Source organism: Labrys sp. WJW (assembly GCF_001676615.1).
GTDB lineage: Bacteria > Pseudomonadota > Alphaproteobacteria > Rhizobiales > Labraceae > Labrys > Labrys sedimenti.
Genome location: NZ_LYXZ01000034.1, coordinates 1 through 56,864, shown reverse-complemented (window position 1 = coordinate 56,864; position 56,864 = coordinate 1). Strand labels below are relative to the sequence as shown.

Below are 56,864 nucleotides of genomic sequence, written 5' to 3'. Positions count from 1 at the left end.
CCAGAGCGTGCGCGATGCCCTGCCGCTGCTGCAGCCGGCCTCCCGCCTGCCGTTGCTGCTGCGCCAAATCCCGATCTGGAAGAACGGCGTGGCTGTCGGCTATGTCGACCTCGCACTCGAGCGTGCCTTCATCTATCAAGAGCATGCCGCCTCGCAGGTGGTCGAGATCCCGCCGGACGAGCGCGACGAAAGCAAGGATGCGCGCTATTCCATGCTGGAGCGCCTGTCGGATCATGACGACGCCCTGATGGAGCAGCTCCTCGAGGAGGTCGAGCCACCCCGCGACCGGGTGTTCGACGACCTCGCCCATGAACTGCGCGACGGCCTGGCCGTGCCGGTGCTGATGGGCTCGGCCGCCAACGGCAACGGCATGCTGCGCCTGATGAAGGCGCTGCGCCACGAGGCACCCTGCATCAAGGAAACCGCCAGCCGCCTGGGCGTGACGCCCGGCTCGGAGCCGCTGGGTTATGTGATGAAGACCTTCCACACCGCCCATGCCGGCAAGCTTTCGCTCACCCGCGTGCTGAGCGGCGCCTTCCAGGAAGGCATGACGGTGACGACATCCTCCGGCGAAACCGGCCGCATCGCCGGCTGTGTCCGCCTGCTGGGCCAGACCACCCAGAAGACGAGCCAGGCACACGCCGGCGATACCGTCGCCTTCGGCAAGGTCGACGCCGCCCATACCGGCGACATGCTCGCCATCGGCAAGGCCGTGCCGCGGCCGGCCGAGATCGAGGCGCCCCAGCCGGTGATGTCCCTCGCCGTCCGGGCCCGTGACCGCAAGGACGACGTCAAGCTCTCGGCTGCCCTCCAGCGCCTGACCGACGAGGACCGGGCGCTCGCCATGGAACAGAATGCCGAGCTCGGCGACACCATCCTGCGCGGCCAGGGCGAGATGCATCTGCGCGTGGCGGTGGAGAAGCTCGCCTCGAAATTCGGTGTCGCCGTCGATTCCAGCCAGCCCCAGATCGGCTATCGCGAAACCATCCGCAAGCCGGTGACGGGCGTGCGCGGGCGCCACAAGAAGCAATCGGGCGGGCATGGCCAGTTCGGCGACGTGGTGATCGACGTCGTCCCCCTGCCCCGTGGCGAGGGCTTCGCCTTCATCGACAAGATCACCGGCGGCGTGGTGCCGCGCAACTACATTCCCTCCGTCGAGGAGGGCGTGAAGCACTATCTCAAGCGTGGCCCGCTCGGCTTCCCGGTGGTGGATGTCGGCGTGTCGCTGACGGACGGCTCCTATCACACGGTGGACTCCTCCGACATGGCCTTCCAGACCGCGGCGCGCATCGGCATGAGCGAGGCGATGCCGCAATGCAATCCCGTGCTGCTGGAACCGGTCCTGGCGGTGGAGATCTCGGTGCCCTCGGACGCCACGGCCAAGGCCAATGCCATCGTCTCCTCCCGCCGCGGGCAGATCCTCGGCTTCGACGCCCGCGAAGGCTGGGAGGGTTGGGATGTGGTGCAGGCCCTGATCCCGGAGGCGGAGATCACCGATCTGATCATCGAGCTGCGCTCGGCGACGGCGGGTGTCGGCACCTTCCGGGCGAAATTCGACCATCTGGCCGAACTGTCGGGCCGGCAGGCCGATACCATCGTGGCCTCCCGGCAGGCGGCGCAATAGGGAGGGTCATCCCGGACAAGCTGCGGCACATCGTGCCGCGGCACAGATCCGGGACCACATAGGGAGCTAAGCGCCCGTGCCGAAGAACGGTCCCGCATCTGCGGAGCAGCATTGCATGCTGCACCGCGTGCGGGATGACATGAGGAATTTGCCCCCTGCCTCCAATGGCGCTAAAGAGCGGCGATGCCGACCATCGAAATCGCCGCCTTCTATCATTTCGCCCGCCTGCCCGGGTTCGTCGACCTGCGCGAGCCGCTGGCCAAGCTCGCCTGCTCGCTCGGCATCAAGGGTATCATCCTGCTGGCGCATGAGGGCATCAACGGGACGGTGGCCGGCACGCCCGAGGCGATGGCGATCTTCCATCCGCGCCTGCGCGAGATTACCGGCCTTCCCGACATCGAGCACAAGACCTCCTTCGCCGAGGAGATGCCTTTCCTGCGCATGAAGGTCCGGCTGAAGGAAGAGATCGTCACCATCGGCGACAAGAGCGTCGACCCGCTGGAGCGCGTCGGCACCTATGTCGAGCCTGCGGACTGGAACGCCCTGATCTCCGATCCGGACGTGCTGGTCATCGACACGCGCAACGATTTCGAGGTGCGCATCGGCAGCTTCAAGGGCGCGCTCGACCCGAAGACCGAGAGCTTCGGCGACTTCCCCGGCTATGTCAGGGACAATCTCGATCCCGCGCGGCACAGGAAGGTGGCGATGTTCTGCACCGGCGGCATACGCTGCGAGAAGGCGACCAGCCTGATGCTGCGCGAGGGTTTCGAGGAGGTCTATCACCTCAAGGGCGGGGTGCTGCGCTATCTCGAAGAGGTCCCGCCGGCCGAGAGCCTGTGGGAGGGTGCCTGCTTCGTCTTCGACAAGCGCGTCGCCGTCGGCCATGGCCTGAAAGTCGAGGACTTCACGCTCTGCCATGGCTGCCTGTCGCCCCTTTCCGCCGCGGACCGGCAATCGCCGGACTATGAGGAGGGCGTGAGCTGCTCCTATTGCGCCGCCACCCTCACCGAGATGCAGAAAGCCTCCTCGCGCGAGCGTCATCGCCAGGAGACGCTCGCCCGCCGGCGCGGCCATGCCCATCTCGGCCCACGCCTTGCCACGGCAGTTGAAGAAAGTTGAAAAAGCCCGTCGTTCCAATGGCATGAGAGCGCTTCGTGAATCGGCTCGGGATGGAGAAAACCATGTCTGACAAGGCCCTGGTCCTGTTCTCGGCCGGCCAGGATTCCACCACCTGCCTGGCCTGGGCACTCGAGCGCTTCGACAGCGTGGAGACGGTCGGCTTCGACTATGGCCAGCGCCACGGTATCGAGCTGGCGATGCGCCCCGTGGTTCTCGCCGCCCTGCGCGAAGCCTTTCCGGCCTGGGCCGGGCGCCTGGGCGAAGACCATCTCGTCGACCTCGGCATACTCGGCCGCATCAGCGAGACCTCCCTGACGCGCGACGTCGAGATCGCCATGCAGGAGAACGGCCTGCCCAACAGCTTCGTGCCCGGGCGCAATCTGCTCTTCCTGACTTTCGCAGCCACCCTTGCCTATCGGCGCGGTGCCCGCCACCTCGTCACCGGCGTGTGCGAGACCGACTTCTCCGGCTATCCCGATTGCCGCGACGACACCATGAAGGCCATGCAGCTGGCTCTCAATCTCGGCATGGAGAGCCGCTTCGTCATCCACACGCCGTTGATGTGGATCGACAAGGCGCAGACCTGGGCGCTGGCACGGGAACTCGGCGGCGACCGTCTGGTGGACCTCGTCCGCGAACACACCCACACCTGCTACAATGGCGATCGCAGCCACCGGCACGACTGGGGCTATGGCTGCGGCACCTGCCCGGCCTGCGAACTGAGGTCCAGCGGCTACCGGCGCTTCATGGCCGAGAGCGGCTCCTGAGGCGAGGACCCGGGCCGCCACAGGCGCGAGGACAAGGGCTGGGCAAGATGATTGACCCGCGCGTCATTGCGAGCGCAGCGAAGCAATCCATGAGCCACGGACACCACGTTTTCCATCTCTGGATTGCTTCGCTGCGCTCGCAATGACGGTGCTTGATCGGTCAAGCATCAATATCGTTGGTATGACGCCGCGTTCTCCGCCTCATCGTATCGCCTGCGGCCAGCCGCCCGTCCTCACTTGCTGCCGGGCGGTACCTGGAAATAGCTGCCGTCGGCCGAGCCGTTCATGCCGCAATAGCCCACGCTGCGCTCGGTCGCACCGGCCGGAAATACGGTCTCGGCCTTGAGGCTGGCGCCCTCGTGGGTGAGCTTGAGGATCGAGGCCTCGCCGTCTTGCTTGACCTCGAGAACGCCGCCGGCGTCCCGCCCACTGCCCGAGACCTCGCAGACCCAGCGCCCCATCACCGGCTCGACGACATCGCCCGAGACCGTCAGGCTGCCATCCGGCTTGGCCTCGATGTCGAAGCCGCCCGCATTGTTGCGCCAGCTGCCGACGAAGCCGCCCTGCGGCTTGACCCTGATCCCCTTCAGGAAACGCGCCCGCTCCGTGAGACGCTCCTTCAGCGTGCGAAAGGCGCCAACCCCTTCCTTGCTGGCGCCCGCCTCGTCGCGGGCGCCGACGAACCAGCGCTGGTCGGCGGCAAGCGCCGCGGCGGCCTGGGGATCGAGGGCCTTGCGCAGCCGCTCATAGGCGACGGCGATCTCGGCATCGGCTTTCGACAGGGCCGGACTGGCGCAGATCGCCTTCTCTACCTCGGTCGAGGCCTTGCGGCAATCGAAGGAAGGCTTGCCGGCAGCCAGGGCGATCGCGGGCATGGCGATGACCGGCAGGAGGCAGGCGACGGCCAGACCATGCCCGATCATGGCTTTGCCCCGGTTTCGATGGTGGAGAACAGATCCGTCTCGATATCACCCTTCTCACCCTGCGGCTTGACACCGCCGGCCGGCCGATAATGGCCGTTGTCATAGATCAGCTCGAAGCGTGCCGGTTTGCCGGGCCGCTTGTCGAAGCTGCATTCGCCGGCAACCTTCTTGGAGGTTTCGTGGCTGACGGTCTGCTCGACCGTGAGGTCGCGATAGCCGAGCTCGACCTTGGGCCCGAGCTTGACGGTGCGCGTCACCGCGGTGGACTCGCCCTCGCAATCGCCATTGTTCTCGCCATTGCTGCGCTCGACGATCAGCCCGTCCAGCACGCGCTCGATGCGTCCCTTGTCGAAGGTGTACATCCACAGCGCCTGCTCCTCATAGGGATTGACGCGCGAACTGCCCGATTGCGAGGTGCGCAGGCCGAAGGCACGCAGCCCGTCGCCGACGTCGTAGCGGGCGGTGTCCAGGCTCATCGAGCCGAACTGGATGGCATCCGAAAAGGCCATGCCCTTCTCCAGCCGCCGCGCGACGGGATTGCCGGTGGCGACATCGGCGATGATGATCTCGACATCACCCTTGTTCTCGCCCTCGATCGGCGGCTTGGCCTCGATCAGCGGCACCGCCGCCAGCATCAGTTCGGGGCGATAGGGCCAGGCCTTGCAGACCACGTCGTCCGGGTTGATCGAGCGATCATAGGCACCGCCCTTGATCAGCAGGCCGTTCTCGCTTTGCTGTGCATCGGGATAGGCCTGCTTGAGCAGGGCATCGGTGATGTCGCAATCGGCCAGGGCCTGGCCGGGCAGCATCAGGGCCAGGGCAGCGGCACCGAGGGCGAACTGGAGCTTCATGTCGGGATGATTCCATTCCGGAGGGGCGGTTCCACATCTAACACGGGCTGGAACCGGCACAATCTCTTGCACCCTCTGGTCCGCGACCTCAGTTTCGGCGGGTACAGGGGGCACCCGCCCCGCGATTGCCTGGCCGGCATCGCCCCGGTAGGCTCGCCCCATGCCTCTCGACACAGATTCCCTGCGGACCTTGTTCAGCCGCCGCCTCGACACTCTCTATGCCACCGACGACCGGGGACGCCTGCTGCACAGCAATGAGTGGGATTCCCGCCCGGCGCCCCGCTTCCACCTGATGCGCACGCCGGCCGGGCCGCTGTTTCGCTGCCGCGCCAACATGCCGGATGCCGTGGTTGCACGCCTCGGCGAGCTCTGCCGCGGCGAGGTGCTGGGCGAGGTGCCGCAGCAACCGCCGGCCCGGCAGCAGGCCTATCTGGACCTGCTCGGCCACCAGGCTGCGGTGACGCAGATCTGGGCCGGGCCGGTCTACCGGGCGGACGCCGTGCCACCGCCATCCCCGCCGCTCGTGGCCATCCATGAGGGCAATGCCGAATTGCTGCGGCCGCTCTTTCCCGACTGGCTGGCGGACGTGCCGCACCGGCGGCCTTTCCTGGCGATGGCCGAAGGCGATCGCGCCGTGGCGCTCTGTGCCAGCGTGCGCATCTCGGACGCGGTGCATTGCGCCGGGGTCGAAACCCATGCCGATTACCGCCGCCGGGGCCATGCCGCCACGGTCGTTGCCGGCTGGGCACAGGCGGTGCGGGCGCTGGGCGCCGTGCCCTTCTACAGCACATCCTGGGACAACCAGGCCTCGCGCGCCGTCGCCGCCCGCCTCGGTCTGCCCCTGGTCGCGACGGACTTCCATGTCCGTTGAGGCAGCGGGAAAGCCGGCCATCGCCAGCGATGGCGGGTGTTACGCCAACGGCATAGCTGCTTGCCCGATCAAGCATCGTCATTGCGAGCGTAGCGAAGCAATCCAGTGCCGGGAAACGTGGTGGCCATGGCTCCTGGATTGCTTCGCCATGCCAATCCTATGGATTGGCAGAGCTCGCAATGACGCGTGGGCTAAACATCGTGGCGGTTGGTCTTACTGCCCGTCGCCCAGGGCCGAGGCCCAGTCCTTCTTGACCTGGGCGATGCGCGCCACATAGGCGCGCTCGATGCAGGGGGCGCCGGTGCAGATGTCGCGCACCGTCTCGCGCCAGCGGGTCTGGTCCTTGCCGAAGGGGTCGCTGGCCGCGCCGGTCTCGCCGTCGATCCCGCGCGTCTCGCCCTCGATGGCCTGGTAGAGCCGGTTCATCTCATCATCGAGGCGGGACAGTTTCGGATAGGCGCAGATCAGCTTCTCGACGGCCGTATGCGCCTTGCGGCAGTCGAAGCCGGCGGCCTGGGCCGGGCCTTGCAAGGCAAGGGTTGCGACGGCCGTGGCGGCAATCATGATAAAACTTGCAGGACGGATCATCCGGAACTCCCAAGGCGACGAACACCCCGTCGCTAGCACAGGGACACCGGCCTTGTCGTGCCGCGGGGAACGTCGTCACCCTGCTGACAGGACGTTGTCAGCAAGTTTCCGACGACAGCCCTTCCCCCCGCGCGTGACTCACCCCATTATCAGGGCATGTCCGATACACCCAAAGCCCCCTCCTCGAGCAAGACCCCTGCTCCGAAGAAACTCCGCACGCCCAAATCCAAGGCGGCGCGGCCGGCCTTGCCCTCGCTCGACGAGCATCTGAAGGCCCTGCTCAATCCCGGCCTGCTCAAGGAAGCCAAGAGCAGCCTGCGCGACGACGAGAAGCCGGGGTTCGGCGAGGGGCCGCAGAGCGGCTTCGACACCGGCGCCGTCACCGGCCTCGACCCCGAGCTTGCCGCCAAATTGGGCGTGCCCTCGGCCGGCGGGGGCGCGGAGATGGAGGGCCGTACGGTCAAGCGCAAGCCAGCCGACAAGAAGGCGCGCGCCAAGGATGGCGGCGAACTCGATCCGGACGGGCTCGACAAGCTCGGCGGCTCGGCCGGCACCATCAAGGCGCTCTCCGAGCTGCTGGAGGGCGGCGACCCGCGCATGGTCGGCAAGCCGGTGTGGACGCCGCACCGCCCCGCGCGCCCCGACAAGAGCGAAGGCGGCATCCGCCTGGACCTCGTCTCGGAATACAGCCCGGCCGGCGACCAGCCTACCGCCATCGCCGATCTGGTCGAGGGCCTGCAGAGCCATGAGCGCGACCAGGTGCTGCTCGGCGTCACCGGCTCGGGCAAGACCTTCACCATGGCGCAGGTGATCTCCCGCACCCAGCGCCCCGCCTTGATCCTGGCGCCCAACAAGACGCTGGCGGCCCAGCTCTATGGCGAGTTCAAGTCGTTCTTCCCCAACAATGCGGTCGAATACTTCGTCTCTTATTACGACTACTACCAGCCCGAGGCCTATGTGCCGCGCACCGACACCTATATCGAGAAGGAGTCCTCGATCAACGAGCAGATCGACCGCATGCGCCACTCGGCCACGCGCTCGCTGCTGGAGCGCGACGACGTCATCATCGTCGCCTCGGTCTCCTGCATCTACGGTATCGGCTCGGTCGAGACCTACACCGCCATGACCTTCTCGATGAGCGTGGGCGAGCGCGTCGAGCAGAAGCAGCTGATCGCCGACCTCGTCGCCCTGCAATACAAGCGCATCAGCGCCGATTTCGGCCGCGGCACCTTCCGGGTGCGCGGCGACGTCATCGAGCTCTTCCCGGCCCACTATGAGGACCGCGCCTGGCGCATCAACCTGTTCGGCGACGAGATCGAGAGCATCGGCGAGTTCGACCCGCTCACCGGCCAGAAGATCCAGGACCTGCAATCGGTCAAGGTCTACGCCAATTCGCATTACGTCACGCCGCGCCCGACGCTGAACCAGGCGATCAAGGGCATCAAGGACGAGCTCAAGGTCCGGCTGCAGCAGCTCTACACCGGCGGCCGCCTGCTGGAGGCCCAGCGCCTCGACCAGCGCACCACCTTCGACCTGGAGATGATGGAGGCCACCGGCTCCTGCGCCGGCATCGAGAACTATTCGCGCTGGCTCACCGGCCGCCTGCCCGGCGAGCCGCCGCCGACCCTGTTCGAATATCTGCCCGACAACGCCCTCGTCTTCACCGACGAGAGCCACGTCACCGTGCCACAGATCGGCGCCATGTACAAAGGCGACTTCCGGCGCAAGGCGACCTTGGCCGAATATGGCTTCCGCCTGCCCTCCTGCCTCGACAACCGTCCGCTGCGCTTCGAGGAATGGGACGCGATGCGCCCGCAGACCGTGCATGTCTCCGCCACCCCCGGCAAATGGGAGCTGGAGCACACCGGCGGCGTCTTCGCCGAGCAGGTGATCCGCCCAACCGGACTGATCGATCCAGTATGCGAAATCCGCCCGGCCCGCACCCAGGTCGACGATCTCCTCGGCGAGGTGCAGGAGGTGGCGCGCAAGGGCTATCGCAGCCTCGTCACCGTGCTGACCAAGCGCATGGCCGAGGACCTCACCGAATATATGCACGACCACGGCGTGCGCGTGCGCTACATGCATTCGGACATCGACACCATCGAGCGCATCGAGATCATCCGCGACCTGCGCCTCGGCGCCTTCGACGTGCTGGTCGGCATCAATTTGCTGCGCGAGGGCCTCGACATTCCCGAATGCGCTTTGGTCGCCATCCTCGACGCCGACAAGGAAGGTTTCCTGAGGTCGGAAACCTCGCTGGTGCAGACCATCGGCCGCGCCGCCCGCAATGTCGACGGCCGCGTGCTGCTCTATGCCGACAACATGACGGGATCGCTGGAGCGCGCCATCGCCGAGACCAACCGCCGCCGCGAGAAGCAGATGGCCTGGAACCAGGCCAACGGCATCACGCCGGAGAGCGTCAAGCGCTCGATCGCCGACATCACCAATTCGGTCTATGAGCGCGACCGCGTCACCGTCGACAAGGGCCTGGCCGACAATGTCGCCACCGTCGGCCATAATTTCGAGGCCGTCACCGCCGACCTCGAAAAGCGCATGCGCGACGCCGCCGCCGACCTGCGCTTCGAGGAGGCCGCCCGCCTGCGCGACGAACTCAAGCGCCTGCGCGAGACGGAGATGGCCGTCGCCGACGACGGCTCCGCGCGGCAGGTCAATGTGCGCCAGAAGGCCGGCGCCTATAAGGGCCCGAAGGCCTATGGCGACGCCGCGAACCTGCCGAAGACGCGGGCCGCCAAGCCGGGGCTGGACAGCATGGGCCCAGGCACGGATCGAGAAGTGCCGCTAGGGGCCGAGGCAAGAAAGAAGGGTGGTGGCAAGCCTGGACGGGGGTGGAAGAGATGAGGTCTTTGCCTCAAACAGTGCGCTTCTCAACTTGCGATACCCAAAAGTATTTCTACTCACAAGATGCTTGTGCCGTTTTCAATTGACTCACCAGGTCCTCAGCTCATGTAACACCAAGAACTCAATTTTTCATTCGATAAGCGCACAAACAGCGCAAGAGTGTTGTCGTTATGAATAATCAGGTGGTATGTTTAAATAGAATCTTCTGTACCGATCGTGGGGGGAAATGAATGCCATCTCATCCGTATATATCCGGCCCAGGCAATGTTACACAGATGATAGGGTTTCTTCGGAAGAATTTTCCACCAACAATTAATTCAGAGACGGTAAAGAAATTTTCATTGGCACCAAACAATGAAAGTTACGTCATTAACGCTCTTCAATTCATAGGAATTATAGACGAAGACGGAAAACGAACAGAAAAAGGTCATGATATATTTGTTCTTGGGGACGATGCGTTTTCAAAATCGTTCGGTAAACTCGTCAAGGAAGCATATAAAGATCTTTTCGATTTACGTGGCGAAGAAGCTTGGACTCTCGGAAAGAATGAACTCGTCACCTATTTTCGTACCACCGACAAAACAAGTGAAATTATTGGTGGTCGACAAGCAGGTTTGTTCCAAGCATTTCGAGCTTTATCTGGCTATGAACAGACTACTGAAAAAGCAGCTTCCAATAGCATTTCCAAAGCGAAGCCTTTAAAGTCAAAGCCCAGCATACAGTCTCAGAAGAAGACCAAATCCGCTGAATCAAATATCGCCCAGCCAGTATCAATAGCTTCCGAACCTATCGTCAATCCACGCAGCATGGCGATGACGGTACGAATCGAAATTAATCTGCCAGCAAATGGCACTCAAGAAGTTTATGATTCAATTTTTAAAAGCATCCGGGCGAACTTGATCAATGAATAACTCGCTCAGCGTATTCGAGAAAATTGTTCGCCGCGCAAGAGAGCTGAGTGTCGTCACGGATATTCTACAGGTTAACACACATCCGTTTGATGAGCGCAATATCCATCCGGAGATTAGCAAGGTCAGCCTAAAATTATTTGATGACGGCCACTTCTCACAAGCGACATTTGAAGCGTTTAAGCTGGTTGATATATATGTAAAGAAGCTTTCCGGAATAAATGATAGTGGATACAAGTTGATGATGGCTGCGTTCTCCGACAGTAATCCAAAAATTAAGTTAACTCAGCTGATTACACAAAGCGATATCGATGAACAGGCAGGGTATAAGTTCATTTTCGCGGGATCCATGTCTGCGATCCGCAACCCTCGAGGTCATGATATAAATATTGATCCAATAGACCGGTGTTTAGATCATCTATCTCTAGCATCTACACTTCTAAGAAGACTGGAGGAGCGCGTACCTTGATGGAATTACTGGGTTACGGCGACAATGCATTCTATTGACATCACGGACTCTAGCTCTTGTGGGCCATGATCCAGCGATGGCCCTCCGGCTCCTTGGCCGTGGCGCATAAGACGGCTCTATTACCGGGTTACGGTGACAGTGCATTCTATTGACATTACGGAATCTAGCTCTTGTGGGCCATGAGCCAGCGATGGCCCTCGGGCTCCTTGGCCGTGGCGCAGAAAACGGCTCTGTTACCGCCTGCAACGCCGCCACATTGACGCCAAGCCTCGGTATACTTGGCGATCTGAGTAGCGCACCTGTCCACTTGGTCGGGCGCAGCGTTCTTGAGGCAGTCATCCCTGGAATCGATGGCATCCCGCTGCATGTTCATGCAGCGTCTTTGTGTTGGTGTGAACGGTACCCATGGCGTTGCGCCACACGCCTGAAAGGCATGTTTCGCTTGGGCCTCCGTCACCTGGTTCGGACCTTGCCCAGCGCAGCCAGCCAGCCCCAACACTCCGAAAATCACTGGAATCATCAGACGCATTCTGTTCCCCCTCTATCGCTCCCCATTCAGGAGCGCCGTCCGTACTATTACTCCACAGTACTCCTCATTCACCCATCACGGCGTCTCCAGCGGATGCATGTGCTCGAGTCGCAGCTCGGCCAGATCCGAGGCCTGGGAGAATTCGTCGAGGTCGATGCTGAGCGTCCCCGGCTGCCTGAGGCGATAGAGGCCGAGCTTGATGGATTGCATCCCCGGATCGGCCTTGGGATCGATGGGCGGCCGGGTGCCGAAATCGCCGCTGACACGCACGATCTTCCGGCCGTCGGCCCAGACTTCGAGCAGGGCGCCGACCGGCCTGCCGGACGGGTCGTGGTGCGCGCCCCTGATATGATAGACCATGTCGACCCAGCCATCCCTCGGTGAGGGCAACCGCCGATCCGACACCGACTCGATACGAACCAACGCGCTCGGACAGTCGAGATATTTCGGGAGGTCGGAAAGGAAGGCAAACCCTCGCAGGTAATCGGCGACACGATTCACGCCGCTGCGCAGATCCACCGACTCCTCGCCTGGCAATGGCGGCGGCAAGGGAGCATTGGCGGAGAGTAGGCCGGTCAGAACTTCCGCCTGTCTCTGCTGCCCTATTTCGCCCCGTATGATCGCGACAGTTTTTTCGCGCACCCGATCGTCGGAGGTGTCCAGGGAGCCGAGAAACCTCTGGGCTGCAAGCATCTCGACCACGTTTTTGCGTTCCGTCGCAACGAAGCAGCGCCCGTCGGCCGCTTCCACGGAAATTGTGAAAATGCCGTCATCGTAGCGCTGCGCCACGAACGGGCTGTCATTGCCCGGTCCCTTCCATTGACCGATGACAATGCGGTGGCTGCCGGTGTCAGCGACCTGCCCCCGGATGCGGAAGCTGAACGCATACCAGCTGTCGGAGCCGTAAGGGAGCGCCGCGCTCCTGGCGACCTGCAATTCGGCCCGCTGGCAGCCGCCCGCCGGCATTTCCTCGAGCGGGCAATCATTGCCGCCATCGGCGTCCGTCGTGACGATCGAGATGGCGCCCGCGGTTCCGCCGATGCCGGGGAAGAGAGGTTGCACCTGCTTCGACGGATAGCCGCCGACGAACTTGCCGAAGCTCCACAAGGCTGGGTCGGCGCTGCCGCTGTCGAACCCGTCATGGCGATCGCCGGCCCGGCAACCTCCGGCCAGGCTTAGCGAGATCAGCAAGCCGGCAATCAACCACCGCATGCGGTGCTTCCCAATCGCGCGAACATCATGCAAAGCTGAGGTGGAGTCAAAACGATGGTTAGGGTTGCCCCCGAAGGGCCTCAACTGCGGACGGGAAATGTTCTCAGCGCCCACGCCATAGCCGCGGGTGCCTTACGAATCCGACATGCTTGGATGTTGGGTGCGGGCACAGTCTTTAGGCATTGAAGTGTGGCCGTAATATATTGACCCACATGCCGCATACAGTCGTCCCACTCGGATGTGCCTGGTGACTTCAAACGAGAGCAGAAGGCCGACAATGATGCTTTCGACGGTCTGTCGTGCGCATCGATCGAAATCTTCTGGCTCGGAGACGCACAGCCAGCAAGAGCAATCGCGATGCCCAATAGAATGATGTGTTTCATGCTTACCCCAAGCACGTCACCCTGAGTTACGGTGGCAGTTTACTTGACTTTCCTGTTCCGAACAGGGGTACGATATAACTCGCCCTCATTTTCCCCGCGATACTTCCAGGCCCTTGGCTTCCGTGCCATGTTACCGCAGCCGCGACCTGCACCAGCCCGGAATCGGGCCAGGAGATCATGATGCCCACGCATAGAACCTACGCCTTCGTCGCCGCGGCGATGCTGCTTGCCGGCGGAACCCAGGCTGCCTGGGCGGCCGAGGCCGTGCCGGCCGCATTGCAGCCGCCGGCCGGCTACACGCTTGTTTTCACCGCCAAGGCCAGGGGCCTGCAGGTCTATACCAGCGCGGCGGAAGCCGGCGCGGCGCCGAAATGGGTGCTCGAGGCCCCCGTGGCGGAACTGGCGGCGAAACAAGGCGCCGTGCATCATTATGCTGGCCCCTCCTGGGAGGCCGCCGATGGCAGCAAAATCGTGCGCGACAAGGATACGGCCGTGGTGACGGTGCCGGCCAGGAAGGCCAGTGCCGACATTCCCTGGCTGCTCATCAAGGTCACGGCCGATCCGGCGGCCGGCGCGCTGAGCAAGGTCGGCTATGTGCAGCGCATCGCCACCCATGGCGGCGTCGCTCCGGCCACGCCGCCCGTTCGCACAGGGACGAAAGTCGGCGTGCCCTACACCGCCACCTATGCGTTCTTCGCCAAGACCAACTAAGCCGGCGCCAGTAAATCCTGGCCGATACGGGCAACGGCGCGTCATCCCCTTCCCACGGCCTTCGGTCGTGCCGGGAAAGACGGGTCAACCCGCCGCCTCGATTTCAGCCAGACGTGACGACGTGTCAGGACCGTCGCTTCAGCAGTTCCGCGAAAGTCGTGCGCTGCCGTGGCAGGACGAAAGGTACGGCACCGCGCTTGCCCAGGCCGAAAGGATCGCCCGCCACGCGCTCGACGACATGGCCCTGATAGAGGGCGATCCCCTCACATTCCCAGTTGCCGCCATAGTTGAGCGTGAGCGGATTGTAGGTATTGGCGCCGTATTGGAAGCAGATGTTGTCCTGGAAACCGGTGGTCGGATCGGCGCCGACGAGACGCCAGCGGCCCTGCAGCACGATACCGTTGCCGGGATACCAGAGGGCGGTCCTGCCATCCTTGCTGAAATATTCGACCTGCGTGCCATGGGCGCTGAACGTCATGTTGGTCGTGCCGCCCTGGAATGTCTTCTTGGTCTCCGCACTCGGTGGCGTCGTGCTGTTGGCATTGACGCCGACCAAGGGCGCACAGCCGGCCAGCAAGACCGACATCCCCAGTGCTACAATGAAATTCCGTAACATCGCCAGCCCCACGGTAAAACACCAGCGAACACACCATGTTTTATTCGAAATTGAAACTATAGAGACAGTGCTCGCCGTCTTTTGTTTCGCGACACGCTCGATCGACACTTATCACCCGTTTACCGGCCCCTCCCCCAAGTGACGCAATGTGCAATGACGAGTTATGCCGGCCTATAGCGCCACCAGCGGCCAGAAGCTGATCTTCCTCGACCTGAGAAACGCCGATTCACCCTGCATCGGGTCCATGTCGGTGTAGGTATTGCCCATCCGATCCTTGTTCCACAAATCGATGTGCCCGCCCCACATCGAGGTTTGCCCCTTGATGCTGAAATAATGCGTGAACAGGATGATGCCCTGGCGGCCTTCGACGAATTTGAACGCGGCCAGACCAGGCATCGGTTCGGGCGAGAATGGGGGCTTTGCCTCCCAGACATAGGCCTTCCCCTTGGCCCAGGACCAGGTTGGAAAATCATAGGGGTTCGAAAAATGATGCCGGTGATCGGCGCCGGGAAGCTGGCAGGACGAGCCCCAGCATCCCTTGAACGACACGCCGCTCAGATGCAGGGCCTCGCAGAGCCGGACGAAACACTGCATGTTGCGCAGCGGTGCCTCGCCATTGTTGCAGGGATAGTGCACGGCGCCGTTTGTCGGGCTCATCGGATGGTTGTTCCACATCTCCTGAAAGCTGCCGACATGCCGGCCGGGCGCCGCGGGCAAGACGAGCAGCTTCGAATTCGCCTTGACGCTGACGGGCAGTGACGGCGCGTAAGTGGCGCCCATCTTCCCGGCTTGTGAGACCCAGTAGAAAGCATCCAGTTCGGTATCACCGGCGGACTTGCCGCAAATCTGGAAAAAGAACCGCCCATGAGCCTCGATCGGAACATTATCAGCCGCGACCTTCGCCATGTCATAGACGTCGATATATTTCTTCTTGGTCACATCGCCCAGATGAACGCATTGCTGGCTGACGGCAATGTCCGAGTTCCGTGCGATCACGCCCACTTCGACCATGGGCTGCAAATTGAATTTCTTCAGGCCGACGATCCTCGTTTCACCGACAGCGAGATCGATCCGGTGAACCGGCTTGCCATGAATATCGACAAAATTGTCCATGGAAATTCTCCGCGAGCCTGATCTTCGAACCCCTGTGCGTTGAATTCGCGACGCCTGTCATGGAGCTGGTTTTGAGGATTGCGGATCCATAGTGAAGACCGAAGCCGTGACAGGCCCGTGAAAAGCAGCACGAGACCATCAAAACAGTCGTTGAAAACATCGTCCGGCGGTGCGTACCTTATCGGCGAACTATCCATGCCTGAAATACCCGACTTCGTAGCAGAAAGCCTCGCTCTGCATCGCATCCGTGCGCGTCTATAGTGACTGTCGATTTCAGCAAGCACCCTTTTCCTGCCGTGAGTTCCTCAATCCTTTTCACGCCGCGACGCAGTGCGAGGTCACGGAAGTAAAACCGCGCGACCATACCTATCCGCCTGAGATCTGCTGTCCAAATGGGAGGGGCTGCCATGGCTGATTGCATCGTGATTTCGCAAGCATCACTTTTTCCGGATCCCGACGATTCCTCCGTGGCGCTGGTCAGCCTCGCGGCGGGCGACCGGGTTTCGCAGCTGCGGGAGTTGTCGAGCTGGGCCAAGGTCTCGTTCACCGACAAGGCCATCCAGACCTATCTCGGCTGGCTGCATGCCGACATGCTGAAGATCGCGCAGGCGACGGCGTTCAAGCTCTATGACGAGCCGCTGGGCACGCCCAGGCCAGTCTCGGGCAGCATCATCGAGGAACGCGCCCAGCTGCCGCCCTGGAAGAAGGTGCGGATCCGGCTGGAAGACGGCAGCGCCGCCGAAGGCTGGATCGACACCAACGACCTGCCGGCCGGAGGCTCCGGCGACGCCGGCGGAGAGGAGGCCGAGGGGCCGGGTTCCGATGCCGGCGACGAGCTCAGCCTGGGGCCGAACGAGGTCTATCGCGCGCCCCTGCTCAAGGCCCACGGCATCACCGACATCGATGCTGCCGCGCTCGCCGCCCTCATCGATGCCGAGGCGGCGAAACTGCCAAGCGGCCAGTGGAACAGCAACTCCAAGGCCGGCACCAGCAGCGCGGCCGGGCTCACCCAGTTCCTCGACAGCACCTGGGCCTCGCACGCCACCAACAAGAAGACGCTGCTGAACCAGGTCTGCAAGGCCAAGGGCTTCATCGACGCCGGCAACGACATCGTGGCCGCGCGCAGGCAGGCCCTGCTCGACCTGCGCTTCGATCCCGAACTCGCGATCGTCTCGGCGGCCGAATACGGCCTGTTCAACCTGGGCGCCCTGATCGCCGAGGGGCTGGTCGACGACCAGATCGGCGACGACGAGAAGGCCCGCTTCATCTATATCGCCCACCATGAAGGGCTGGGCGGCGCACAGGCCTTCCTGAAACAGACGCGCTCCTACACCTTCAGCGACCTGGTCACCCAGATCGGGCGCAGCAAGGCGCAGTCCTATGTCGACGCCGCCGGCGGCGACACCACGCGGGCCTATCGGGCCTGGCTGAACGACTATGTCGACAGCCATATCGTGCCGGCCAAGTTCCGCAAGAGCGGCTCCGCCGCCGAGGCCACGGGCGGCGGCACGACCGCGCTGTCGCAATTCAATGGCGCCGCCATCGCGGTGGCCGAGCTCGGGGGCAAGACCGGCCTGGTCAAGGCGATCCAGTGGCGGCTGTCGGAGCTGGGCTTCCTCGACCCGCCCGCCGACGGCAAGTTCGGCCCGGTCTCGCTCTGGGCCCTGAGCGAATTCTGCGACCTCAACGGCATCTCGCTCGGCGGCGGCTTCAGCAGCGCCATCGCCCGCCGGCTGCTCGAGCCGACGGCGCTCCTGCCCGAGATCGCCGCGACCGGAACCTGGTTCGACAAGGTCATCGCCTATATGAAGGAGCAGAAATACTTCATCTGCCGCCATCCCGACTGCAAGAACATCGCCTATCTCGAAGGGGTGAATGCGGACGGCACGCTGAACGACGACAGGCACAACGTCTTCAACGACCTGAGGATCGTCTTCGCCATCGACAAGAACGGCCATCCGGATTTCGAAGATTCGCTCTGGGAAGGCACCACCGAGCCCGGCGATTTCTGGACCATCCATCCGATGAATCCCAAGGGGGCGGCTAGGATCGCCTTCAACCAGTACAAGGCCTGGGTGGTCGGCACCCATCATGCCGGCTCGTCGTCGGCCCACGAGGCCCTCGTCCAGGCCGAGCCTCTCAGCGTCTTCCGCGACCTCAACAAGGACTTCCAGCGCACCGGCGACCGGCTCGATACCGGCCTGTTCGCCATCAACCAGCATTGGGGCTATGACGCGCCGCAGGGCGACCTCGGCCGCACCAGCGCCGGCTGCCTCGTCGGCCGCACCAAGAACGGCCACCGCCAGTTCATGACGCTGATCAAGGCCGATCCGCGCTATGGCGTGAACCGCGGCTACAAATTCGTGTCCGCCATCATGCCGGGTGACAAGGTGCTGGGCTGAGGGGGTGGAGGCGCGGTGACGTTCGGCTCGTGCGTTTTTGCGGGCCGCCCCTCACCACGGCTTCCACCAGGGCTTCTTCGCTGTGCGGGGCTTGATGACGCCCTCGACCTTGGCGATTCGCTGCTGGGCGTCGAAGGCAAGCCTGATCTCCGCGCCATCCGTGTCCCGCGCCGCCGAGAGCAGCGCAGGCTCTGCCTGTACCGCAAAGCCCTGCTGGCGCAGGAAGTTTTCGGCCATGCTGCGGTGATCGACCTCGAAATTGCTGACCACCTGCATCAGCACCGTGTTCACCCGCTCCGGGGCCACCGGCGCGCGGATCGAGGCGGGCAGGTTCTCAAGCAGAAGAAAGACGGCGCCGCCCTGATAGGGTGCCCGGTAGTAGCAGCTCCTGTCCAGGAGAGCGCCGCACAGCATGGCGAGCATGTGGTCGGTGATGCGGTCGAGCGTGAATTTCGGCTCGACGAATTCACCGATGCCGCGCTGGCTGCCGACGTCCTTGATGCGCAGGTTCGCCGCGAGGACGGCAGCCGGCAAGCCGCTCTGCTGGTTGGCCCAGGCCCACAGCCAGCTGTTGTCCTGGTCCGAGCAGGTGCCGAGGACCTGGATCGGGAAGGAAAGATCGCTGCCGAAGGTGATCTCGCCGCGCCCGATGTCGACGTTCCACGGACGGTCGCCGATCAGATCGCCGAGCGCCAATTGCCGGGCGAAAGCCGAGCCGGCCTCTGCGGAGAACAGGTCGTTCAAGCTGGGAGCCATGGCTGCCTTCCCGGATTGTTGCGTGGATGCCCGGCGGCCGAGCGGCATGATTGCGCCGCCGCATTCCTACAGCCGGGACACGACGGCACAATGTCCAAGGGAACAGGGTCCGAGGGAAGATGGTGCCGCACCATCACGCCGCTGACGCCCTCGCATCGAACCTGCGGCGTTGAATCGCCGCCCGCTTCTCAGCTACCCTCGCCCGGTCAATGCGGAGACTGCCATGCGCTCGCTGTTCCACCTTGCCTATCACGTCACCGATCTCGACCAGGCCCGCCGCTTCTATGGCGAGGTGCTCGGCTGCGAGGAAGGCCGCAGCACGCAGAGCTGGGTCGATTTCGACTTCTTCGGCCACCAAATCTCGCTGCATCTGGGCACGCCCTTCGCCACCAGCCGCACCGGCAAGGTCGGCGACCACCTGGTGCCGATGCCGCATCTCGGCGTGATCCTGCCGCTCGACGGCTGGCTGGCCCTGGCCGCCCGGCTGGAAAAGGCCGGCATCGCCTTCGAGATCCCGCCGGTGATCCGCTTCGAGGGCGAGCCCGGCGAGCAGCGCACCATGTTCTTCCGGGACCCGAGCGGCAATCCGATCGAGATCAAGGGCTTCAAGGATTTCGACGGCGTGTTCGCGCGATAGAGCGTTTTCCAGAAAAGTTGATAGACTTTTCGGTGAAGAAAAACGCGTCAAAACAAAGAATTAGAGAGCAAAGTGCGATTCGGAGAAGTCGCACTTTGCTCCAGGCAGGCCGCGGGCATAAGACGGGCGCCCTTTCAGGCGCCCGCCGTGCCACGGCCCGTGCCGAACGGCCTTACCAGACCGCCTGCACCTCCGGCGCCTTGCGCTTGAGATGCACCTGCTCGTCGACATGATCGACCCAGTCCAACGGCACGAAATGATGCACACCGTCGGGCGAGGTATTCTTGGCAAGCCGGATCTGGTCGTCGCCGAGATCGTCGACCGTGCCGATATTCACGCCATCGGAGGTGATGACCTCCATGTTCTCGCGGATGTCGCCTCCGGCGGTATGGTCGGGGGCAAGCAGCGCGCCGTCCGGGGCCACGGCGGCATAACCCGGCCAGCCGCCCTGGCGCCAGGTCTCGGCCCGCGCCGGCAGGTCGATCGAGCCATATTCCTGCATGATCATCCGGGCGGTTTCGATCTGGTGGCTTTCGGCCTCGACGGTGAGCAGCGTGCCACCGCGGCTCAGGCCCTCGCTGTAGAGGTAGCGTCGCTCGTCGGGAAAGAAGAAGTGCTTGAGCATCGCCCAGAAGCCGCCCTCGTCGCGCTGATGATCGTAGGAGGTGGCGTCTTCGTCGCGCACATAGTCGGAATTCTCGTCCTTCGCATTGAGCGTGATCTGGTCGCGGGCAAACCCGGCCGACAGCAATTGCTCGAGCGCGGCTTGGGCATCGGATCGATTGTCGTAGAAGCCGGTGATGATCTCGGTCATGGCAGTCTTCCTTTGCATCCGACCGTGGAGGCCACGGGTCTTGGGTGAGAGGACGTTCCACCAAGACAATCCCCGAAAGGCCCCTGCGTTCCATCGAAAGCGTAAATCGATGGCAGAAAAGACCAGGCGAACGGCCTGAATCCCCGCTTCAAATAAGCTGATTTGGCGTGCAGGAGGGCGTTCTAGGCGTGCCGATCTGCCGTTCGATTCGGTTCCGGCGAGAGCCCGCCAGCCTCTATTCCCGCACCGCCTCCACCACGCTGACGGCCGACTCGGTCTGCACCACCCGCGTCAGGCGGAAGCCGGCCTTGGCGAGAAGCTGGCGGTATTCCTCTTCCGTGCGCTCCTGGCCGCCGGGAAGGGTCAGCATCACCATGTCGAGCAGCTTGCCGGGATGGGGCGCATCGCCGGCGGGCAGCACCATCTCGACCAGCAGGAGCCGCCCATCGGGCTGCATCGCCTTGTGGACATGGGCGAGGATGGCTAGGCACTGCGCTTCGCTCCAGTCATGGATGACATGGGAAAGCACATAGGCATCGCCCCCGGCAGGAACCGTCTCGAAGAAATCACCGGGCTCGATCGTCACGCGCTCCCGCACGCCGCGCGCCTCGAGCAGGGCCGGCGCCTCGGCCACCACATAGGGCCGGTCGAACAGGACACCGCGCGGTTCCGGATGCCGGGCCAGGATCGCTGCGAGCAGATTACCGGTGGCTCCGCCCACATCGACCACGCTACGGAAGGACGAGAAGTCATAGGCCGCGGCGACGGCTTCAGGTTCCTGGCCATGCACGCCGACCATGGTCTCGCTGAACAGGGAGGCTTCCTCGGGGTGCTGGCCGAGATAGTCGAAGACCGGCATGCCGTGCACCTTCTCGAAGGCGGTCTTGCCGGTCTGTAGCGAATAGATGATTTCGTCGAGGGGGTTGAAGAACCAGGCACTGCCGAAGGTCAGCACCGTGGCCCGTGCTGCGCCCGGCGCGCCGGTCCTGAGCGCCTCGCCCATCTCCGTCAGGGCGAAGCGCCGGTCGGGACGTTCGCCGAGGACCCCCAGGCTGGCCAGGCAGCGCATGAAACGGTGCAGTGAGGGCGCATGCAGACCGAGCGGGCCGGCCAGCTCCTCGGCGTTGCGCGGGCCGGCGCCGAGCTGATCGGCCAGGCCCAGCTTGGCCGCCGCCCAGACCATGCGCGCAACCCAGCTGCCGGTGGCGATCTGGATCAGCTTGACATGCGGGGGAGGCTCCTGGATTGACGAAGGCATGGACTGAGCTGAGGCTGCACGAGTCTTGTCGTCCATGGCACCTCTCCCGGGTGGCTTGTGATGGACAGGATCCACAACCTAAAATAGCACGGGCGGCGATGCCTCGCACGGAATTGATAGGGTTGAATCCTACCGTCCCGGGTCCCTCCCTCTCCCCTGCTCAAGGGCGAACAAGCATCGCCAGCAGCGCTTCAACCTTGCCGAAGCCTTCCAATACCTTGGCATTCTCTACGGCAGTCGCGGCGGAAAGCCTTGCCATCCACACTGCTTCCCCCTGCCTCAAAGTGGGCTCGAAGCTCTGGCAGCGATTAGGCCAGGACTGACCCCATCTTCAGCCAAAAAACGGCCCGGAGAAAACGTTAGCATACGAACAAACATTATTGAGACGTCCTTATGAAATGTTGTTTTCTGCAATACTACTTGGATGTACTCCCTTGACCCGGTTGACATTGCGAAAAGTGGGTATAATCTTCGACGTCAACAGCCCTATTACAGGGAAGAATGGAAGTTGGGGATGTCAATCGTCAGTGTCATTGCCGCCCCAGGCAGAGACCAGCGCGACTTTCGACCTTGATGACCGGATAAAACTGAAATCTGAGGGAGGTTTTCGGACCTCCCTTTTTTATTGCCGTAGGGTTATTGCAGGACCATCGCGCAAAAAAGCAGCCCGTTCCTGCAGGAAGAGGGCCGCAATAATAACCGGCGACAGCCATCCTTGTGCCCTCGGCCTGCGAAAGAGCCTTGCTTTCGGCGACGGCGTTGACGCGGCGATCGATGTCGCGCGGTCAGCCCGTGATACGTCCCCTCCCCGCCATCAGCGCCACGCAGGCCGCCGTCAGCGCAACCATGGCGACATAGCCGATGGCAAGCGGGATCACGGTACCGTCGAACACCTGGCCGATCAGGATGCCGATGGCGGCACCGGGCACCATCTGCAGGAAGCCCTGGGTCGAGGCGGCGGTTCCCGCCACTTCGCCGAGCGGTTCCATGGCCAGGGCGCCGAAATTCGACAGGATCATGCTGAAGACCAGGAACTGCACCGCACTGAGCCCGAAGAACAGCCAGAGCGGCAGCGCCTGCAGCAAGGCCGCGACCAGGATGGCCAAGGCCGCCGCGCCGAACACGCCGAGCGCCAGCCAGGACAGGAACCGCATGCCATAGCGATTGACCAGCTGCGCATTGACCATGCCGCCCAGCGCCGAGCAGGCCGCGCCGCCGGCGAAGAACAGCGGAAACATCGCCTCGACGCCGAAGACGTCGCGATAGATCTGCTGGGAGGAATTGAGGAAGCCCATCAGCGCGCCGAACAAGGCCGCCATGCCGATGATATAGGCGAGCGCAACCCGGTTGGCGAAGACGATGCCGAAGCCTTCGATCACGGCGCCAAAACTGAGTGGGCGCTTGTGCTGGGGCTGCAGCGTCTCGGGCAGGCGCCACCAGACCCAGGCGATCACGATCGCCCCCCAGCCGGCCATGAAGCCGAACAGGCCGCGCCAGTCCATCACCGTCATCAGGCCCTGGCCGAGCGAGGGCGCGAGGATCGGCGAGAGCATCAGCACGGTGAACACCAGCGACATGATCCTGGCCATCTGGTTGCCGGCGAAGACGTCGCGCACCAGCGCGGTGGCAATCACGGCGGAGGCGGCCGCGCCGCTGCCCTGAATGAAGCGCAAGGCGACGAGCGCATTGAAATTCGAGGTGGAGAAGGCGCACAGCGCCGCCACGCAATAGATGCCGAGCCCGACCAGCAGCGGCCCGCGCCGGCCGAAGCGGTCGGACAGCGGCCCGAATACCAGCTGGAGCAGGCCAAAGCCGAGCAGATAGGCCGGGATCACCAATTGCCGCCGGTTGGGATCGGGCTCGCCGAGGCTGGCGCCGATCTGCTGCAGGCCCGGCAGCATGATGTCGATCGCAAAGGCATTGACGGCAACGAGGCTGGCCACCAGCACGATGAATTCCGTGCGCCCGAGCCTGCCCACCACGGGCGCGCGGCTTGTCGTATCGGTCATGATGGGATTCCTATGAAGGGCTTTCATAGGATGATTCCAGGGGTCGCCGATAGGGTTTGGCCGCGGTTCGCCGGCGTCCCTACAGCCCGGCCAGCCGTGCCCTGCCTGCCTCGCTGATCGCCACCTTGGTGCGCTGCGTGCGCGCCTGGCGTTCGACCACGTCGAGCCAGCGCCCCTCCTCGGTGAGCTCATGGGCAGCCCGGATCACCAGGGCATGCTCCACCTCGAACAGCCTGGCGAAGCTGCGGGTATCGTCGGCAATATCCAGGGTCACGGCGGCAAGGATGACGCCGTCGAGCGGCGAAAGGCGTGGGTCGAGCCGCCGGATCGCCTCGATCGTCGCCAACAGATCTTCTTCTTCCTCGCTCATGCGGCCACCGCCACCCGGCGCCGGAGAGAAACCAGAACCGATTTGGAGGTCGGCGTATCGCTTTCCTCTCCGGCGCTCGACAACGGCACCAGCACGTTCGCCTCGGGGTAATAGCCCGCAATGCAGCCGCGCGGGATGTCGTAGGAGACCAGTCGGAAATTCTCGGCGACGCGGGTGATGCCATCGTCATGCTCGCCGACGAGATCGACAAGCTCGCCGGGCATGGCGCCGATGGCGGCGATGTCGTCGGGATGGATGAAGATCACCCGGCGCTCGCCCTTGATGCCGCGATAGCGGTCGTCATGGCCGTAGATCGTGGTGTTGTACTGGTCGTGCGAGCGGAAGGTCTGCAGCACGAACACGCCCTTGCGCCCCCGCGCCTGCTGGAAGGCCGTCGCCTCCGGCAGGGGCACGGCCGCGAAATTGGCGAGGCCGGTCGGCGTGTTCCACTCGCGCTCGGCGGCAGCATTGCGCAGATGGAAGCCGCGCGGCTTGCGCACCCTGGCATTGTAGCCCTCGAAGCCGGGAATGGTGCGGGCGATCCTGTCGCGGATCAGGTCATGATTGTCGGCAAGCGCCGCCCAGTCGACCTTACCCGAACCGACGGTCGCGGCAGCAATGCCGGCAATGATGGCCACTTCCGAACGCAGTTCCTTGGAGGCAGGCGGATTGATGCCGCCCGAACCGTGCACCATGCTCATCGAATCCTCGACCGTGACGATCTGGATCTTGCCGGCGCTGTTGCGGTCGACCTCGGTGCGGCCGAGGCAAGGCAGCAGATAGGCGGCGCGCCCCGGCATCAGATGCGAATGGTTGAGCTTGGTCGCGATGTGGACGGTGAGGTCACAGGCCCGCAACGCCTTTTCCACCAGGGGCGAGTCCGGCGTGGCGCGAGCGAAATTACCACCGAGACCGATGAAAGCCTTGGCGCTGCCGTCGAGCATGGCGCCGATGGCGGCGAGCACATTGTGGCCGTCGGCGCGCGGCGGCTCGAAGTCGAATTCCCGGGCCAGCGCATCGAGAAAGGCTGCCGGCGGCTTTTCGTTGATGCCGACGGTGCGGTCGCCCTGCACATTGGAGTGCCCACGCACCGGGCACAGGCCTGCGCCGGGGCGACCGACATGGCCGCGCAGCAGCAGGAGATTGGCGATCTCGCGGATCGTGGCCACCGAATGGAGATGCTGCGTCACGCCCATCGCCCAGGTGCAGATCACCTTCTCGGCCGCGAGGTAGATGTCGGCGGCCATCTCGATCTCCACCTGCGTCAGGCCCGACTGGTCTTCGATCTCCTCCCAGTTCGTCGCTTCGACGGCGGCGCGATAGGCGGCGAGGCCATGGGTGTGCTCGGCCAGGAAGGCTTCGTCCAGCAGGGTCGGTCGGCCGGCGGCGCGCTCGGCGTCGTCGCGGGCGAAGACGGTCTTGGCCATGCCGCGGAAGGCGGCCATGTCGCCGCCAAGACGCGGCTGGAAATAATCGCTGGCGACCGGCTTGGAGCCGCCGCGCAGCATTTCGAGCTTGTCCTGCGGATCGGCGAAACGTTCGAGGCCACGCTCGCGAACCGGGTTGAACACCACCACGCGGGCACCGCGCATCGCTGCGCGCCTGAGGTCGCCGAGCATGCGGGGATGGTTGGTGCCGGGATTCTGGCCGACGACGAAGATGGCGTCCGCCTCCTCGAAATCCTCGAGCAGCACCGTGCCCTTGCCGACGCCGATGGCCTGGCGCAGGGCGACGCCGCTCGCCTCATGGCACATGTTCGAGCAGTCCGGGAAATTGTTGGTGCCGTAGAGCCGCACGAAGAGCTGGTAGAGGAAAGCTGCCTCGTTGCTGGCCCGGCCCGACGTGTAGAACTCGGCCTGGTTCGGATCGGCCAGCGCGTTGAGATGGGCGCCAATCTCACGGAACGCTTCGTCCCAGGCGATCGCCTCGTAGCGATCGCTGGCCCGATCATAGCGCATCGGATGGGTCAGCCGGCCCTGGGCTTCCAGCTCGTAGTCGCTCCAGCCACTCAGTTCGGCGAGCGTGTGCTCCCGGAAGAAGACCGGCGTGGTGCGCTTGTCGGTCGACTCCCAGGCCACGGCCTTGACGCCGTTCTCGCAGAATTCGAAGGAAGAACCATGCTCCGGGTCGCCCCAGGCACAGCCGGGACAGTCGAAACCATCGGGCTGGTTCGCCTTCAGCATGGTGCGCGCACCCGTCAAAGGCGAACCGCTCGCCATGAGATGCCGGCCACAGCTCTTGAGCGCGCCCCAGCCACCGGCAGCCGCCTTGCGAAGCCCGGACTTGCCGGCTTCGGTCTTCGTGGTCTCGGTCATGGAGGGCTCGCGTCGATCTGAAAAACTGCCCTTGCGAGATATGGGCGACAACCAGCTTTATCAAATCGAAATATTCTATCGTGCGATAGGATATTGCCTTCATTCAGTATTTATATGCAGCCCTGTTCATATTTATACGAATTACAAACTGGGTACGCGGTCCATTTCCAGTCATACCGCGCAATAACATGTCGCTATAGGCGCATCAGCGACACGAAAGCGGGCTTCATGCCTATTTCAGAGGCATCAACTCTCATCACCTCAAGTAGATCTGCACATATTGCATGGCGCGTCAGCGCCAGGCTCATACCGGGCCACGACGCAACCTATTTCAGGAAGAGCTTGTGGCGAGTTGGCAACTACGGAGCGGCAGCCACCGGCGCCGTCGGCATCGGAGCGAGCTTGCGCAACTCCTCCGCCATGCCGGGCGAGAGCTCGCCATCGGCCTTTCCTTCGATGAGGTTGCGCTTAAGCAATTCCTGCTGCAGCACGACCCGGTATTCCCTGGGCCATTTGCCGAAATTGGCCAGGATGTCGTCGACGCTGCGCGGATCGCCGCCGACGACGGCATCGCCCATCATCCGGGCGGCGGCGGCATAGTTCTGCGGCACGCCGAGGCCATCGAGATACATCAGGGCGAGCTGATAGGTGGCGTAGCTTTCACCCGCCTTCTGCGCCTTGCCGAATTCCTCCAGCGCATCCTTGACGTCCTGCCGGACGCCGTAGCCGGTCTTCAGCATCAGCGCGAGATGGATGCCGGTATCTTCCGGGCGCGGCAGACGGGCCTTGTCGAGCGCAGCCATGCCCTTGGCATAGTCCTTCGGCACATTGAAGCCGAAGAGATACATGTAGCCGATCCAGACATTGGCCGCCTGGTCGCCAGCTGCGGCCGCCTTGCTCAGGTCGCGCGTGATACCGGCCTTGCCGCGCAGACGCTCGAAGGGCTCGACGAAGCCGCGTTTGAAGAAGAAGGAGCCGAGCGGCTGCTGCCAAGCCATGGTGAGGGAGATGGAGCTGTTGCCATCCGGATTGCTGGCCCCGCCGGCTCTCGCCTTGAACAGGCGGCCGGAGCTGATCCAGCCGCCCTGGTTGCCGGCGATGCCGGCGCGCAGGTTCATGCCCAGGGCCTTGTCGTTCTGACCCGCATCGGCAAGCGCATCGCCAAGCTGGTGCATGAAGCGCCGCTCGCGCGGATATTGCTTGAGCGCCGCCTCGCAGGCCGCAACGACCTCCTTGGGCGAGGCTGCACGGGTACGGCGCATCACGGTGTCGGGATCGAGCGGTGCCGCTCCGATGCGATCGCATTCGGTTTCGGGCGCCGGGACGCGCTCGCCGGCCGGCGGCGGCAGCGGATCGAGTTCGCTGACGCCCAGGAGCTGCTTGAGCCGTTCTTCCGCCGCGCCGGCGTCCCGGGAATCGCGGTAACGGTCACGGAATTCCTCGATCACATCCGGCATGTCGACATCCTTGACCACTTGCCAGACACGCGGATCGGTCATGCGCAGCATCGCGCCGTTGCCGGACCCGCCATTCTGGAACAGCGAGGGTGGCACCGCCAGCGGCGTGAACTTGGTCTGCTTGCGCGGCGGCGGCTCGACCGGCGGAGGCGGTTCGGCCGGCGGCACCATGGCCACCTGCCCACCAGTTGCGGGCGCGAGCGTGATGACGTCGCCGCCGAGCGAGCCGTTGAAGAACGGCGTCTGCTGCCTGTCGGTGGCGTTCAGCACGTCGTCGCGCACCTTGCCTAGGGCGAGGCGGATGTCGAGGCCGGGTTGGGCGAGATAACGCGCCAGGGCCTGTGCATAGGGGCTGTTGATGCCGTTGCCGTCCAGCGCCACGCTGCCCTCGCGGGCGGCATAGGCCACGAGCACATTGTCCCCTTCCGGCTCCACCCGCGCCAACCCCTTGCCGACAGAGCGTGTGCCGCGCGTGCGCGCCATCCTGGCGAGGAAGGGATTGTTGCGGCAGGCATCCAGGATCACCAGCTTGAGCTGTCCGGCTCCGTCGGTGGATTCGACCACGCGCGACAGCGCCAGCGTCTCGTCCTGCACGTCGCGGTCGCTGGACAGATGCGCATCGGTCGGCACCAGATAGTTCTCGCCGCCGATCTCGATGCCGTGCCCCGAAAAATAGATCACGGCGATATCGGCGCCCGAGGCGCTGGCCTGGAAGCGGCGCAGCGCCGCGATCATGCCGGCCCGATCGGCGTCGACGATGGTATCGACCGCATCGAAGCCGGCCTTCTGCAGGGTCTCCTTCAGCAATCCGACGTCGCGCCCGGGATTGGCGAGGCGCGGCACCTTGGCATAGTCGCTATTGCCGATCAGCAGCGCCACCCGCCGGCCGGCGAGCGCGGTGTCCGGCATAACGGCCAGGACGAAGAAGAACAGCAAAGCAAGGCAGCGTGTCATCGGGCAATCGAACCGTTTGTGAAACTTCATGGCCACGGAAAGGCGGTGCTTCACTCTCCGATGGAACAAGCTGGCGCCAATGTCCATGGCCGTCTCAGGCTTTCGGCCCTCCAACCCGCCCCCTACTTCGGAATCACGACTGCCTTGGTGACTGTCTCGAAATCCGGGCGCCAACGGTCGAACCGAGACCCGAGCGCATAGCAACTGATGGCAGTCCGGCCCTTGGCCGTTTCGAAGATGGTCCAGAGATGGCGGGGCTTGCCGGGGAACTCGCTGACAAAGTCGGCGGTGAAGGTGATGCCCGCTATGCCCTGCTGGCTGATATCCCTCACACTTCCCATGCGAAAGTTACCGTTGAGTTCCTGCTGTGCCGCCTGGAGCAGGCCGGCCCGTCCCGGCTGGGCGGCCGCCTTGCCGCCCCTCGCCCCGGCGGTAAAGGCCACCTTGCAATTGCCGATTCCCCAGGCTTCGCGGGAGATCTCGAAAGCCGCGCCGCCAGGCTTGGACGCCCGCGTGACGGTAAACTCCCAGGATAAGTCGCCCACACCCAGGCCGGTTTTCCCGTCACGGACCGGCTCGGCCCACGCCGCGGACATCAGCGACAGGCTCAATAGGAAAGCCACAAGCATCTTCATGAATAAATCCCGCCGTTCAGCGAATCAAAACGTAGCGGAATGACGATAACGATACTTTCCTACAATAGGAAATTTATCGATTGCGAGAATGATTTACTCAATCGGAATGTATACCCATCAATACCAGAGCGTGTGCGCGCACCGACCGTGCCAACGGCTCCAACCGGTAGCCGCCCTCGACCTCCGAGACGATACGGCCGCCGCAGACCTTCTCGGCCACCTCCATGATCGCGTCCGTCACACTGGCATAGTCTTCATCCTGCAGTTCGAGATGGCTGAGCCGGTCCTCGCCGTGAGCGTCGAAACCCGCAGCGATCACAATGAGATCGGGCCGAAACTCCATAACGCGCGGCAGGATGATGCCGCGCCAGGCCGCGAGAAAGACCTCCCCGCCATCGCCGGCCTTCAGCGGCACATTGACGATCTGCCCATGGGCACCCTGCTCGCGCGCTCTGCCTGTACCTGGATAGAGCGGCATTTCATGGGTCGAGCAGGCCATCACATCCGGATCGCCCCAGAAGATGTCCTGGGCGCCGTCCCCGTGATGGGCATCAAAATCCAGGATGGCAACCCTGTCAGCACCATGGGCGACCTGCGCGTGACGTGCCGCTATCGCCACCTTGTTGAACATACCGCCGCCGCCAGGTGCGTCATATTTGGCATGGTGGCCATTGGGCCGGGTAGCGAGCAAGGCATTGCGTGCCCGCCCGCTCATCACCTCGTCGACACAGAAGGTCACACCCCCGACCCCGTGCATAGCCGCCTCCAGCGTACCGGGTGACATCACCATGGTATCACTGAGGCGGTAGAAGCCTTCCCGCGGCGCCACCGCCATAACGTGCTCGATATAATCGGGCGCATGGACGAGCAACAGGGTTTCAAGACTGCCTCGCGGCGCCAATTCGCGCCTCAGGCTGGCAAATTCCGGTCCCGCCAATCCTTGTTCGATCGCAAGCAGACGTTCAGGGCGTTCGGCGAGACCGCCGGTGTGGTGGTCGAGGCCTGACGGATGAGAGACATAGAGCGTGGTCATAGTTCTCCGTCGTCACCATCGCCGAAGATAAATTTGAACATATGGAGAACAGAAAAACATCGTCGGTACAAGCTTTTTGGTCTCGCAATGGGCGTCGTTTCCTTCATCGCCGCGTCACACCCTAGCCCTATCCAGGCCGGCAGTTTCGACTCGCATTATTCGGGGGCTACCATGATCCAGCGTCGCAATTTCCTGATCAGCGGACTGCTGACCACCGTGATGGCGGCGGTGACGCGGCCGGCGCAGGCGGCCGAGAGCGTTGCTCTTCCCGCGCCAGATCCCGGCAAGCTTGCCACCGATACCGCCTTCTGGTCCGGCGTCCGCGACCTCTATGACGTCGACAGGTCCACCGCCAATCTCGAAAACGGCTATTGGGGCATCATGGCCCGGCCCGTGCTGGAGACCTATGTCGAGAACATCCAGCGCGTGAACCGCCAGAATACGGTCTATGCCCGCAAGTCCTTCGATGCCGATTTCGCCGCCGTGCGCGACCGCGTCGCCGGCGCCCTCGGCGTCTCGCCCGAGGAGATCGCCCTCACCCGCGGTGCCACCGAGGCATTGCAGACGCTGATCGCCGGCTACAACAAGCTCCAGCCCGGCGACACCGTGCTCTATGCCGATCTCGACTATGATTCCATGCAATATGCCATGGGCATGCTCGAGAGCCGACGCGGCGTCACGATCAAGACCTTCGCCATCCCCGAGCCGGCCACGCGCGAGGCCGTGCTGGAAACCTATCGCAAGGTGCTGGCGGAGACGCCCAGGGCGAAATTGCTGCTGCTCACCCATTTGTCGCACCGCACCGGACTGGTGATGCCGGTGCGCGAGATCACGGCGATGGCGCGCGCCAGGGGCGTCGACGTCATCCTCGATGCCGCCCATAGCTGGGGCCAGTTGCCGCTCGACATGACCGATCTCGGCGTCGACTTCGCCGGCTTCAACCTGCACAAATGGATCGGCGCGCCGGTCGGGCTCGGCTTCCTCTATATCCGCAAGGGGCGCCTCGCCGACATCGACACCCATATGGGCGACAAGGACTGGCCGGCCGACGACGTCCGCTCGCGCATCCACACCGGCACGCTCAATTTTGCCGCCGCACTCACCATTCCGGCAGCCCTCGATTTGCACCAGGCGATCGGCGTTACCGCCAAGCATGCGCGGGTCAGCCATCTGCGCAATTACTGGGTGGAGCGCGTCGCCGGCATCGATGCCATCGAGATACTGACGCCGAACGATCCGGCCCTGCATGCCGGCATCACCTCGTTCCGGATCAAGGGCAAGGTGAGCAAGGACGACAACACGGCGACGGTCAACCGGCTGCGGGACGAGTTCAAGGTGCTCACCGTGCGCCGCGCCGGCGTCGCGGCCGGCCAGTGCATCCGCGTTTCCCCGGCCGTCTACACCACAGAAGCCGAACTCGACCGCCTCGTCACCGCCCTGACGGCCGTCACGGCAGCCTGAAGCAAAAAGCGCTCGCCCCGGCTCTCACCAGCGCATGCTGCGGTCGACGCGGATGTCATCCTGCACCGGCGAGACCGCCGCCCGGACGGCGGCGCGCTCTTCGTCGGTAAGATCGAGCATTTCGAGCCCGGCATCGAGCAGGATCGGCGTCGAGGTCGTCTGGGGCACGACCGCGAGCACCTGGCGCTCCTCGGTATCGAGGAAGAACGGCATCTCGTTCTTCTTCAAGATGCTGGTCGCCTTGCGGGTCTTGCCGTCGAGCGAGTATTCATACTTGATCGTCTGGTTCAGCCAGGTCCGGGCCTGCGTCAGGACCTTGGCGACGACAGGCCTCATGACAACCGGTTCGGCCACCGCCCGCCTGAGCCTCGATGCCTTGAGCAGCATGGCAAGGCCCGCAATGCCGAGGACGGCAAACCCGCCGACAAAGGCAAGAAAGGTGAGGATGCGGTCGCTGATCTTTTCGACACCCAGTTCCAGCGTCAGCAGCCGGGGCTCCTCGCGCGAGCGCACAACCCCGGTTTCATAGTCTCCGGCATGCATGTCCACGAACATCATCTCGACCCTGCTCCTGGCACCGTCGGGGGCGATGATGGTGGCCGAGCAATCGGTGAAGACGAGCTTGCGGGTCTTGCACTCGCCATTTGAAATCCGCGCATCGTCGGCGATCTCGTAACTGCGGCTGATCTTGTAATCGCGCCATAGATCCTCGGCCTGCCACCAGGCCATGCCGCCGGCGAAGGCGAAGCCGACCAGGACGACGAAACACCCCGTGAGGCGGCTGATGCCGATACGGTTCGCCCGCAGGGGGCGGGTGGGAAATGCGTCGAGCACACTCATGGGGCCGCTTGATCCGGATTGACGATGGGCTCGTCTTATCGCCGGGCAGCGGGCGTGTCATCAGATCAAGCCGGCTTTCTTCTTGAGAAATTACAGTCGAGTTTCGCCGGTTACACCGACATGACTTCGGCAAGCCGCGATCATCATCGCGCGCGGCCCGGAAACGCTTTCGTTACCGCGTTATCGCCGCTGCACACTCTTCATCCGCAATTTGCGATCCGGCCGCAGTGTGATGCGCAGCTTCGGCTTGGGTTCGGACATATCGACGGAACGCAGCGAGAAGCCCTTCAGCAATACGGCGAGAATGGCTACCGCCTCCAGCATGGCGAAGGCGCTGCCGATGCAGGTGCGCGGTCCGGCGCCGAACGGCATATAGGCATAGCGATGGCGCCCTTTCGCCTGCTCCGGCGCGAAGCGATCGGGATCGAAGCGCTCCGGCTCCTCCCACAGGCTGGCATGACGGTGCACGGCATAGATCGGCACATAGATCGCAGCGCCGGCTGGAATGACATGCTGGCCGAGCTTGAAGTCGACCAACGCCACGCGCGGAATGATCGCCGCCGGCGGGTAGAGCCGCATCGCCTCCTGGAACACCTGGCGCGTATAGGCCAGGCTGGCAACATGTTCCGGCAGGACAGCGCCGGCCTCCCCGGTGACGGCCTCGATTTCCGCCAGGACGCGCGCCTCAACGTCGGGATGGGCAGCAAGGAGATGGAAGGTCCAGGCGAGGCCGAGCGCCGTGGTTTCATGACCGGCCATCACGAAGGTCAGGAGATTGTCGACCACCTGCTCGTCGCTCATGCGGCGCCCGCTTTCCGGGTCGGCAGCCGACAGCAGCAAGCCGAGCAAATCCTGGCGTTGCTCGGACGACTTGCGGCGGTCGGCCACGACGCGCGACAGCGTGGTGCGCAGATAGCCGGCCGATCGCGTAATGCCGCTGCGCCCGGGATAAGGGAGCCATTCCGGCGCCTTGAGCAGGCCCATGGCGAAGGTCCAGCCCGATCCTTCCAGGTAGCGGGTGACGCTGCGCTCCACCGCCTCGGCGTCGATCGCCCCCTGCCCCGACACCATGGTCTCGACGATGATGTCGAAGGTCGTGTGCATCATCTCGTGGCCGATATCGAGTTCAGCGGCGGGAGCCGTTTGGCGCCAGCGCGTGCGGGTGCGCTCCGCGGCAGCGATCATGGTGGGCAGGAAGGCCAGCAGCTTCTCGTGGCGAAAGCCCTGCGCCACCGACTGGCGCTGCCATTTCCAATGCTCGCCATCGGCCGTGAGCAGCCCCTCCCCGAGCGCCGGGCCAAGCCCGCGCCTCGTGTCCTCGCCCTTGCCGAGAGCAGCGCTGTTCGTGGTCAGCGCTTCGTGGATCAATACAGGATCGGTGAGGAAGATCCGCAGCTTGCCGCCGCTGCGCGTGACCACCAACGGCTCCCTGAAGGCCTCGGGCGGGATGACCTTGAGCGGATTGGTGATCATGGCCGAGAACACCGCCAGCAGGGAACTGCGGCTGACGGCGACGCCTTCGCTCGCTTCGGAAATCACGGGATCGACTGCAATGTTCACGCCGGCCTCCATCGCCTCGATTGTACCCACACCAGCAATCGATTTAAGGTAATGACCTTAGAGTTGGGCAGCATTAAGGTGAACACCTTAAATCTGGATGGAGACGCATGGCGACCGGAGCGAAGCAAAGCACGGCAGCAACCAGCAAGGGCGGCCAGACGCGCGGGCGCATCGTCACGCTCGCGCTCGGCCTGTTCAACGAGAACGGACCGGACCGCGTCACCACCGCGCAGATCGCCGCCGCCGCCGGCATCAACGAAGGCAACCTTTATTACCACTTCCGCACCAAGGAAGCGCTGGTCGCGGCCGTGCTCGACCGTTTCGAGGCCGATGCCATGGCGTTGCTGGCGGAAGGAACCGAGGGCACGGCCGATCCGGCGGCCTCCTTCGGGTTGCTGGAGCGCTGGTTTGCCCTGATCTGGGACTATCGCTTCCTGCTGCGCGACATGATCGGCCTGCTGGCGCTGTCCCCCGATCTGCGTCTGCGCGTGCGGGGCCTGAGCGCGCATCTGCGCGAGGCGGTCGAGGCGCTGGCCCAGCGCCTGCGCGAGCGGGACCTGCTGATCGTGCCGGACGAGCAGTTCCAGCCATTGCTGGCCAATCTATGGATCGTGGCGACGTATTGGGCCCTTTATCTCGACCTGCACGAAGGTATCGATGCCCTCACACCGGACCACCTGGCCTGGGGCCTCGGCCAGGTCCGCTGCCTGCTGCGCCCCTATCTCGCGCCCTCCCTCCAGGCCCTGATCTAGGCAGAATCGAGCCGTATTTCCTGCAGCGGATCACCACCATCGATGAAAAACCGCCCTTGCGGCGTCAATGCGGCCGCCAGGCGCAACAGAGCCGTCTCACCGGCCGCCGGATGCCGGCCATCAAGCGCACCGACGCGAATGGCGACGGCCAGGTCATAGGGCACCTCGCCGCGTTCCAGCACGAAGGCCTCGGCGGCGACCTGCCGGAAGCTGAGCCGTCCCGCTGCGATCTCGGCCCTGGAGCCTGCGGCCGCCCGGGCGATCGCACGGGCCGAACGGTCGATAGCCAGGACGTGGCCTTCGCCGATACGCGCCGCCATCGCCCGCGCCAGCGCGCCCGGACCGCACCCGATTTCCAGCACGCGCAGGCCCGGGCGCAACGGCAGAGCCTCGAGGATGGCGCGCAGCCGATCGGAGAGCGCACCCGTCATCGCGGTGCTGGCAATGCCTTGGCGAAATCGCTCCAGGCACAGAAGCCATCCTGGTCGGTGGGGCAGCCCTTGAGCTTCAGGGTCACCCGGCGCGGCGGGTTCTTCGCCGTCAGCTTGGTGCCTTGGCGCAATTGCGCCTTGGTCTGGTAGACATAGTCGAGCCGGAACAGGTCGCGATTGCCCTTGGTGTCGCGCCAGCGCTGGAACTGGATGACGCCGCCGATGGGCGTCTTTTCGTCCTGCCCCGGCAGCACATAGGGCTCGGCCTCGAGGGCGGCGAGGACGGAAGCGACATTGGAATCATGGCCGAACAGCACCGTTACCGGCACGGCCTTGCCGGCCTCCGGCTTCACCAGGGCACCGGCGATATAGGCCAGCATCGGCCCGGCAACGTCACGCGCCACGGCGGGTGAGGTGAACAGGGCTTCCTGGTAGCCGTTCTTGATGGCAGCGAGCGAGCGCCACTGCCCTTCGTTGCGGATCTTGCCCCAGGCGACGTCACCGGGTGGAAAGCCCTCGTAATATTGCAGGGTGAAGGCGTCGACCACGGCATTGCCGAGCTTGAGCGGCCCCTTGGTACCCGGCTCCTCGCCGGCCTTGGCCGTAAAACTGTCCTGGCCCTTGGTCAGATCGCACAGCTTGTCCTGCGTGCAGCTTTGCGACGCCTTGAAGCCGAGGATGCCGTCAAGCAGCCGATAGCCCGATGCCAGCGGCGTGGCCTTGGCCTTCTCGGCCATCGCCGCGACTGCCTGATCCCTGAAGCCATCCTGGTTGTCGCGGATGGAGGGATTAAAGGTGGGATCCATCGAGCCCATCTTGTCCTGGTGGTGCACGGCGACATCGCAGCCGGCAAAGGCGCCGGCGACGAAGAACTGCGCCGTCGCTACCGTGCGCTGCAAGCTGTTGGCATAGATGTGCACGCTGCCGGATGCCGGGCAGGCATCCTTGGGGACCAGGCCGTTCTCCGCCAGCCAGCCACCGATGGAGCGGCCCATATAGGTTTCGAGAATGCCACCCTTGACCGTGAGATTGCCGCCCGGCACCTCCCATTCCGGCCATTTCTTCTCGGTGACCTTGGCGAGCGCACTGCCGCTATTGGCCAGCGGCGCGCGCAGATTGTGCCGGCTGAGCATCAGCACCTGCTCGAGCTTGTAGCCTTCGGGCACCGATCCGGCCGACGCCTGCACCGCCGGAAAGGCGCAGGCTGCCGCGGCCAGCAATACGGCATGTCGTGCGATCATGGCGATTCCTCCCCCTTGCCTGCCCTATCAGTGGCACAGGTGGTGGACGTTGTCGCCCCGACTGTGCGGCGATGGCACGCCGCGGTCCTGTAACAGCGGAGATAAGCGCAATCACGTAATCAAGGTAGGATCGCGTAGCGATATCAGCCGTCGGAACGCTTCGATCATGAACACCAACCGCAGAACCGCCATGACCCTGCTGCTGACGGGGGCGATAGCCACGGTCGGCCTGCCGGCGCTCGCTGCCATTCCCGACATGTCGCCAGCCGCCCTCACCGCCGAGGCGGACCTCATTCTCACCGGCCGCCTGGTGGCCGTCACGATCACCAGGAAGGTGCCGGAATGGGTGAAAAAGCGTGATGACATTTCCTTCTTCGAAAGAGGCGCGTTCGTCGACGAGATCTTCACCCTGACGATCGAGGTCGGCACGGTCGAGAAGGGGTCGCGCGCGCTTGCCGGCAAGACCATCGCGGCGCATGGCTGGCGCGCCTATGGACGCCCATCGGGCTGGGCCGGCCCGGGCGGCACCGTCCGCGACCTGCCGGCCGAGGGCACACGGATCAAAGCCTGGCTGCGTCGAGAGCAGGACCGCTGGGACATGATGTCGCCCTCCGGCCTGACGCCCGCGCCATGATCGGATGAGCGGGCGGCACCACCTGACGGAGAATCGGCAGGTGGTGCCTTTCAGCGCAGGATCACGCCCCGCGCTTTCGCCCAGCGCTTCAGCATCGCCTCTTCCTCCGGCCTGGCGAGCCGGTTGGCGAAGCCGCGGATCTGGATAGCGACATGCTGACGATCGAGTTCGATCGTCAGCAGGCGCTCCACCGCCCCGGCTGCCCGGCGGCGTAGCGACCAGATCGAGGCATTGCCGGCGAGGCACTTATAGGCATAGCCCGAGACGCAATGATGCATGGCCCGGCTCTCGGCGACGAGATCGGCGCCGGTCCTGAGCTGCACCACCAGGATTTCCTCCCTGCGATGCCGCGCCTCCTTGGCCGAAGGCTGCCATGACCAATCGGCCAGGGCCGCGCCCGGCCAGCGCCCGCCATCCGACGGCCTGCCATCGGCAGCCGGTCGCCTTGCCTGCGCGCCGGCATGGCGCTGTGCCATTCGCCGGATCTGGTCCAGCTGGGCCAGTTCGCGGTGCCATTCCCGCATCTGCCGCCGCAGCGAAGCGGGCGTACGCCCCTTCAGGCTGTAGCGCCGGTCGGCCTGGAAGCGGGCCGAAAGGAAATCGCAGAGATCGTCGATCTCCTCGAGCGGCAGCGGATGCACACAGAAGAAGCGCGCTGCCTCGCGCCAGAAGGCATGCGCCTTCGGCGTGCGCGGGGCGGTGGCAATCTTCGAGCGGGCGATACGCAGCGCCACGCCGACATCGTCGGTGTAGGAACGGGCGATCGCCTGCCAGAAAGCCGCCTCGAAAGAGAGCGCCACCGGCGGATGGAGGAAGGCATGCACCTCCATGCGGGAGAGCAACTCCTTTGCGCACTCCTTGTAGAGCGAGCCGCCCTGGGCAGCCACGAGATACCAGCGCTTGCGCTCCTTCACCTCGGACGCACCCAGGCCGGCAGGCCCGGACCAGATGTGTTCGAGCGGAGCGGGAACTGGGTAGCGAGCGAAGAGATAACGCGCTGCCGCCAGCTTCAGGCGGGCGGGATCGCGCGTCTTCAGCTGAGGACGCCAGTCGTCGGAATCGCGCAGCACGAAGCTGGACAAGCCGACCCGTACCGCTGCGATTGCATCGCTCAGGAGAGAAGGAGATTGCGCCCGCCGCGCACAAGCGCGCAGCGTGGCCTCATAGGCCTCGATACGTTCGCGCTCGGCGTCCTGCCGGCGCTGAATCATGGAACGTGCCATGGTCGTTCAACCTGATGAAACTATGGACAGCCGGACGCAATGCGGGCGCCGGCACGAAACGTGGCGTTCCCTGTTGCGATCTCATGGCTGTTCTCCCTCGGGTCGAACGGTTGCGGGGGGCGCTCTCTAATCCCGCCCCGGCGCCGGCGCAAGACTTTGTGTCGAACGCACGACATTTCAGGTCGCCCTGTGGCATTCCCGCATCACAGGCAGCCGTCGATTGCGCCGGCTCGCTTTCCAAACCAGGCGCTGGCGCCTATACACGGCGGGCCCAAGGCCCAGGCAAGGAGCCCCCTGATGACCCCTTCCCGTTTCGAGCCTCGCGCACTGCGTGGCGCCGCCGTGTTCGCTGCAAGCCTGATGCTGGGTATTACGGCAGGCCTGTCCGCCTCACAGCCGGCCACCGCCGGCGACGTCACCGACAAGGCCGTGATGCTGTTCCGCGACGCCTGTCTCGCGACCGCCCCCGCCTTCGACAAGGCCATGGCGGCGGCCAAGAAACATGGCATCAAGCCGCAGATGGATCTCGGGGCCAGCCTGGTCGGCATGGCGCCGGACGGCTCCTATTCCCTGCAGGTGCGCGGCAAGAAAGAGTGTGCGGTCACAGCCGAAAAAAGCGCCGGTCCGGCCGTGGCCGAACAATTCCGCAGCGTGGTCGGCGCAGCCGCGGGCGTGCCGGCCACCAGCCTGGCGAGTGAGGGCCCGATCCAGATCACGATGCGGGGCCAGACCTATGTGGTCCGCCACGATCGCAAGGGCGGCGAAGCCTATGTCATCATGAGCAGTGCGGGTTTGTAGGGAGAGCGAGACACTCCTGGTCCGAATCCGCAGCCGAGGTCCCAGTACAATCGACGACATGGATAACCTAACGTCACCATGCTATCGATAAGATCCTGCCGGAATAGTCTCATCATGCAGCGGGATTCCATGATCAAATACGGTATCGCAGCCTTGCTTGTCTTCGGCGCAACCGCCGCCCAGGCCCAGAACTGCTCCTCAAACTTCACAATCTCTGGCGGGCTCGCTCCGGCCATCTCGACTTGGCAGGCCTTTCCCGGCTTGAGCCCGTCCACAGCGATCGACAATCTCACCCGCACCGCGCATCTCAACAGCTATTGGGTCAGCATCAAGGTGAACCGCCGCCTCGGCCTTCTGACGGCTCTCAATGATGGAGCGCGCAACGGGCGGGTCCAGGAAGTCAAGATGGTCGCCCGCAAGCGCGGCAACGGCACGCGCGTCGACTACACCATGATCCTGAATCCCGGTCAGATACCCGGACCCGACTTCCGCTCCGATGTCTGCCGGATCGTCCGCTCCGCGGTTGGCGGCTGAAGCATTTTCCAGAAAAGCTGGTAAATTTTTCGGTTCAGAAAATGCGTTAAAACAAACGGTTTCTATTCCCTGCAGGTGCGCGCAAGAAGAAATGTGCCGTCACCGCCGAGAAGAGTGCAGGCCAGGGCGTGGCCGAGCAGTGCCGCAGCGTGGTCAGTGCGGCTGCGGGCGTGCCTGCCACTGGCCTGGCGAGCGAAGGTCCGATCCAGATCACGCTGCGAGGGTAGACTTTGTGGGCCGCCATGACAGCAAGGGCGGTGAGGCCTACGTCATCATGAGCAGTACGGGTTTGTAAGGGAGGCGCCCCTCCTGATCCATCCAAACCCCAATCCAAACGCCCCCAAGCTGCGGCAACGAACATGAATAGAAGCAGAATGGACTCCTCTATATTCATTTTTTGATCCCAATAATATTTATAAATACATTCCAATATCGGAAACTTTCGAAGAGTTTTATAAAAAACAACTCTTATAATTTACAAAATTAATGTTATTTTTTGCATTAATGTTTATATTGAATTTTTTTATTAAAACTTATAGCAAAAAATAAATATAAAATCTCGATATATTCCCAAAAGTAAATACTGTTTGAATCTCATTTCACGCCCGTGTCCCGCCCAGTAGACATGCTTGCGTCGCGCTATGTCGATCCCTATCCGCCCCTCCTAAAAACACTGACGTCAATAACCAGAACTTAACTAACTGCACCAGGAGAGGGCGCTCCATCCAACCCCGCTTTCAAGAATAGACTGCACAGCGAAACCTAATTCTTCCTTTATACTATAATATAAATATATCTATATTATAGTATAAAATATTTGATCGTTAAAAATGCCAACCCATGAGGCCTGAAATGGCAAACTATGACGACGATTCTTATTTTCAACCAAGCAACACCAAGAATCCAGAGGCACTCAGATACTGTCCCGGGGGCGACCCGTTCATCACCTTCGCAGGGCGGCAATGGTGGATCAATTATCACTGGACCCAGAGATCCGGGACCTGGGCTGACGAGCCATTCAAGTCGATCTTCGATCCGAAGATCATTCAGCGCACGGACAAAGGGATCCGGCTCCAAATATTACCCAGTGACCAGCCGAATGTCTGGCGTACTTCCGAATTGGTCCTGATGGACAAGCTGGGTTACGGCGAATACCTCGTGACCGCAGAAGCCGACGGCGGATCATTCTCTAATCTTGACGCCAATGCAATCTTTGGCGCTTTTCTCTATCAGTATTCCGAGGCTCCTCCATCCAATGGACCCAATATCCATCGCGAGATCGACTTTCTCGAAGTGCTTCGGAGCGGAGTAGGGAACGCACAGTTCACTCTGCAACCCTATGACAATAATCCTCATCCTGTGAGTTTCTTCAAGATTCCTCCCGGCACCAGTGCGATCACCATATATAACCACTGGTACAAAGATCCGGGCTTCAATCTCGTCTCCTATTTTGCCTGCTATGCCGGCAAGTGGTCACTGGGCAATCTACCCCCTCGCGAAGCAGCGTTCGCATGGTGGATGCCGAGCAACCAGGAGGGGATCAAGCGCCTGATCCCCGACCATACCGACACGAGCTGCGAGCGCCTGCATCTCAATCTCTGGCTGATGCACGGAGCAGCGCCCTCCGGGCCGCAATCGGTGACAGTGACCGGATTTGAGTTCCGACCGTCCAGTTGATGACTCCGTCTCGTTGGTCGGGACGTGGCTACCGCACCCGTCCATTGTCGAGCCAACGCAAGGCAAAGCGCCTTCGTGATTGAACGTGCTTTGCTCTGTCCCAATTTTCTCGAACTTTCGCAGATCCCGCTAAGTGTCACAGCCGGCGGCAGCAATATCGTTGAAATCAGGGTGTCTGCGCCTCGTAGACGAACAGGGTCGACTTGTCGTCGTCGGGCATGAAATAGGCTCGCAAGCCCCCCTCCTTGGCCTCCACGAAGGCCGGATTCTGGGTCATCGGCAGGCCGGAGGGCGCCCACAGCTCGACGGGCACCTGCCAGACCGGCCTGTTGTCCTTCAGATCGACCAGTTCGAGGCCGCCCAGACGGAAGGGCGCGGCGTCCGGCGTCACCTTGTAGGCATTCAGACCGGAACAGAGCATGCGCGAACCGCCAGCATAATGGCAGTCCTGATAGTCGATATATTGAGCCAGATTCATCACCCGCAATTTCTCGGCCGGTATGTCGGCATTGGTGATCTTGCCGTCGGCACCAAGTGGCCAGGCATAAAAGCGCCGCGAGCCCCAGCTCACGCCATGCAGCGAGTTGCGCTCGGTGTCGTGGACGATGCCGCCGACATGATCCTTGAAGCGGAACACCTCCACCGCCTTCATGGTGGCGGGATCGACCTTGTAGATGATCGACTGGCTGTTCGGCCGATATTCGGCCACCGGCACCCAGATGAACTTGCCGTCGAAATCGATGCCGCCGGGGTGGTAGACACTGCCCTCCCCCAGCTTGAGGTCGGCCAGCAGCTTGCCATCCTTGGAAATGCGGAAGAGATGCCCCTCGCCTTCGCCGGTATCGCGGTCATAGCCCTCGCGAGGCGCCGGATATTTGGTGGTCGGCTTGATGATGTTCACCGAGGATACGAAGAAATCATCGCCGATCTTGACCATGCCCTGGGGATGGAAAGTCGGGAAGGCGATGGGGATGGCCGCCACCTGCTTCCATGCGGTCCCGCGCGTGAGCTTGGTCACGCGATCGGCAACCGCCGGCTCACCGGCAAAGGCATTGGAAGCCAAGCCCGGCGCAAGCAACAGGGTGGAGAGAACAGCGGCAATCCTGAATCCGGTCATCATGGCATCCTTTCGTCCCGGCGCCTTACGACATCCCCATAACGGCGATGTGACCGCACGCGATTCAATAGATCGTCTGGCGCATCCGTTCGGGATAGGCCTTGTCATAGGCTTCGCCGTCGAACTCGCCCTTGCTGATCGTGCTGAAGATCTGGCCCATGGTCGGCAGTTCAGCGCGCGAAATCTGGATCGAGGGATCCCATAGCCTGGAGCGCACCAAGGCCTTCTGGCATTGGGTATAGACTTCCTCCACCGTGACGACGATGACGCACCGGGGCGCCTTGCCCTGCATGGTGAAACTGGCGCACAGCTCGGGATCGACCGAGATCACCGCGCGGCCGACCACCCGCAGCGTCTCGCCGATGCCCGGGATCAGGAAGAGAAGATGGACGCGTGGGTCCTCGATGATGTTGCGCAGCGAATCCAGCCGGTTGTTGCCACGCCTGTCGGGGATGAGCAGCGTCTTGCGATCAGCGACACGCACGAAGCCGGCCGGATCCCCGCGCGGCGAGCAATCGACTCCGGCTGCCCCGACCGAAGCCAGCACCATGAAGGGCGAGGCATGGATGAAGGCATGGTACTGGTCGGATACGTGATCGAGAACCTTGAGACGGGCCGTGGGTTGCACAGGTTCGCTGTAGAGGGCTTCGAGTTCGGCGACAGTGGTAATCAAAGACATCGAAAATCCAATTCTGTTGGCGCCGGCAGCACCGACGCTCCCCCTATCAATAGGTTCTCCAAAGGCCCGGCGTGGCCAGTTCCAGCATATGACCATCGGGATCGCGGAAATAGACACTATCACCGCCGGCCGGCCAATGCGTGCGGCCTTCCACCAAGACGGCATGCGCGGCCAGGCGCGCCTCCCAATCCGCCAGTTCCGCGGCACCGACGGCAAAGGCGATATGGATGCGGCCGCTGGCATCATGCCCCGGTATGGTACCGATCGCCGAAGTCATGTCGTGATCGGAGGCGCCGCGCTTGAAGACGAGCAGGACACTGGCGCCGCCGACATCATAGGCATAGAGCCGGTCGATCTTCAGCAAGGGCGCGAGCTGCAGCACCGTCTCGTAAAAATGCGCGGCGCGGTCGAGGTCGTCGACATAGATGGCGGTTTCCAGGATGCGGTCGAGCTTGGGCATGCGACACTCCGGCTTGGGCTGGAAGGATCCCCCCAAGAAGCGTTTTCCAGAACAATCGGCAGGCTTTTCGATTAGGAAAACCTCTCAAACTAGGCGCTGGAGCAAAGTGCGGCTTTGGTGAAAGTGCACTTTGCTCCACGACACTACTTCACCGTGATCTCGATCTCCATCGTGTTGGGCACCATGCGCACATTGTCCGTGTGCGACGGCGTCATCCAGTTCACGGTCAGATGATCGACGCCGGTGAAAGAGCCGGCAGGCCTGTAGACGACGACGGGCGCCTTATAGGCCGTGCCGGCACAGACGCCGGCCTCCTTGCCGAGCTTGGTCGCGACCGTGAAGATCTGGGTGGCGCCATGTGCGGGGCCCGAAGCGATGCGCACATCCTTGACGGGATAGGATTCGCAGGTACCGGCACCGAAGACCCCCAGGGCCAGCACGGCTGACGCCTTGCCGCGCGGCACGGTGATCTGTTTGGATCCGGCGAAGGCGAAGGACGGCATTGCGGCGACGCCGACGGCGATGCCGAGAAGTAACTTCTTTACTTTATCCATTGGATAATTATCCGAATTGCACGAGCAAACCGACTATAGTGCCAGCGTTCACCAGTCACCGACGGCAGCTATACGCTATTCAATCCGGGATTCTCAATTGGGTTGACTTGTCGAAAAGATGAATTCCGGCCGGCTCGACAGTAAAATGCATATCATCGCCGATGGCATGCTCCATGGCCAGGGAAACGACCAGAGGCTGCCCGTCGATGTCGCCATGGACGAGGCGATGCGCACCGAGTTCCTCGACATAGCGCAGCTTCACGGCCAGGCTGCCCGGCGTCGGGGTGGAGACCGGCTGCAGGTCCTCCGCGCGCAGCCCGACCAGGACCTCGCCCGGAACCTGCCCCGGCAAGGTCAGGCGCGTCTGCCCGAGAATGAGCGTATTGCCCTCCCCCCGCGCTTTCAGGACGTTCATGGCCGGCGAGCCGATGAAACCGGCCACGAAGGTCGAGGCGGGGTTGCGGTAGATCTCCAGCGGCGCGCCGATCTGTTCGATCACGCCGCCATTCAGCACTACCAGCACATCCGCCAGGGTCATCGCCTCGAGCTGGTCATGGGTGACATAGATCGAGGTGGTGCCGAGGCGCTGCTGCAATTGCTTGATCTCGCCGCGCATCTGTACACGCAGCTTGGCGTCGAGATTGGAAAGCGGCTCGTCGAACAGGAAGGCGGCGGGTTGGCGCACGATGGCCCGGCCCATCGCCACGCGCTGGCGCTGGCCGCCGGAAAGCTGGCGCGGCTTGCGCTTGAGCATGTCGTCGCTGAGCTCGAGGATGCGGGCCGCTTCCTTCACCCGCTGGCCGATCTCGCCCTCGGCGGTCTTCCGGTTGCGCAGGCCATAGGCCATGTTGTCGTAGACCGACATATGCGGATAGAGCGCATAGTTCTGGAACACCATGGCGATGTCCCGGTCCATCGGCTCGATCTCGTTGACGCGACGCTCACCGATATGGATATCGCCCGACGAAATGCGCTCCAGCCCCGCCACCATGCGCAGCAGGGTCGACTTGCCGCAGCCGGAGGGCCCGACCAGCACGCAAAAGCCGCCATCCGGCACGGTGAAGCTCACCCCCTTCACCGCCTCATAGCCGTTGTCGTAGATCTTCTTGACGTTGTTCAGAACGACTTTCGCCATCGGTTACTCACTTCTCGGTCTCGACCAGGCCCTTGACGAAGAGCTTCTGCATGACGACGACGACCACCACCGGTGGCAGCATGGCGAGGATCGCCGTCGCCATGGCGATCTGCCATTCGGTCAGGGCGTCCTGGGTGGTGATCATCTTGCGGATGCCGATGACGATGGTCTGCATCGAATCCTGGGTAGTGATCAGCAAAGGCCACAAATACTGGTTCCAGCCATAGATGAACTGGATCACGAACATCGCCGCGATCGAGGTGATGGAGAGCGGCAGCACGGTGTCCTTGAAGAATTTCAAGGGACCGGCCCCATCGATCTTGGAAGCCTCCAGCAACTCGTCCGGAATGGTCATGAAGAACTGGCGGAACAGCAAGGTCGCCGTCGCCGAGGCGATCAGCGGCAGGGTCAGGCCGGCATAGGTATCGAGCAGATGCAGGTCGGAAACGATCTTGTAGGTGGGATAGATGCGCACCTCCACCGGCAGCATCAGCGTGATGAAGATCAGCCAGAAGGCGAACATGCGGAAGCGGAAGCGGAAATAGACGATGGCGAAGGCCGAGATCAGCGAGATCACGATCTTGCCCACCGCGATCGCCACCGCCATGATCAGGCTGGTGGTCAGCATGGTGAGCACCGGTTCGCGCGTGGCCCCTTCCGTGCCGTGAAACAGGGTCTGGCTGTAGTTCTTGATCAGGTCCGGGCCGGGCAGCACGCCGATCTGGCCGTTGATGATGGTGGTGGCGTCATGGGTGGAGGCCACGAAGGCCAGCCACACCGGGAAGGCCAGGATCAGCACCCCCAGGATCAGAATGGCGTGGGGCAGGAGGTTTCCGAAACGGCGGTTCTCAACCATGAGCCGTTCCTCCCGACAACAACGAGGAACAGGCCATCAATAGGTCACCTTCTTCTCGATGAAACGGAACTGCAGGGTGGTCATGGCGATCACCATGATCAGCAGGATCACCGACTGCGCCGCCGAGCCGCCGAGATCGCCGCCGCTCTGGCCGTCATTGTAGACCTTGAATACCATGGTGATGGTCTCCCCGGCCGGGCCGCCATGCGTCACCGCATCGATGATGCCGAACGTGTCGAAGAAGACGTAGACGATATTGATGACGAGCAGGAAGAAGGTCGTGGGCGACAACATCGGTAGGATGATGGTCCAGAAGCGCCGCGCCGGCCGGGCACCGTCGATGGCCGCCGCCTCGATCAGCGATTTGGGGATCGATTGCAGCCCCGCCAGGAAGAACAGGAAGTTGTAGGAGATCTGCTTCCAGGTTGCCGCCAGCACCACCAGGATCATGGCGTGATTGCCGTTGAGCAGGGGATCCCAGGGCAGGCCGAGTTGCTTGAGGCCACGGGCCACCAGGCCGAGCGAGGGCTGGAACATGAAGAGCCAGAGCACGCCCGCCACCGCCGGCGCCACGGCATAGGGCCACACCAGCATGGTGCGATAGAAGGAGGCGCCCTTGATCTTCTTGTCCGCCTGAACGGCCAGGATCAAGGCAAGGCCGAGCGACAGCACCGAGACCAGGCCGGCAAACACCAGGGTGACGCCGACGGCCTTGTAATATTCCGGTTGCTGGAACAGCAGCTGATAGTTCTCGAACCCGACGAATTCGGAGGTGGTGCCGAAACTATCCTCGATGAAGAAGGATTGCCGGATCGCCTGCAGCACCGGCCAGTAGAAAAAGATGAGCGTGATCGCCAATTGCGGCGCCAGCAGCAGCCAGGGCAGGGTCTTGCCGGAGAAGACGGAGCGTTTTTCCATGGATGCTTCCGGACTATGCAATTCAGTCAAGCTGGAAGGGTGCGGGTGCCTTCTCCCCTTGCGGGGAAAGGCGGTGACATCTTCGATACGAAGATGTCACCGTTCATTTCAGAGAAATGACGGGTGGGGTGTGGCGAGCAACGCGGCCTGCCGTGAAGGCCGGCACGACGATTGTGCAATCCAGTCGCGTTCGACGCACTGACTGCCACACCCTATCCGACCCGGCTTCGCCGGGCCACCTTCCCCGCTACGCGGAGAAGGCTTTTACGCGGCCTTTATCGCCCCGCCGTGCGGGCGAAGGTCTTCAGGATCGCATCGCCCCGGCGGACGGCATCGTCCATCGCGGCCTGCGCGGTTTTCTTGCCGGCCAGGGCTTGCTCGATTTCTTCGGCCCAGACATCGCGGATCTGGGCAAGGTTGCCCAGGCGCAGCCCGCGGGAATTCTCCGTCGGCGCCTTGTTGGTCAACTCCAGCACGGCGACTTCGCTGTTGGGATCCTTGGCATAGAAGCCCTGCTTCTTGGAGAGCTCGTAGGCGGCCGGGGTGATCGGCAGATAGCCGGTCTCCTGGGCCCACCAGGCCTGCACTTCGGGCTTCGACAGATAGGTCAGGAACTTGGCGATGCCCTTATAGGATTCGTCCGACTTGCCACCCATCACCCACAGCGAAGCGCCACCGATGATCGAGTTCTGCGGTGCGTCCTGGACATCGGGATAATAGGGCATCGGCGCCACCGAATATTTGAACTTGGCGTTGGCCTTGACGTTGCCCAGGAAGGCCGACGACGTCAGGAAGAGCGGGCATTCGCCCGAGGTGAAGCGTCCCTCGCCCTGATTGGTACGGCCGGAATAGTCGAACGTCTTGTCCTTCTGGGCCTCGACCAGGTTTTCCAGATGCTTCACCACCACCGGATTGTTGAACTTCAATTCGGTATCGAAGCCATCCAAGCCGTTGGCCTTGGTCGACAGCGGCACGTTGTGCCAGGCCGACAGCTCCTCGATATTGGCCCAGGTGGTCCAGGCCGTGGAAATGCCGCAGGTGGCGTAACCGGCTGCCTTCAGCTTCTTCGCCGCCTCGAAAGCCTCCGGCCAGGTCTTGGGTGCCGCCGTCAGATTGGCCTTCTTCAGCGCATCCTCGTTGACCCACATCACCATGGTCGAGGAGTTGAAGGGAAAGGACAGCATCTCGCCCTTGGCATTGGAATAATAACCGGTGACGGCAGGCAGGTAGGACTTTTGGTCGAAGGGTTCGCCCGCATCCTTCATCAGCTGGTAGACTGGCTTGATCGCGCCCTTGGCCGCCATCATGGTGGCGGTGCCGACTTCGAAGACCTGCAGGATATCGGGCGCATTGCCGGCCCGGAACGCGGCAATGCCGGCATTCATCGTATCGGGATAGGAACCCTTGTAGGCGGGAACGATCCGATAGTCGCTCTGGCTGGCATTGAAATCATTGGCCAGCTTGACGATGCGGTCGTTGTTGGCCCCCGTCATCGCATGCCACCACTGGATATCGGTGGCCGCGAGAGCCCCGGTCGATACACTGGCCAGAAGAACCACGGCCGAAGCCAGAACGCTCAACTTCATCACATACTCCCTCAGGATGCGCCGCTTCTTAAAAGGACGGCGTCGTTTAAGACTTCACTGGTTGCGCCTCAATGACGAAGAAATGAAGCAAATATGACAGGTAATATGTTGCAGGGTTTATCCTCGGCTTCTCCCTGCGTTCGCTTCGGTGCATTGCCCCAATCCCGACGTAGCGAAACCACCATGGATTTCTTTCAATCCTGCGGATGAGATTAATAGATCATTTTTTTTAATTATAGAAATTTCATTCCATTGCAGACCTGTATTGTCAAGGCCTGAATCCCATCGAACCGACAGCCGATGGAGCGCTTCCCCCTGTAAAACCCGCTGGCGGTTTCGATACCGAGCGCCGCGCTCCCAACCCATTGGCATATCGGCGACATCACGGCATCTTCGCAGTCGGTCCGGAGCGCCCCATGGCAGGCCGAAAGAGAGCCGAAGCACGAAAAGCCTGAAGCCCCCACCACGGTGCAAGGCCTACCGGCATGCCGATGGAAGCCGGGCGTCTTGACCCCCTTGCCCCCGAATGAAGCGTCGCCGCCTTCATGTGCAGGGGCAGCCGTGCGTCATGCTCCCTCGCCCAAGTCGCTCGTTGCCGGCCGGCGGTTTCAGGGCTAAGCAACTGGAAACCATATTGCCAGGGAGGCTCCATGTCGTCGATTGTCATCGCTCAAGGAGGCGGCCCGACCGCCGTGATCAATCAGACACTCTGCGGCGCGATCATCGCCGCCCGCCGGCACGACCCGTCACTGCGCATCCTCGGCGCCCGCCACGGCGTGCGGGGCCTGACGCAAGGCGATCTCGTCGACCTCACCGCGCTTTCGGAAGGCGATCTCGAGCGCCTGGCCCGCACCCCGAATTCGGGCCTCGGCTCGACGCGGGACAAGCCAGATCCAGCCTATTGCCAGACCATCCTGCAGGCGCTGGAAAAGCTCGATGCCCGCGGCTTCATCTATATCGGCGGCAATGACACGGCCGGCACGCTCGATCTCCTGCGCCAGCAGTCGACCGGTTCCTGCAGCTTCGTGCACGCCCCCAAGACGATCGACAACGACCTGATGGAGAACGACCATGTGCCGGGCTTCATCTCGGCCGCCGCTTTCGTCGCCAATGCCTTCGTCAGCATGGATCTCGATTTCCGGGCGATGCCGGGCATTTATGTCGCCATCGTCATGGGCCGGCATGCGGGCTTCCTCAGCGCCGCGGCTGCCGGCTGGCAGCAGGCGCCGGAGGACGCGCCCCATCTGATCTACACGCCCGAAAAGCCCTTCTCGGTCGAGCAGTTCCTCAATGACGTCGACATGGTCTACACCCGTGTCGGCCGCTGCATCGTCTCGATGTCGGAAGGCGTGCAGGACGAGACCGGCCGTCCCCTCGCCGAGGCACTCGCCGCCGGCGCGGTCGAGCGCGACGCCCATGGCAATGTGCAACTCACCGGCGGCGATCTCGGCATCGAGATCCAGAAGGCCCTGAAGCAGCGCTTCCCCAAGGCACGTGCCCGTGTCGACACGCTGGGCTATCTGCCGCGCGGCTATCTCGGCATCATCGACGAGACCGATGCCAAGGAAGCCTTCGAGGCCGGCGCCTTCGCGGCCCAAAGCGCCTTTACCGGTTCAGGGTCGGTGGTGCTGCACTATGACGGCAAGCACACCTCCCCGCGCATCGTCGCCCTCGACCAGGTCGCCGGGCGCACCCGTCACATGCCCGATAGTTTCTTCACGGGTGCAAATGCCGTCTCGGAGGAAGGCCGGGCCTATTTCCGCCGCCTGCTGCCGCCGCGCCCCGACATCTTCACGCCCTTCGTGTAAGAGGCGGGGCCGCCCCTTGTTTCGTCAAGGGCAGGCCTGCGGCCAACGCTCCAGGGCCTCCCTGCCCGCGGGCGTCAGGCCGTAAATGCCTTTCTCGACCCGCTCGAACCAGCCATAGACATTGCCCTGCAGGATCTTCGGAGCGTCGGGCACGGTCTTGGCGAGATCCCGCCGGCGCAGCGGCGCCACCACCAGCGCAGCGGCACAGGCCAGCGCCTGCTGGCGATAGGCCGTCATCTGCGGCGCACGGTTCGAGCCGCCGACGACAGGATCGCCTTGGCGCTTGCGGTGCTCTCTCAACAGGCGGGAACGGCGCTTGGGATCGCGGCGCGGGAACGGCGCCTCGGGCGTGACGATGATCTGCACCTGGCCGCTACCGGACACCCCCAGCAATCCGAAGCCGAGACGGCGGCAGAGATTGCGGAAACGCGCATCGCTCTCGCGCCCCTTGCCGCGTAGGGAGAGACGGGCCGCAAGCCAGATCTCGTCACAGGCCCCGGCCCTGTCGACGCCCTGCAGCACCAGTTCCAGGTTGAAACTCTGCTTGAGCTCGCAGATCACCGCCACCGGCGGCTCGCCTTCGCGCAGGGCCAGGACGTCGCAGCCGCCGATCTCGCCTTTCACCGCAAAACCAAGCGACTCCAGGAAGGCTTTGACCGGCAGATAGAGCTCCGTCTCCACGGCCGGCCCTCACTGCAGTCCGACAGGATCGACGATACCGGCCTTGCAGCCCTGATCCGTCGGCGAGGCGGCGGCGATCAGGTCGGCCAGCTTGGCACCGTCCTTGACCTCGCCGCGCAGGCCGATGGTCATCTCCACGATGATGCTGCGGCTGCCGTCGCGCTTGCAGGCAAAGCGCACCCGCTCGCCGGCCCCCGCACCGAAGCCCTGGTCGAAGGCGCTGCGAATCTGGCTGGTGTCGATCTCCTTGCCGACATTATCGGCGAACAGCTTCTGGACGGGCGAGGCATTGATCTCCCCGATCAACGCCACCGAGCGGCGGAAATAGGCATCGGCCGATTTCTCGAAGAAGCAGGTGCCATGCTCGATCCATTCGTGTCGATCGAGGAAGGAGGCGGTGCCGGGCATGGCTTTCTCCAGGGCCGTGCGCGTTGCCGGCTCGAGCTGGGGCTCCGGCAGGTCCTCCCAGCGATGCGCCTTGTCAGCCTCGACATCGCGCCGCGCCACGCCGCAATAGGCATTGCCGCGCGGCTGCGGCCAGAGCCCGTGCAGTGTGAAGTGGCTCGCATCATAGCGATCGGTGGTTTGCGTCCTGCACTCGGTCTTGTCCGGCAGCCCCTCGCAGAACGCCGCCTGCCAGCTGATGGCGAAGACATAGGAAGCCTCGCCGGCCGAGATTGCCGCATCGGATTTGGCCGGGCCAGGCTTGCCCGCACCCGGCGCGACAGCGGTGCCACCATCGCCCGCCTTGACCTCGCCGCAGGAGACGGGCACCCAGCGCTGCGCCGGCTGAGCATCCTCCACCTGGACGCGATAGAAGGTCGGATCGGGCTTGTTGCCGGCAAGCAGCCGATAATCCTGTCCAGGCGCCAATTTGATATCACCGGGATTGGTCTGCTTGCGGATCGACTGGAGGGCCGGGCAGGCCTCCCGTGCCGTGAAGATTCCCTTCATCGTCTCCTCGGCCTTGGCCGGCATGAAGGGCATCAAAGTCGAAACGGCCAAGGCCGCCAGCCAGCTCTTGCGCATGCAATTCTCCCGGTCCACCTGAGCAAGGCACGTTTTGGTGAAAACGCATCTCTGCTCGAACTCGTTGGTTCGACGCGTGTTTGCGATTCGAGGCGTTTGATTCAACCCACAAACGCTTTTGCGCCGGGCCATATCGCTCCCGATCACTCTCGCCGAGCAAGGAATAAAGCACAGGGCTGAACAGAAACCTACCTCGCCATGCTGCATTGCAACATGAGCCGACCTGGCCTCCATCCCGGCAAGCCATGCGAGCATCGGGTATTCCAGCCCGCGCATCGGCCGGTAACTTCCTCTAAACCATGCAAAAATAGCATGCCGGGCATACGACTTTGCGCGTGCGATTCTGCACAAATTTTGCCGCGATTTGCCTATATATGCAGCGCAGTAAACGTAGCGCTTTTTCTGGAACCACTCCCGTGACGACCGTCGCCATCATCAACGCCCTCTCCGCCCGCCTCGTAGCCTATCGTAACCGCCGTCGCCTCGCGACCGTGCGCCGCGAACTGAGCTATCGCGACATGCTGGATCTGGGTATGTATCGCGGCCATATCGACCGCGTCGCCAGCGCCGAGAACGAGCCGATCTGAGCTCTTCTCGAGCTTCGGGCCTGCCATGCCCGCCCGACAGTCCGATCGCGATCCTGGCCAGCCCGGATCGCGATTTTATTTTCCGCCCCTTGCCGTCACGACCTTCTTTTCATCGCGTCAGCGTGATGAATATCATCACGAAGATTTATAGATGACGATGCGTCTCGATATTTCCCGATTGGCGACATTCGGCTAAAACGGTTTAGCGGGCGGCTCCCGCATCTCTTCCCATCACCCGCATAGCCCAGCGGAACCAGGCCCGATCGGCCTTGGCGTGCGCCAAGATGCCGATTTTTCGTGCCGCAACAAAGGGATAGTCCGCGTTTGCACCCCGCGTGCCGCCGCGGGTCTAGCAATGACGTATGGACGCCAAAGCAGCCACCCTGCCCCCCTCAGGTGCCTTCAGCCCCGAGCGCACGGCCTATTCGATCCTGATGGCGATCAGCGTCTCGCATTGCCTCAACGACACCATCCAGTCGCTGATTCCCTCGATCTATCCGATGCTGCGTGACAATTACGCCCTCAGCTATACGCAGATCGGCCTGATCACGCTGGCCTTCCAGCTCACGGCATCGCTGCTGCAGCCTTTCGTCGGCCTCTATACCGACCGCCGCCCCCTGCCCTATTCGCTCACCGTCGGCATGGGCCTCAGCCTGATCGGCCTGGTCCTGCTCGCTTATGCCCAAAATTACGCCACAGTCCTGATCGCCGCCATGCTGGTCGGCACCGGCTCCTCGGTCTTCCATCCCGAATCGTCACGCGTCGCGCGCATGGCTTCCGGCGGCAAGACCGGCCTGGCACAGTCGGTCTTCCAGGTCGGCGGCAATCTCGGCACCTCGATCGGGCCGTTGCTCGCCGCCTTCATCGTCCTGCCCTATGGCCAGCATTCGATCGCCATCTTCTCGGTGATCGCCCTGCTCGCCATGTTCATCCTGTGGAATGTCGGCAACTGGTATGCCGCCTATCGCCGTCATACGGCCGGCATCAAGACCAGGACCGTGTCGGCGGTGGCCTCGTTGTCGCGCGGCCGCGTCATCGCTTCGCTGGCGGTGCTGCTGGCGTTGGTCTTCTCCAAATTCTTCTACATGGCCTCGTTGTCGAGCTACTACACCCTCTATCTCGAGGACCGTTTCGGCCTGTCGCCCGAAGCCGTGCAGATGCAGCTCTTCATCTTCCTGTTCGCCGCGGCCGCCGGTACGCTGCTCGGTGGACCGATCGGCGACCGCATCGGGCGCAAATATGTGATCTGGGTCTCGATCCTCGGCGTGCTGCCCTTCAGCCTGGCCCTGCCCTATGCCAATCTGACCTGGACCCCGGTCCTGGCGGTGATCATCGGCTTCATCCTGTCCTCCGCCTTCTCCGCCATCGTGGTGTTCGCGCAGGAGCTGGTGCCGGGCAAGACCGGCATGATCGCGGGGCTCTTCTTCGGCCTCGCCTTCGGTATGGGCGGGGTGGGTGCGGCCGCCCTCGGCGTTCTCGCCGATAAGACCAGCATCGAGTTCGTCTACAAGGTTTGCTCCTTCCTGCCGATGATCGGGCTGCTGACGATTTTCCTGCCCAATATCGAACGACCAAAGCCGCAGCCCGTCGAAGCGGTGAAGGAAGTGTTCAAATAGAAAGGCGGCACCTCGCCTTTCCATCCCAACGTTTCTGAGGCCGAACGGGGGCTGCGCACCAATGAGGGCGCGGCCCCCGCTCCAATTTCAAATAACCAATGGAAACGACCAAATGGCTACGGTATTTCCGCCGGCAGGCTCGCAAAAGAGCCTCGGTGGTCACCAGAGCTGGAGCCGGGAAGCACTCGAAACCCTAATCCTGGCCTGGCCCCTCATTCTGACCAATCTGGTCGAGCTGGCGCTGACCACCACCAATCTCATCCTCGTCGGTGAATTGGGGTCGCAGGCGATCGCCGCCGTGACTCTGGCCAACAACCTGTTCTTTTTCTTTGCCATCATCGGATTGGGCGTGGTGACGGCGGTGGCACCGATGGTGGCCAGCGCCTTGGGTGCCGGTGACGGCAGCGGCCGCGATATCCGCCGGACCGTGCAGCAGGGATTGTGGACATCGCTGATCGTCTCGATCCCGGGCCTCGCCTGCCTGATGAACGGCGAATGGATCATGCTGCAACTCGGGCAGAATCCCGAGATCGCCAGGCATGCCTCACAATATCTCGGCGGTCTTGCCTGGTCGCTGCCGGCCTTTGTCGGCTACATCGCCCTGCGTTCGGCAGCGGCCGCCATGGGACAGCCCCGCGCGGCCATGTGGAGCGCGCTTGCCGGCATTATCATCAACGCCGTGCTGGCCTGGGGCCTCACCTTCGGCCATCTCGGCCTGCCCGCCCTCGGCGTGTCGGGCCCGGGCATCGCGACCACGATCGCGACCTGGATCTTCTTCCTGCTGCTTGCCGCTTTCCTGGCCTTCAGCCGGCCGTTCCGCCACTATCAACTGTTCCAGAACCTGTGGCGCCCCGATTGGGAACGGCTCTGGCAGATCTTCCGGCTGGGTGTGCCCATCGCCGTCACGCTCGCCTTCGAGGTCACCGTCTTCAATGCCGCGGCGTTCCTGATGGGGCGCATCGGCGAGACGGACCTGGCGGCCCATGGCATCGCCATCCAGATCGCCTCGATCAGCTTCATGGTGCCGCTCGGTCTCGGCCAGGCGGCAACGGTACGGGTCGGCCTCGCCTATGGCGCCGGCGACCAGCACGCGATCAGCCGATCCGGCTGGACGGCCTATGTCCTCGGTGTCGGCTTCATGTGCGCGGCAGCGGCCTTCATGCTGATCGCACCGCACCTGCTGATCGGCCGGTTCATCGATCTTGCCGATCCGGTCAACGCCGACGTGGTGGCCAGGGCCAGCCTGTTCCTGATCTTTGCCGGCCTGTTCCAGATCACCGACGGGGCCCAGGTCGTGGCTGCCGGCATGTTGCGCGGCCTGCACGACACGGTGATCCCGATGCTGTTCGCCGCCATCGGCTATTGGGTGGCGGGGCTGCCGCTCGGCATCCTGCTCGGCTTCCATTTCGGCTGGGGCGGCGCCGGGATCTGGGCCGGCCTGGTAAGCGGGCTGACAGCCGTCGCCGTGCTGATGACCCTGCGCTGGCTGCGGCGGGACCGCCTCAAGCCGGCGACGTGACCGCGGCCGCCTATTGCAGGGACTGGAAGTAGTTCAGCCTTTGCCGATAGGCGGCCTCAATGCAGCTGGCCGTTGCGCCGCAGCGGTCGCGATTGCTACGCCAGGCCGTTTGGCTGGCCGACAGGGCGACTTGGTCGGCCTTCGCCAGGCCCCTGAACCGGGCCTTGAACACGCCGTCGAGAGCAAGGTCGAGCCGCGCCAGCGTATCGCTCTGGCAGATGGCACGCTCGCTCGGATTGAGGCGTCCGCCGCAGGGGAAACTCGGCGACACGGAGGGCGTGCCGGCCGCCTTGTCGACCAGACCCTTCAGGAAGGCGAGACGCTGCCGGTAGCTCACACCGATGCAGGCGGCATCAGCGCCGCACTCGTCGCGCTGGGCGCGCCACGCCGTCTGGTTCGCCTTCAGCTTGGCCTGCAGATCCTTCGGCAGGGCGGCGTTGATCACGCCATAGGCGGATGACAGCGTCTGGTCGAGGCTGGCGAGACCGCCATCCTGGCAGATGGCATTTTCGGTGGGATTGAGGCGGCCATTGCAAGGAAAGCTCGGCGACACGGACGCGGGAACGGTCCTGTCCGGGACCGCAAAGTCGAGGGCCGCATTTTGCTGCGGCGCGGCCCCGGTCTGGTTGTCGCCGCCTGTCGTCACGGCCGGGGCAATGTCGGTCGCGCCCTGCGTCGCCGGCTGATCGACCGGCACTGAGGTCGTCGTGCCAGCCGCCTTGACCGGCTGCACGTTCTCCGCCTTGCCGGCCATGGCGAAGGAACCGATGATGGCCTCGTTCACCCAGGGGGTCTGGCCGCCCTGGGTCGACTGGTCGACATCGGCCCTGACCTGGCCGAACATCTGGCGGATGTCGAGGCCGGGCGTCTCCATATGGGCGAGCAGTGCCGTGGTGAAGGGCGAGTTGCGCCCGCTGCCGTCCTGCGCCACCGAGCCCGGCGCCGTCGAAAAAGCGATCAGCGTGCCCTTGGCCGAGGAGGCGTC

The 56,864-nt window shown here is 63.4% G+C and carries 51 protein-coding genes and 1 pseudogene (1 of these 52 running past the window's edge); 20 read left to right on the top strand and 32 right to left on the bottom strand.

All coding sequences use genetic code 11. The features are described from left to right. From BA190_RS20320 to queC, 3 genes are all read left to right on the top strand, one after another. Window positions 1-1,624 carry the 3' portion of an elongation factor G gene (locus BA190_RS20320; protein WP_068291387.1) on the top strand. Its footprint begins 434 nt before the window's first position, so only the last 1,624 of its 2,058 coding nucleotides appear in the window; its start codon lies beyond the left edge, outside the window; its stop codon occupies window positions 1,622-1,624. 183 nt (window positions 1,625-1,807) lie between these two features. Further along, on the top strand, window positions 1,808-2,743 hold the full coding sequence (locus BA190_RS20315) for a rhodanese-related sulfurtransferase (RefSeq protein ID WP_068291385.1): 936 nt from the start codon (window positions 1,808-1,810) through the stop codon (window positions 2,741-2,743). A gap of 62 nt (window positions 2,744-2,805) precedes the next feature. Next, complete coding sequence (gene queC, locus BA190_RS20310) at window positions 2,806-3,510, top strand: 7-cyano-7-deazaguanine synthase QueC (protein ID WP_068291383.1); 705 nt, start codon at window positions 2,806-2,808, stop codon at window positions 3,508-3,510. Window positions 3,511-3,743: 233 nt separating this feature from the next. Here queC and BA190_RS20305 read toward each other — a convergent pair whose 3' ends face one another. Both BA190_RS20305 and BA190_RS20300 read right to left on the bottom strand, forming a co-directional pair. After that, on the bottom strand, window positions 3,744-4,433 hold the full coding sequence (locus BA190_RS20305; RefSeq protein ID WP_082979908.1) for a lysozyme inhibitor LprI family protein: 690 nt from the start codon (window positions 4,431-4,433) through the stop codon (window positions 3,744-3,746). Beyond that, window positions 4,430-5,284, bottom strand: a complete 855-nt coding sequence (locus BA190_RS20300; protein ID WP_068291381.1) for a hypothetical protein — start codon at window positions 5,282-5,284, stop codon at window positions 4,430-4,432. Before BA190_RS20300 ends, BA190_RS20305 begins: the two co-directional genes overlap by 4 nt. 160 nt (window positions 5,285-5,444) lie before the next feature. On the opposite strand from BA190_RS20300, the gene BA190_RS20295 reads away from it, so the two are divergent. After that, window positions 5,445-6,155 (top strand): GNAT family N-acetyltransferase, encoded by a 711-nt coding sequence (locus BA190_RS20295; RefSeq protein ID WP_068291379.1) that lies wholly within the window; start codon window positions 5,445-5,447, stop codon window positions 6,153-6,155. A 213-nt stretch (window positions 6,156-6,368) separates the two neighbouring features. Here BA190_RS20295 and BA190_RS20290 read toward each other — a convergent pair whose 3' ends face one another. Beyond that, entirely contained in the window at window positions 6,369-6,743 is a 375-nt protein-coding gene (locus BA190_RS20290; RefSeq protein WP_156771614.1) for a lysozyme inhibitor LprI family protein, read from the bottom strand. A 156-nt stretch (window positions 6,744-6,899) separates the two neighbouring features. Here BA190_RS20290 and uvrB point away from each other — a divergent pair, with 156 nt between their 5' ends. From uvrB to BA190_RS35410, 3 genes are all read left to right on the top strand, one after another. Further along, a complete protein-coding gene (gene uvrB, locus BA190_RS20285; protein ID WP_068291374.1) occupies window positions 6,900-9,602 on the top strand; it encodes an excinuclease ABC subunit UvrB in 2,703 nt (900 codons plus the stop codon). Between the two features lie 230 nt (window positions 9,603-9,832). Then, the gene (locus BA190_RS35415) at window positions 9,833-10,513 is read left to right on the top strand and encodes a DUF5343 domain-containing protein (RefSeq protein WP_162275166.1); all 681 of its coding nucleotides are present in this window, start codon (window positions 9,833-9,835) and stop codon (window positions 10,511-10,513) included. Further along, entirely contained in the window at window positions 10,506-10,979 is a 474-nt protein-coding gene (locus tag BA190_RS35410) for a TIGR02391 family protein (protein WP_082979906.1), read from the top strand. Before BA190_RS35415 ends, BA190_RS35410 begins: the two co-directional genes overlap by 8 nt. A 604-nt stretch (window positions 10,980-11,583) precedes the next feature. Here BA190_RS35410 and BA190_RS20275 read toward each other — a convergent pair. After that, a complete protein-coding gene (locus tag BA190_RS20275; RefSeq protein WP_156771613.1) occupies window positions 11,584-12,834 on the bottom strand; it encodes a heparin lyase I family protein in 1,251 nt (416 codons plus the stop codon). Window positions 12,835-13,280: 446 nt separating this feature from the next. On the opposite strand from BA190_RS20275, the gene BA190_RS20270 reads away from it, so the two are divergent. Next, the gene (locus BA190_RS20270; protein WP_082979905.1) at window positions 13,281-13,814 is read left to right on the top strand and encodes a DUF3455 domain-containing protein; all 534 of its coding nucleotides are present in this window, start codon (window positions 13,281-13,283) and stop codon (window positions 13,812-13,814) included. Between the two features lie 124 nt (window positions 13,815-13,938). Here the strand turns inward: BA190_RS20270 and BA190_RS20265 are convergent, their stop codons facing one another. Both BA190_RS20265 and BA190_RS20260 read right to left on the bottom strand, forming a co-directional pair. Further along, entirely contained in the window at window positions 13,939-14,400 is a 462-nt protein-coding gene (locus tag BA190_RS20265) for a hypothetical protein (protein WP_068291367.1), read from the bottom strand. A gap of 201 nt (window positions 14,401-14,601) precedes the next feature. Continuing rightward, complete coding sequence (locus BA190_RS20260) at window positions 14,602-15,543, bottom strand: T6SS effector amidase Tae4 family protein (RefSeq protein WP_068291366.1); 942 nt, start codon at window positions 15,541-15,543, stop codon at window positions 14,602-14,604. A 407-nt stretch (window positions 15,544-15,950) separates the two neighbouring features. Here BA190_RS20260 and BA190_RS36050 point away from each other — a divergent pair, with 407 nt between their 5' ends. Continuing rightward, window positions 15,951-17,945, top strand: a complete 1,995-nt coding sequence (locus BA190_RS36050) for a peptidoglycan-binding domain-containing protein (protein ID WP_162275164.1) — start codon at window positions 15,951-15,953, stop codon at window positions 17,943-17,945. 51 nt (window positions 17,946-17,996) lie between these two features. On the opposite strand, the gene BA190_RS20250 is transcribed toward BA190_RS36050, so the two are convergent. Next, the gene (locus BA190_RS20250) at window positions 17,997-18,701 is read right to left on the bottom strand and encodes a DUF6882 domain-containing protein (RefSeq protein ID WP_068291364.1); all 705 of its coding nucleotides are present in this window, start codon (window positions 18,699-18,701) and stop codon (window positions 17,997-17,999) included. A gap of 223 nt (window positions 18,702-18,924) precedes the next feature. Here BA190_RS20250 and BA190_RS20245 point away from each other — a divergent pair, with 223 nt between their 5' ends. Next, window positions 18,925-19,338, top strand: a complete 414-nt coding sequence (locus BA190_RS20245; protein WP_068291362.1) for a VOC family protein — start codon at window positions 18,925-18,927, stop codon at window positions 19,336-19,338. Window positions 19,339-19,510: 172 nt separating this feature from the next. On the opposite strand, the gene BA190_RS36900 is transcribed toward BA190_RS20245, so the two are convergent. From BA190_RS36900 to BA190_RS20205, 9 genes and pseudogenes are all read right to left on the bottom strand, one after another. After that, window positions 19,511-19,699 (bottom strand): DUF2171 domain-containing protein, encoded by a 189-nt coding sequence (locus BA190_RS36900; protein ID WP_068291536.1) that lies wholly within the window; start codon window positions 19,697-19,699, stop codon window positions 19,511-19,513. A gap of 258 nt (window positions 19,700-19,957) precedes the next feature. Then, a pseudogene (locus BA190_RS36895) lies at window positions 19,958-20,152 on the bottom strand (hypothetical protein); the annotation flags it as partial. Between the two features lie 235 nt (window positions 20,153-20,387). Further along, window positions 20,388-21,446 carry a methyltransferase gene (locus tag BA190_RS20235; RefSeq protein ID WP_082979904.1) on the bottom strand — a complete coding sequence of 353 codons (1,059 nt, stop codon included), beginning with the start codon at window positions 21,444-21,446 and terminating at the stop codon, window positions 20,388-20,390. Between the two features lie 749 nt (window positions 21,447-22,195). Next, window positions 22,196-23,419: a multidrug effflux MFS transporter gene (locus BA190_RS20230; protein WP_068291532.1), complete on the bottom strand. Its 1,224-nt coding sequence runs from the start codon at window positions 23,417-23,419 to the stop codon at window positions 22,196-22,198. A 79-nt stretch (window positions 23,420-23,498) separates the two neighbouring features. Further along, window positions 23,499-23,789 (bottom strand): hypothetical protein, encoded by a 291-nt coding sequence (locus BA190_RS20225; RefSeq protein ID WP_068291360.1) that lies wholly within the window; start codon window positions 23,787-23,789, stop codon window positions 23,499-23,501. Continuing rightward, window positions 23,786-26,104 carry an FdhF/YdeP family oxidoreductase gene (locus BA190_RS20220; RefSeq protein WP_068291358.1) on the bottom strand — a complete coding sequence of 773 codons (2,319 nt, stop codon included), beginning with the start codon at window positions 26,102-26,104 and terminating at the stop codon, window positions 23,786-23,788. The genes BA190_RS20225 and BA190_RS20220 overlap by 4 nt, the downstream gene beginning before the upstream one ends. A 359-nt stretch (window positions 26,105-26,463) precedes the next feature. Continuing rightward, window positions 26,464-28,515: a caspase family protein gene (locus tag BA190_RS20215; RefSeq protein ID WP_162275160.1), complete on the bottom strand. Its 2,052-nt coding sequence runs from the start codon at window positions 28,513-28,515 to the stop codon at window positions 26,464-26,466. A gap of 122 nt (window positions 28,516-28,637) precedes the next feature. Further along, window positions 28,638-29,150: a hypothetical protein gene (locus BA190_RS20210; RefSeq protein WP_068291355.1), complete on the bottom strand. Its 513-nt coding sequence runs from the start codon at window positions 29,148-29,150 to the stop codon at window positions 28,638-28,640. Between the two features lie 97 nt (window positions 29,151-29,247). Beyond that, window positions 29,248-30,183 carry a histone deacetylase family protein gene (locus tag BA190_RS20205; RefSeq protein WP_068291353.1) on the bottom strand — a complete coding sequence of 312 codons (936 nt, stop codon included), beginning with the start codon at window positions 30,181-30,183 and terminating at the stop codon, window positions 29,248-29,250. A 171-nt stretch (window positions 30,184-30,354) separates the two neighbouring features. Here BA190_RS20205 and BA190_RS20200 point away from each other — a divergent pair, with 171 nt between their 5' ends. Beyond that, window positions 30,355-31,644 (top strand): aminotransferase class V-fold PLP-dependent enzyme, encoded by a 1,290-nt coding sequence (locus BA190_RS20200; RefSeq protein WP_068291531.1) that lies wholly within the window; start codon window positions 30,355-30,357, stop codon window positions 31,642-31,644. A 24-nt stretch (window positions 31,645-31,668) separates the two neighbouring features. On the opposite strand, the gene BA190_RS20195 is transcribed toward BA190_RS20200, so the two are convergent. Both BA190_RS20195 and BA190_RS20190 read right to left on the bottom strand, forming a co-directional pair. Further along, window positions 31,669-32,484, bottom strand: coding sequence for a hypothetical protein (locus tag BA190_RS20195; RefSeq protein ID WP_068291351.1), 816 nt, complete (start codon window positions 32,482-32,484; stop codon window positions 31,669-31,671). Window positions 32,485-32,664: 180 nt separating this feature from the next. Further along, window positions 32,665-34,056 carry a cytochrome P450 gene (locus tag BA190_RS20190; protein WP_082979903.1) on the bottom strand — a complete coding sequence of 464 codons (1,392 nt, stop codon included), beginning with the start codon at window positions 34,054-34,056 and terminating at the stop codon, window positions 32,665-32,667. A gap of 95 nt (window positions 34,057-34,151) precedes the next feature. Between BA190_RS20190 and BA190_RS20185 the strand changes: the two genes are divergently transcribed. Next, window positions 34,152-34,796: a TetR/AcrR family transcriptional regulator gene (locus tag BA190_RS20185; RefSeq protein WP_068291349.1), complete on the top strand. Its 645-nt coding sequence runs from the start codon at window positions 34,152-34,154 to the stop codon at window positions 34,794-34,796. Here BA190_RS20185 and BA190_RS20180 read toward each other — a convergent pair. Together BA190_RS20180 and agp are read right to left on the bottom strand one after the other, a co-directional pair. Further along, entirely contained in the window at window positions 34,793-35,227 is a 435-nt protein-coding gene (locus tag BA190_RS20180) for a cyclopropane-fatty-acyl-phospholipid synthase family protein (RefSeq protein WP_068291347.1), read from the bottom strand. The genes BA190_RS20185 and BA190_RS20180 overlap by 4 nt on opposite strands. Beyond that, window positions 35,224-36,468 (bottom strand): bifunctional glucose-1-phosphatase/inositol phosphatase, encoded by a 1,245-nt coding sequence (gene agp, locus BA190_RS20175; RefSeq protein WP_068291345.1) that lies wholly within the window; start codon window positions 36,466-36,468, stop codon window positions 35,224-35,226. Before agp ends, BA190_RS20180 begins: the two co-directional genes overlap by 4 nt. A gap of 166 nt (window positions 36,469-36,634) precedes the next feature. Between agp and BA190_RS20170 the strand changes: the two genes are divergently transcribed. Further along, complete coding sequence (locus tag BA190_RS20170; protein ID WP_068291343.1) at window positions 36,635-37,102, top strand: hypothetical protein; 468 nt, start codon at window positions 36,635-36,637, stop codon at window positions 37,100-37,102. 50 nt (window positions 37,103-37,152) lie between these two features. On the opposite strand, the gene BA190_RS20165 is transcribed toward BA190_RS20170, so the two are convergent. Further along, window positions 37,153-38,325 carry a PcfJ domain-containing protein gene (locus BA190_RS20165; RefSeq protein ID WP_068291339.1) on the bottom strand — a complete coding sequence of 391 codons (1,173 nt, stop codon included), beginning with the start codon at window positions 38,323-38,325 and terminating at the stop codon, window positions 37,153-37,155. A 297-nt stretch (window positions 38,326-38,622) separates the two neighbouring features. Here BA190_RS20165 and BA190_RS20160 point away from each other — a divergent pair, with 297 nt between their 5' ends. From BA190_RS20160 to BA190_RS20150, 3 genes are all read left to right on the top strand, one after another. Beyond that, window positions 38,623-39,123 carry a hypothetical protein gene (locus tag BA190_RS20160; protein WP_068291338.1) on the top strand — a complete coding sequence of 167 codons (501 nt, stop codon included), beginning with the start codon at window positions 38,623-38,625 and terminating at the stop codon, window positions 39,121-39,123. 114 nt (window positions 39,124-39,237) lie between these two features. After that, window positions 39,238-39,657, top strand: a complete 420-nt coding sequence (locus BA190_RS20155) for a hypothetical protein (RefSeq protein WP_068291337.1) — start codon at window positions 39,238-39,240, stop codon at window positions 39,655-39,657. Window positions 39,658-40,509: 852 nt separating this feature from the next. Then, window positions 40,510-41,334, top strand: a complete 825-nt coding sequence (locus tag BA190_RS20150; protein WP_068291335.1) for a hypothetical protein — start codon at window positions 40,510-40,512, stop codon at window positions 41,332-41,334. Between the two features lie 166 nt (window positions 41,335-41,500). Here the strand turns inward: BA190_RS20150 and BA190_RS20145 are convergent, their stop codons facing one another. The 8 genes from BA190_RS20145 to ugpB form a co-directional block, all read right to left on the bottom strand. After that, the gene (locus BA190_RS20145) at window positions 41,501-42,454 is read right to left on the bottom strand and encodes a DUF6454 family protein (protein ID WP_202908494.1); all 954 of its coding nucleotides are present in this window, start codon (window positions 42,452-42,454) and stop codon (window positions 41,501-41,503) included. Between the two features lie 61 nt (window positions 42,455-42,515). Continuing rightward, window positions 42,516-43,130 carry a pyridoxamine 5'-phosphate oxidase family protein gene (locus BA190_RS20140; RefSeq protein ID WP_068291333.1) on the bottom strand — a complete coding sequence of 205 codons (615 nt, stop codon included), beginning with the start codon at window positions 43,128-43,130 and terminating at the stop codon, window positions 42,516-42,518. 46 nt (window positions 43,131-43,176) lie between these two features. Next, a complete protein-coding gene (locus tag BA190_RS20135) occupies window positions 43,177-43,590 on the bottom strand; it encodes a VOC family protein (RefSeq protein WP_068291331.1) in 414 nt (137 codons plus the stop codon). 143 nt (window positions 43,591-43,733) lie between these two features. Continuing rightward, window positions 43,734-44,144, bottom strand: a complete 411-nt coding sequence (locus BA190_RS20130) for a hypothetical protein (protein ID WP_068291329.1) — start codon at window positions 44,142-44,144, stop codon at window positions 43,734-43,736. A 79-nt stretch (window positions 44,145-44,223) separates the two neighbouring features. Continuing rightward, on the bottom strand, window positions 44,224-45,279 hold the full coding sequence (gene ugpC / locus BA190_RS20125; protein ID WP_068291327.1) for a sn-glycerol-3-phosphate ABC transporter ATP-binding protein UgpC: 1,056 nt from the start codon (window positions 45,277-45,279) through the stop codon (window positions 44,224-44,226). A gap of 7 nt (window positions 45,280-45,286) precedes the next feature. Next, window positions 45,287-46,135 carry a sn-glycerol-3-phosphate ABC transporter permease UgpE gene (gene ugpE / locus BA190_RS20120; RefSeq protein WP_068291325.1) on the bottom strand — a complete coding sequence of 283 codons (849 nt, stop codon included), beginning with the start codon at window positions 46,133-46,135 and terminating at the stop codon, window positions 45,287-45,289. 36 nt (window positions 46,136-46,171) lie between these two features. Continuing rightward, window positions 46,172-47,053, bottom strand: coding sequence for a sn-glycerol-3-phosphate ABC transporter permease UgpA (gene ugpA / locus BA190_RS20115; RefSeq protein WP_068291323.1), 882 nt, complete (start codon window positions 47,051-47,053; stop codon window positions 46,172-46,174). A gap of 275 nt (window positions 47,054-47,328) precedes the next feature. Next, on the bottom strand, window positions 47,329-48,639 hold the full coding sequence (gene ugpB, locus BA190_RS20110; RefSeq protein ID WP_068291322.1) for a sn-glycerol-3-phosphate ABC transporter substrate-binding protein UgpB: 1,311 nt from the start codon (window positions 48,637-48,639) through the stop codon (window positions 47,329-47,331). A 650-nt stretch (window positions 48,640-49,289) separates the two neighbouring features. Between ugpB and BA190_RS20105 the strand changes: the two genes are divergently transcribed. Next, window positions 49,290-50,447 (top strand): diphosphate--fructose-6-phosphate 1-phosphotransferase, encoded by a 1,158-nt coding sequence (locus tag BA190_RS20105; RefSeq protein WP_068291320.1) that lies wholly within the window; start codon window positions 49,290-49,292, stop codon window positions 50,445-50,447. A gap of 24 nt (window positions 50,448-50,471) precedes the next feature. Here the strand turns inward: BA190_RS20105 and BA190_RS20100 are convergent, their stop codons facing one another. Beyond that, entirely contained in the window at window positions 50,472-51,128 is a 657-nt protein-coding gene (locus BA190_RS20100; protein WP_068291318.1) for a DUF2161 domain-containing phosphodiesterase, read from the bottom strand. A gap of 9 nt (window positions 51,129-51,137) precedes the next feature. Continuing rightward, window positions 51,138-52,157 carry a ribonuclease T2 gene (locus tag BA190_RS20095; protein ID WP_068291316.1) on the bottom strand — a complete coding sequence of 340 codons (1,020 nt, stop codon included), beginning with the start codon at window positions 52,155-52,157 and terminating at the stop codon, window positions 51,138-51,140. 416 nt (window positions 52,158-52,573) lie between these two features. On the opposite strand from BA190_RS20095, the gene BA190_RS36040 reads away from it, so the two are divergent. From BA190_RS36040 to BA190_RS20085, 3 genes are all read left to right on the top strand, one after another. Beyond that, complete coding sequence (locus BA190_RS36040; protein WP_156771610.1) at window positions 52,574-52,744, top strand: hypothetical protein; 171 nt, start codon at window positions 52,574-52,576, stop codon at window positions 52,742-52,744. Window positions 52,745-53,106: 362 nt separating this feature from the next. Beyond that, the gene (locus tag BA190_RS20090) at window positions 53,107-54,360 is read left to right on the top strand and encodes an MFS transporter (RefSeq protein WP_068291315.1); all 1,254 of its coding nucleotides are present in this window, start codon (window positions 53,107-53,109) and stop codon (window positions 54,358-54,360) included. Window positions 54,361-54,472: 112 nt separating this feature from the next. Continuing rightward, on the top strand, window positions 54,473-55,879 hold the full coding sequence (locus BA190_RS20085; protein WP_068291313.1) for an MATE family efflux transporter: 1,407 nt from the start codon (window positions 54,473-54,475) through the stop codon (window positions 55,877-55,879). Window positions 55,880-55,889: 10 nt separating this feature from the next. Here the strand turns inward: BA190_RS20085 and BA190_RS20080 are convergent. After that, the coding region (locus BA190_RS20080; protein ID WP_156771609.1) for a caspase family protein at window positions 55,890-56,864 on the bottom strand (975 nt) is incomplete at its 5' end.

Excerpts from the sequence above, each read along its gene's own strand:
- BA190_RS20290 (WP_156771614.1), bottom strand. The coding sequence starts at position 6,743 with ATGATCCGTCCTGCAAGTTTTATCATGATTGCCGCCACGGCCGTCGCA.
- BA190_RS20190 (WP_082979903.1), bottom strand. The coding sequence starts at position 34,056 with ATGGAGGCCGGCGTGAACATTGCAGTCGATCCCGTGATTTCCGAAGCG.
- BA190_RS20225 (WP_068291360.1), bottom strand. The coding sequence starts at position 23,789 with ATGAGCGAGGAAGAAGAAGATCTGTTGGCGACGATCGAGGCGATCCGG.
- ugpE (WP_068291325.1), bottom strand. The coding sequence starts at position 46,135 with ATGGTTGAGAACCGCCGTTTCGGAAACCTCCTGCCCCACGCCATTCTG.
- BA190_RS20215 (WP_162275160.1), bottom strand. The coding sequence starts at position 28,515 with ATGACACGCTGCCTTGCTTTGCTGTTCTTCTTCGTCCTGGCCGTTATG.
- BA190_RS20220 (WP_068291358.1), bottom strand. The coding sequence starts at position 26,104 with ATGACCGAGACCACGAAGACCGAAGCCGGCAAGTCCGGGCTTCGCAAG.
- BA190_RS20260 (WP_068291366.1), bottom strand. The coding sequence starts at position 15,543 with ATGGACAATTTTGTCGATATTCATGGCAAGCCGGTTCACCGGATCGAT.
- BA190_RS20265 (WP_068291367.1), bottom strand. The coding sequence starts at position 14,400 with ATGTCGGTCTTGCTGGCCGGCTGTGCGCCCTTGGTCGGCGTCAATGCC.
- BA190_RS20085 (WP_068291313.1), top strand. The coding sequence starts at position 54,473 with ATGGCTACGGTATTTCCGCCGGCAGGCTCGCAAAAGAGCCTCGGTGGT.
- BA190_RS20230 (WP_068291532.1), bottom strand. The coding sequence starts at position 23,419 with ATGACCGATACGACAAGCCGCGCGCCCGTGGTGGGCAGGCTCGGGCGC.
- BA190_RS20170 (WP_068291343.1), top strand. The coding sequence starts at position 36,635 with ATGAACACCAACCGCAGAACCGCCATGACCCTGCTGCTGACGGGGGCG.
- BA190_RS20165 (WP_068291339.1), bottom strand. The coding sequence starts at position 38,325 with ATGGCACGTTCCATGATTCAGCGCCGGCAGGACGCCGAGCGCGAACGT.
- BA190_RS20305 (WP_082979908.1), bottom strand. The coding sequence starts at position 4,433 with ATGATCGGGCATGGTCTGGCCGTCGCCTGCCTCCTGCCGGTCATCGCC.
- BA190_RS20155 (WP_068291337.1), top strand. The coding sequence starts at position 39,238 with ATGCAGCGGGATTCCATGATCAAATACGGTATCGCAGCCTTGCTTGTC.
- BA190_RS20090 (WP_068291315.1), top strand. The coding sequence starts at position 53,107 with ATGGACGCCAAAGCAGCCACCCTGCCCCCCTCAGGTGCCTTCAGCCCC.
- BA190_RS20105 (WP_068291320.1), top strand. The coding sequence starts at position 49,290 with ATGTCGTCGATTGTCATCGCTCAAGGAGGCGGCCCGACCGCCGTGATC.
- ugpB (WP_068291322.1), bottom strand. The coding sequence starts at position 48,639 with ATGAAGTTGAGCGTTCTGGCTTCGGCCGTGGTTCTTCTGGCCAGTGTA.
- BA190_RS20160 (WP_068291338.1), top strand. The coding sequence starts at position 38,623 with ATGACCCCTTCCCGTTTCGAGCCTCGCGCACTGCGTGGCGCCGCCGTG.
- BA190_RS36900 (WP_068291536.1), bottom strand. The coding sequence starts at position 19,699 with ATGGAGGTCATCACCTCCGATGGCGTGAATATCGGCACGGTCGACGAT.
- uvrB (WP_068291374.1), top strand. The coding sequence starts at position 6,900 with ATGTCCGATACACCCAAAGCCCCCTCCTCGAGCAAGACCCCTGCTCCG.
- BA190_RS20210 (WP_068291355.1), bottom strand. The coding sequence starts at position 29,150 with ATGAAGATGCTTGTGGCTTTCCTATTGAGCCTGTCGCTGATGTCCGCG.
- BA190_RS20195 (WP_068291351.1), bottom strand. The coding sequence starts at position 32,484 with ATGAGTGTGCTCGACGCATTTCCCACCCGCCCCCTGCGGGCGAACCGT.
- BA190_RS20140 (WP_068291333.1), bottom strand. The coding sequence starts at position 43,130 with ATGTCTTTGATTACCACTGTCGCCGAACTCGAAGCCCTCTACAGCGAA.
- BA190_RS20295 (WP_068291379.1), top strand. The coding sequence starts at position 5,445 with ATGCCTCTCGACACAGATTCCCTGCGGACCTTGTTCAGCCGCCGCCTC.
- BA190_RS20135 (WP_068291331.1), bottom strand. The coding sequence starts at position 43,590 with ATGCCCAAGCTCGACCGCATCCTGGAAACCGCCATCTATGTCGACGAC.
- BA190_RS20150 (WP_068291335.1), top strand. The coding sequence starts at position 40,510 with ATGGCAAACTATGACGACGATTCTTATTTTCAACCAAGCAACACCAAG.
- BA190_RS20200 (WP_068291531.1), top strand. The coding sequence starts at position 30,355 with ATGATCCAGCGTCGCAATTTCCTGATCAGCGGACTGCTGACCACCGTG.
- BA190_RS20250 (WP_068291364.1), bottom strand. The coding sequence starts at position 18,701 with ATGGCTCCCAGCTTGAACGACCTGTTCTCCGCAGAGGCCGGCTCGGCT.
- BA190_RS20300 (WP_068291381.1), bottom strand. The coding sequence starts at position 5,284 with ATGAAGCTCCAGTTCGCCCTCGGTGCCGCTGCCCTGGCCCTGATGCTG.
- BA190_RS35415 (WP_162275166.1), top strand. The coding sequence starts at position 9,833 with ATGCCATCTCATCCGTATATATCCGGCCCAGGCAATGTTACACAGATG.
- agp (WP_068291345.1), bottom strand. The coding sequence starts at position 36,468 with ATGATCGCACGACATGCCGTATTGCTGGCCGCGGCAGCCTGCGCCTTT.
- BA190_RS20235 (WP_082979904.1), bottom strand. The coding sequence starts at position 21,446 with ATGGACGACAAGACTCGTGCAGCCTCAGCTCAGTCCATGCCTTCGTCA.
- ugpA (WP_068291323.1), bottom strand. The coding sequence starts at position 47,053 with ATGGAAAAACGCTCCGTCTTCTCCGGCAAGACCCTGCCCTGGCTGCTG.
- BA190_RS20130 (WP_068291329.1), bottom strand. The coding sequence starts at position 44,144 with ATGGATAAAGTAAAGAAGTTACTTCTCGGCATCGCCGTCGGCGTCGCC.
- BA190_RS20245 (WP_068291362.1), top strand. The coding sequence starts at position 18,925 with ATGCGCTCGCTGTTCCACCTTGCCTATCACGTCACCGATCTCGACCAG.
- BA190_RS20205 (WP_068291353.1), bottom strand. The coding sequence starts at position 30,183 with ATGACCACGCTCTATGTCTCTCATCCGTCAGGCCTCGACCACCACACC.
- BA190_RS20180 (WP_068291347.1), bottom strand. The coding sequence starts at position 35,227 with ATGACGGGTGCGCTCTCCGATCGGCTGCGCGCCATCCTCGAGGCTCTG.
- BA190_RS20145 (WP_202908494.1), bottom strand. The coding sequence starts at position 42,454 with ATGATGACCGGATTCAGGATTGCCGCTGTTCTCTCCACCCTGTTGCTT.
- queC (WP_068291383.1), top strand. The coding sequence starts at position 2,806 with ATGTCTGACAAGGCCCTGGTCCTGTTCTCGGCCGGCCAGGATTCCACC.
- ugpC (WP_068291327.1), bottom strand. The coding sequence starts at position 45,279 with ATGGCGAAAGTCGTTCTGAACAACGTCAAGAAGATCTACGACAACGGC.
- BA190_RS20095 (WP_068291316.1), bottom strand. The coding sequence starts at position 52,157 with ATGCGCAAGAGCTGGCTGGCGGCCTTGGCCGTTTCGACTTTGATGCCC.
- BA190_RS20185 (WP_068291349.1), top strand. The coding sequence starts at position 34,152 with ATGGCGACCGGAGCGAAGCAAAGCACGGCAGCAACCAGCAAGGGCGGC.
- BA190_RS36050 (WP_162275164.1), top strand. The coding sequence starts at position 15,951 with ATGGCTGATTGCATCGTGATTTCGCAAGCATCACTTTTTCCGGATCCC.
- BA190_RS20270 (WP_082979905.1), top strand. The coding sequence starts at position 13,281 with ATGATGCCCACGCATAGAACCTACGCCTTCGTCGCCGCGGCGATGCTG.
- BA190_RS35410 (WP_082979906.1), top strand. The coding sequence starts at position 10,506 with ATGAATAACTCGCTCAGCGTATTCGAGAAAATTGTTCGCCGCGCAAGA.
- BA190_RS20315 (WP_068291385.1), top strand. The coding sequence starts at position 1,808 with ATGCCGACCATCGAAATCGCCGCCTTCTATCATTTCGCCCGCCTGCCC.